The 57,671-nt window shown below is 58.1% G+C and carries 51 protein-coding genes and 2 pseudogenes (2 of these 53 only partly in view); 26 read left to right on the top strand and 27 right to left on the bottom strand.

Annotated features, from left to right (window positions below; genetic code table 11):
• Positions 1–323, top strand: the end of a protein-coding gene (locus tag GOW60_RS11055) for a quinoprotein dehydrogenase-associated SoxYZ-like carrier (RefSeq protein ID WP_171229303.1). It extends 490 nt beyond the left edge of the window; 323 of the gene's 813 nt are visible here — the last part of the coding sequence; the start codon falls outside the window, past its left edge; its stop codon occupies positions 321–323.
• Positions 324–338: 15 nt separating this feature from the next.
• On the opposite strand, the gene GOW60_RS11060 is transcribed toward GOW60_RS11055, so the two are convergent.
• The 17 genes from GOW60_RS11060 to GOW60_RS11140 form a co-directional block, all read right to left on the bottom strand.
• Positions 339–692, bottom strand: a complete 354-nt coding sequence (locus tag GOW60_RS11060; protein WP_171229304.1) for a hypothetical protein — start codon at positions 690–692, stop codon at positions 339–341.
• Positions 693–724: 32 nt separating this feature from the next.
• A complete protein-coding gene (locus tag GOW60_RS11065; RefSeq protein WP_171229305.1) occupies positions 725–1,399 on the bottom strand; it encodes a hypothetical protein in 675 nt (224 codons plus the stop codon).
• Between the two features lie 45 nt (positions 1,400–1,444).
• Entirely contained in the window at positions 1,445–3,700 is a 2,256-nt protein-coding gene (locus tag GOW60_RS11070) for a PAS-domain containing protein (RefSeq protein WP_171229306.1), read from the bottom strand.
• A 2-nt stretch (positions 3,701–3,702) separates the two neighbouring features.
• Entirely contained in the window at positions 3,703–4,860 is a 1,158-nt protein-coding gene (locus GOW60_RS11075; RefSeq protein WP_171229307.1) for an FIST N-terminal domain-containing protein, read from the bottom strand.
• 9 nt (positions 4,861–4,869) lie between these two features.
• Positions 4,870–5,589 carry a response regulator transcription factor gene (locus GOW60_RS11080; RefSeq protein ID WP_171118293.1) on the bottom strand — a complete coding sequence of 240 codons (720 nt, stop codon included), beginning with the start codon at positions 5,587–5,589 and terminating at the stop codon, positions 4,870–4,872.
• A gap of 101 nt (positions 5,590–5,690) precedes the next feature.
• Positions 5,691–6,881, bottom strand: coding sequence for a BatD family protein (locus tag GOW60_RS11085; protein WP_171229308.1), 1,191 nt, complete (start codon positions 6,879–6,881; stop codon positions 5,691–5,693).
• Entirely contained in the window at positions 6,878–7,552 is a 675-nt protein-coding gene (locus GOW60_RS11090) for a tetratricopeptide repeat protein (protein ID WP_171229309.1), read from the bottom strand. Before GOW60_RS11090 ends, GOW60_RS11085 begins: the two co-directional genes overlap by 4 nt.
• The gene (locus GOW60_RS11095; RefSeq protein ID WP_171229310.1) at positions 7,549–8,448 is read right to left on the bottom strand and encodes a VWA domain-containing protein; all 900 of its coding nucleotides are present in this window, start codon (positions 8,446–8,448) and stop codon (positions 7,549–7,551) included. The genes GOW60_RS11090 and GOW60_RS11095 overlap by 4 nt, the downstream gene beginning before the upstream one ends.
• The gene (locus tag GOW60_RS11100; protein ID WP_171229311.1) at positions 8,448–9,407 is read right to left on the bottom strand and encodes a VWA domain-containing protein; all 960 of its coding nucleotides are present in this window, start codon (positions 9,405–9,407) and stop codon (positions 8,448–8,450) included. The genes GOW60_RS11095 and GOW60_RS11100 overlap by 1 nt, the downstream gene beginning before the upstream one ends.
• Entirely contained in the window at positions 9,400–9,771 is a 372-nt protein-coding gene (locus GOW60_RS11105; RefSeq protein WP_171229312.1) for a hypothetical protein, read from the bottom strand. Before GOW60_RS11105 ends, GOW60_RS11100 begins: the two co-directional genes overlap by 8 nt.
• Positions 9,768–10,673 (bottom strand): DUF58 domain-containing protein, encoded by a 906-nt coding sequence (locus GOW60_RS11110; RefSeq protein WP_371813347.1) that lies wholly within the window; start codon positions 10,671–10,673, stop codon positions 9,768–9,770. The genes GOW60_RS11105 and GOW60_RS11110 overlap by 4 nt, the downstream gene beginning before the upstream one ends.
• Positions 10,670–11,626 carry a MoxR family ATPase gene (locus GOW60_RS11115; protein WP_171229313.1) on the bottom strand — a complete coding sequence of 319 codons (957 nt, stop codon included), beginning with the start codon at positions 11,624–11,626 and terminating at the stop codon, positions 10,670–10,672. The genes GOW60_RS11110 and GOW60_RS11115 overlap by 4 nt, the downstream gene beginning before the upstream one ends.
• 84 nt (positions 11,627–11,710) lie before the next feature.
• Positions 11,711–12,637 (bottom strand): hypothetical protein, encoded by a 927-nt coding sequence (locus tag GOW60_RS11120; RefSeq protein WP_171229314.1) that lies wholly within the window; start codon positions 12,635–12,637, stop codon positions 11,711–11,713.
• 455 nt (positions 12,638–13,092) lie between these two features.
• Positions 13,093–14,100 (bottom strand): glutamate cyclase domain-containing protein, encoded by a 1,008-nt coding sequence (locus GOW60_RS11125; protein WP_171229315.1) that lies wholly within the window; start codon positions 14,098–14,100, stop codon positions 13,093–13,095.
• The gene (locus tag GOW60_RS11130) at positions 14,097–15,356 is read right to left on the bottom strand and encodes an aminotransferase class I/II-fold pyridoxal phosphate-dependent enzyme (protein ID WP_171229316.1); all 1,260 of its coding nucleotides are present in this window, start codon (positions 15,354–15,356) and stop codon (positions 14,097–14,099) included. The genes GOW60_RS11125 and GOW60_RS11130 overlap by 4 nt, the downstream gene beginning before the upstream one ends.
• A gap of 2 nt (positions 15,357–15,358) precedes the next feature.
• Entirely contained in the window at positions 15,359–16,834 is a 1,476-nt protein-coding gene (locus tag GOW60_RS11135) for an aldehyde dehydrogenase family protein (RefSeq protein ID WP_171229317.1), read from the bottom strand.
• 3 nt (positions 16,835–16,837) lie between these two features.
• A complete protein-coding gene (locus GOW60_RS11140) occupies positions 16,838–17,722 on the bottom strand; it encodes an NAD(P)-dependent oxidoreductase (RefSeq protein WP_171229318.1) in 885 nt (294 codons plus the stop codon).
• A 165-nt stretch (positions 17,723–17,887) separates the two neighbouring features.
• Here GOW60_RS11140 and GOW60_RS11145 point away from each other — a divergent pair, with 165 nt between their 5' ends.
• Together GOW60_RS11145 and GOW60_RS11150 are read left to right on the top strand one after the other, a co-directional pair.
• The gene (locus GOW60_RS11145; RefSeq protein WP_171229319.1) at positions 17,888–19,384 is read left to right on the top strand and encodes a trimethylamine methyltransferase family protein; all 1,497 of its coding nucleotides are present in this window, start codon (positions 17,888–17,890) and stop codon (positions 19,382–19,384) included.
• A gap of 4 nt (positions 19,385–19,388) precedes the next feature.
• A complete protein-coding gene (locus GOW60_RS11150; RefSeq protein WP_171229320.1) occupies positions 19,389–21,815 on the top strand; it encodes an FAD-dependent oxidoreductase in 2,427 nt (808 codons plus the stop codon).
• Between the two features lie 161 nt (positions 21,816–21,976).
• Here the strand turns inward: GOW60_RS11150 and GOW60_RS11155 are convergent, their stop codons facing one another.
• Entirely contained in the window at positions 21,977–22,504 is a 528-nt protein-coding gene (locus GOW60_RS11155; RefSeq protein ID WP_254443909.1) for an aminotransferase class III-fold pyridoxal phosphate-dependent enzyme, read from the bottom strand.
• A 52-nt stretch (positions 22,505–22,556) separates the two neighbouring features.
• Positions 22,557–22,709 carry a hypothetical protein gene (locus GOW60_RS11160; protein WP_171229322.1) on the bottom strand — a complete coding sequence of 51 codons (153 nt, stop codon included), beginning with the start codon at positions 22,707–22,709 and terminating at the stop codon, positions 22,557–22,559.
• Between the two features lie 213 nt (positions 22,710–22,922).
• Here GOW60_RS11160 and GOW60_RS11165 point away from each other — a divergent pair, with 213 nt between their 5' ends.
• Both GOW60_RS11165 and GOW60_RS11170 read left to right on the top strand, forming a co-directional pair.
• Positions 22,923–23,060, top strand: a complete 138-nt coding sequence (locus GOW60_RS11165) for a hypothetical protein (protein ID WP_171229323.1) — start codon at positions 22,923–22,925, stop codon at positions 23,058–23,060.
• Between the two features lie 129 nt (positions 23,061–23,189).
• Positions 23,190–24,221, top strand: a complete 1,032-nt coding sequence (locus GOW60_RS11170) for a LysR family transcriptional regulator (RefSeq protein WP_256368248.1) — start codon at positions 23,190–23,192, stop codon at positions 24,219–24,221.
• A 288-nt stretch (positions 24,222–24,509) separates the two neighbouring features.
• On the opposite strand, the gene GOW60_RS11175 is transcribed toward GOW60_RS11170, so the two are convergent.
• On the bottom strand, positions 24,510–26,474 hold the full coding sequence (locus GOW60_RS11175) for a CocE/NonD family hydrolase (protein ID WP_171229325.1): 1,965 nt from the start codon (positions 26,472–26,474) through the stop codon (positions 24,510–24,512).
• Between the two features lie 166 nt (positions 26,475–26,640).
• Between GOW60_RS11175 and GOW60_RS11180 the strand changes: the two genes are divergently transcribed.
• The 11 genes from GOW60_RS11180 (at position 26,641) to GOW60_RS11230 (ending at position 40,016) form a co-directional block, all read left to right on the top strand.
• Positions 26,641–27,303: a helix-turn-helix domain-containing protein gene (locus GOW60_RS11180; protein ID WP_171118256.1), complete on the top strand. Its 663-nt coding sequence runs from the start codon at positions 26,641–26,643 to the stop codon at positions 27,301–27,303.
• On the top strand, positions 27,300–29,339 hold the full coding sequence (locus GOW60_RS11185) for an NADH:flavin oxidoreductase (RefSeq protein ID WP_171229326.1): 2,040 nt from the start codon (positions 27,300–27,302) through the stop codon (positions 29,337–29,339). The genes GOW60_RS11180 and GOW60_RS11185 overlap by 4 nt, the downstream gene beginning before the upstream one ends.
• A gap of 108 nt (positions 29,340–29,447) precedes the next feature.
• A complete protein-coding gene (locus tag GOW60_RS21425; protein ID WP_171170118.1) occupies positions 29,448–30,140 on the top strand; it encodes an XRE family transcriptional regulator in 693 nt (230 codons plus the stop codon).
• 93 nt (positions 30,141–30,233) lie between these two features.
• Positions 30,234–31,793, top strand: a complete 1,560-nt coding sequence (locus GOW60_RS11195; protein ID WP_171229327.1) for an ABC transporter substrate-binding protein — start codon at positions 30,234–30,236, stop codon at positions 31,791–31,793.
• A 56-nt stretch (positions 31,794–31,849) separates the two neighbouring features.
• Positions 31,850–32,794, top strand: a complete 945-nt coding sequence (locus GOW60_RS11200) for an ABC transporter permease (RefSeq protein ID WP_171229328.1) — start codon at positions 31,850–31,852, stop codon at positions 32,792–32,794.
• Positions 32,775–33,653, top strand: a complete 879-nt coding sequence (locus GOW60_RS11205) for an ABC transporter permease (protein WP_371813348.1) — start codon at positions 32,775–32,777, stop codon at positions 33,651–33,653. Before GOW60_RS11200 ends, GOW60_RS11205 begins: the two co-directional genes overlap by 20 nt.
• Positions 33,653–34,639 carry an ABC transporter ATP-binding protein gene (locus GOW60_RS11210; RefSeq protein WP_171229329.1) on the top strand — a complete coding sequence of 329 codons (987 nt, stop codon included), beginning with the start codon at positions 33,653–33,655 and terminating at the stop codon, positions 34,637–34,639. The genes GOW60_RS11205 and GOW60_RS11210 overlap by 1 nt, the downstream gene beginning before the upstream one ends.
• Complete coding sequence (locus tag GOW60_RS11215; RefSeq protein WP_171205890.1) at positions 34,636–35,637, top strand: ABC transporter ATP-binding protein; 1,002 nt, start codon at positions 34,636–34,638, stop codon at positions 35,635–35,637. The genes GOW60_RS11210 and GOW60_RS11215 overlap by 4 nt, the downstream gene beginning before the upstream one ends.
• Positions 35,634–37,652: a CocE/NonD family hydrolase gene (locus GOW60_RS11220; protein ID WP_171229330.1), complete on the top strand. Its 2,019-nt coding sequence runs from the start codon at positions 35,634–35,636 to the stop codon at positions 37,650–37,652. The genes GOW60_RS11215 and GOW60_RS11220 overlap by 4 nt, the downstream gene beginning before the upstream one ends.
• A gap of 29 nt (positions 37,653–37,681) precedes the next feature.
• A complete protein-coding gene (locus GOW60_RS11225) occupies positions 37,682–38,536 on the top strand; it encodes an alpha/beta fold hydrolase (protein WP_171229331.1) in 855 nt (284 codons plus the stop codon).
• Positions 38,537–38,552: 16 nt separating this feature from the next.
• Positions 38,553–40,016 carry a M81 family metallopeptidase gene (locus GOW60_RS11230; protein ID WP_254443910.1) on the top strand — a complete coding sequence of 488 codons (1,464 nt, stop codon included), beginning with the start codon at positions 38,553–38,555 and terminating at the stop codon, positions 40,014–40,016.
• A 97-nt stretch (positions 40,017–40,113) separates the two neighbouring features.
• On the opposite strand, the pseudogene GOW60_RS11235 reads toward GOW60_RS11230, so the two are convergent.
• Positions 40,114–40,755: pseudogene (locus tag GOW60_RS11235) on the bottom strand (IS6 family transposase).
• A gap of 125 nt (positions 40,756–40,880) precedes the next feature.
• Here GOW60_RS11235 and GOW60_RS21140 point away from each other — a divergent pair.
• Positions 40,881–41,257: pseudogene (locus tag GOW60_RS21140) on the top strand (hypothetical protein); the annotation flags it as partial.
• A gap of 680 nt (positions 41,258–41,937) precedes the next feature.
• On the opposite strand, the gene GOW60_RS11240 reads toward GOW60_RS21140, so the two are convergent.
• Both GOW60_RS11240 and GOW60_RS11245 read right to left on the bottom strand, forming a co-directional pair.
• Positions 41,938–43,047: a ParB N-terminal domain-containing protein gene (locus GOW60_RS11240; protein WP_171229332.1), complete on the bottom strand. Its 1,110-nt coding sequence runs from the start codon at positions 43,045–43,047 to the stop codon at positions 41,938–41,940.
• Positions 43,044–44,351, bottom strand: coding sequence for an AAA family ATPase (locus tag GOW60_RS11245; protein WP_171229333.1), 1,308 nt, complete (start codon positions 44,349–44,351; stop codon positions 43,044–43,046). The genes GOW60_RS11240 and GOW60_RS11245 overlap by 4 nt, the downstream gene beginning before the upstream one ends.
• 669 nt (positions 44,352–45,020) lie before the next feature.
• Between GOW60_RS11245 and GOW60_RS21145 the strand changes: the two genes are divergently transcribed.
• The 3 genes from GOW60_RS21145 (at position 45,021) to GOW60_RS11260 (ending at position 47,385) form a co-directional block, all read left to right on the top strand.
• On the top strand, positions 45,021–45,518 hold the full coding sequence (locus GOW60_RS21145) for a DnaA N-terminal domain-containing protein (RefSeq protein ID WP_371813349.1): 498 nt from the start codon (positions 45,021–45,023) through the stop codon (positions 45,516–45,518).
• Positions 45,519–45,558: 40 nt separating this feature from the next.
• On the top strand, positions 45,559–46,698 hold the full coding sequence (locus GOW60_RS11255) for an aminotransferase class I/II-fold pyridoxal phosphate-dependent enzyme (protein ID WP_171229334.1): 1,140 nt from the start codon (positions 45,559–45,561) through the stop codon (positions 46,696–46,698).
• Between the two features lie 78 nt (positions 46,699–46,776).
• Positions 46,777–47,385, top strand: a complete 609-nt coding sequence (locus GOW60_RS11260) for a helix-turn-helix domain-containing protein (RefSeq protein ID WP_171229335.1) — start codon at positions 46,777–46,779, stop codon at positions 47,383–47,385.
• 54 nt (positions 47,386–47,439) lie between these two features.
• On the opposite strand, the gene GOW60_RS11265 is transcribed toward GOW60_RS11260, so the two are convergent.
• Positions 47,440–48,210 (bottom strand): transporter substrate-binding domain-containing protein, encoded by a 771-nt coding sequence (locus GOW60_RS11265; RefSeq protein WP_171229336.1) that lies wholly within the window; start codon positions 48,208–48,210, stop codon positions 47,440–47,442.
• Positions 48,211–48,331: 121 nt separating this feature from the next.
• Here GOW60_RS11265 and GOW60_RS11270 point away from each other — a divergent pair, with 121 nt between their 5' ends.
• From GOW60_RS11270 to GOW60_RS11285, 4 genes are read left to right on the top strand one after another with little or no spacing between them, the layout of a single operon-like run.
• On the top strand, positions 48,332–49,072 hold the full coding sequence (locus GOW60_RS11270) for an amino acid ABC transporter ATP-binding protein (protein WP_171229337.1): 741 nt from the start codon (positions 48,332–48,334) through the stop codon (positions 49,070–49,072).
• 9 nt (positions 49,073–49,081) lie between these two features.
• The gene (locus tag GOW60_RS11275; RefSeq protein ID WP_171229338.1) at positions 49,082–49,840 is read left to right on the top strand and encodes an amino acid ABC transporter permease; all 759 of its coding nucleotides are present in this window, start codon (positions 49,082–49,084) and stop codon (positions 49,838–49,840) included.
• 11 nt (positions 49,841–49,851) lie between these two features.
• Positions 49,852–50,187, top strand: a complete 336-nt coding sequence (locus GOW60_RS11280; protein WP_171118220.1) for a carboxymuconolactone decarboxylase family protein — start codon at positions 49,852–49,854, stop codon at positions 50,185–50,187.
• Positions 50,188–50,192: 5 nt separating this feature from the next.
• Positions 50,193–51,242, top strand: a complete 1,050-nt coding sequence (locus GOW60_RS11285; RefSeq protein WP_171229339.1) for an aromatic ring-hydroxylating dioxygenase subunit alpha — start codon at positions 50,193–50,195, stop codon at positions 51,240–51,242.
• Between the two features lie 3 nt (positions 51,243–51,245).
• On the opposite strand, the gene GOW60_RS11290 is transcribed toward GOW60_RS11285, so the two are convergent.
• The gene (locus GOW60_RS11290; protein WP_171229340.1) at positions 51,246–52,349 is read right to left on the bottom strand and encodes a hypothetical protein; all 1,104 of its coding nucleotides are present in this window, start codon (positions 52,347–52,349) and stop codon (positions 51,246–51,248) included.
• A 153-nt stretch (positions 52,350–52,502) separates the two neighbouring features.
• On the opposite strand from GOW60_RS11290, the gene GOW60_RS11295 reads away from it, so the two are divergent.
• Complete coding sequence (locus tag GOW60_RS11295) at positions 52,503–53,084, top strand: carboxymuconolactone decarboxylase family protein (protein WP_171118213.1); 582 nt, start codon at positions 52,503–52,505, stop codon at positions 53,082–53,084.
• A 51-nt stretch (positions 53,085–53,135) separates the two neighbouring features.
• Here the strand turns inward: GOW60_RS11295 and GOW60_RS11300 are convergent, their stop codons facing one another.
• Complete coding sequence (locus GOW60_RS11300) at positions 53,136–54,068, bottom strand: hydrogen peroxide-inducible genes activator (protein WP_171229341.1); 933 nt, start codon at positions 54,066–54,068, stop codon at positions 53,136–53,138.
• 107 nt (positions 54,069–54,175) lie between these two features.
• Here GOW60_RS11300 and katG point away from each other — a divergent pair, with 107 nt between their 5' ends.
• On the top strand, positions 54,176–56,356 hold the full coding sequence (katG, locus tag GOW60_RS11305) for a catalase/peroxidase HPI (RefSeq protein WP_171229342.1): 2,181 nt from the start codon (positions 54,176–54,178) through the stop codon (positions 56,354–56,356).
• An 87-nt stretch (positions 56,357–56,443) separates the two neighbouring features.
• Here katG and GOW60_RS11310 read toward each other — a convergent pair whose 3' ends face one another.
• Positions 56,444–57,671: the 3' portion of a malonyl-CoA synthase gene (locus GOW60_RS11310; protein WP_171229343.1), read on the bottom strand. 287 nt of this gene lie beyond the right edge of the window; the window shows 1,228 of its 1,515 coding nt (coding positions 288–1,515); the start codon falls outside the window, past its right edge — the gene reads right to left on this strand; its stop codon occupies positions 56,444–56,446.

Raw genomic sequence — 57,671 nt, forward strand, 5'->3', positions numbered from 1 at the left:
TGAAGCTGCGCAGCTTCGGGGAAGAGGCGCAGATTTCCACATCACGTCGCGAAGCGCAGATCATGATCCGCCACCCGAACTATTCCGGCCTGCAACGCGACCAGGTCACGCAACTGTTCATCCCCGCGCATTTCATCGACCATATCGAAGTCTGGCAGGGCGATGAGTTGCTGTTCACGATGGATGGCGGCATCTCGATCTCGGAAAACCCGGCTTTCCGTTTTGCCTACAATGACAACGGCTCGACCATGTTGACGGTCAAGGCAACGGATACCGAGGGCAACACGTTCGAAAAAGACCTGCCCAAAGCCGCGGCCAGTTGACGGACGAGCCTGCGTTTATCGGAAACAGACAACCTCGGCTTCGGCCTGCGCCCGGCGCAGGTCGGCCACCATGTTTTCGGCCAGCACCGCGCTTTTGAAAAACGCCATACGCTCTCCCCCGACCCGACGCATCGACAGAACAGTTTCCGCCTGTTCATATTGCTCATACGGCAGGATCGAAGCGATCAAATCGATCGAGCATGAGCACCTGTCCAGCATCTCGCGGGTTTGACCGTTGGTGACCATGCATGCAAACACGTAATCCGCGCGCGCCGCGGTCGGGTAGTCATTGAGCCGATCCGCAACGCTTTGTGCTGACGCTGCAATGGGCGCGGCCAGAATGCCCGCGACCAGCGCTTTAAAGGTCATGCGGCTGCGTTCCCGAATTTGGCCTGACGTTTTCATTCGCGACCCTCCTGCATTCCTTCAAACCGCATTTCCGATCGATAAACGGCCGTGCCGTCACGTTCGGAAACAGCTTCCGCCACAAGGCTCAGATACCAGCCCGGGACCTCTTCGGACACCGTGACGCGAAGAACCAGGTCTCCGAAACCTTGCATCCGGTCGCGGTTCGGATCCTCGGCGAAAGGACGCATGAAAATGGTCCGAACGGGGATGGTTTTGCCACCAATCGCCGCCTCGCCCTCGACGATCTCGGCAGGTTGAACCAGCGCATCTTTGATACGGTTTCGGATGTAAAACGGGCTGCCTCCGGCGGACTCGGCCATATCCCGGATGGCGCTTTCATAGAAAACCATGATCATCGGATTGCCGACGCTGGCCGGAAAAACACCCATGGCGCGGTGTTTGTCATCTTGGCGAAATTCCAGATGTGCCATCTCGTTCCCGTCATCCGAAAAACTGAGAGAGATAAGACCACTATCACGTTCCGCCGCATCGGGTCTTATCCGGTTTGTGACGGTACGTTGATAAATCAACTCCTTGTCACGTTCGATTGTGTCCAAAACGCCATTTTGGAACAGCAAATCATAGGCTTGCTCGGCATCAACCGATGCCGCGGAAACGGCATTCAAACTCAGAAACAAAACGGCGATGCCGCAAAGAAGCCTTCTCATAATCTGGCCCTCCCAAGGATGAGAGTATGGGCAAATCGCCCCATGTCATCGCCGACTTTTGTCGGTGTTGAGCGTTTGCGCGTGCAGGGCATTCTGTATTTTCCAGAAGATCAAAGCCCGCAGCCGAGGCAGCTTGACCGGTTTCGCCATAACCGAAATTTCATGCCGCAATCCGTCTTTGCGCAACGCTTCGCTGCGATCAGCCGTGATCAGAATCGCCGGAACTTGAGTCTGCGTCATCTCTCGGATCCGGTGAATGGCCATCACGCCAGTTTCCCCATCATCCAATTGATAGTCGGCCAGAATGATATCCGGGGGCATTCCTATGTCTTTTATAAATTGCAGCGCTTCTTTCGGCGACCGGGCCGGCAGAACACTGGCGCCGTTCTGTTCCAGCCACTGGGTTGTTCCAAAAAGAACATCGCGGTCGTTTTCAATCACCAGAATGATGAAATCCAACGGCACGTCGCCCGTATTGGCCAGAAGATCCAAGGGTTCGATGGTGCTTGGCCCGGTTTCGACCCTGTCCATTTCTATGCTGAACACTGAACCAATGCCAGGTTTGGACCGCAGCGACAGCTTGTGACCCAACAGCCGGCAGGCGCGGTCCACGACGGACAAACCCAGCCCCATGCCGGACCCCAATGGCACGTTTTCGGCCCGCGTGAATTCTTCGAACACGCGTTCCTGGTCCTTGCGTGCGATCCCGATACCCGTATCCCAGACCTGCAAAATGACCTTGTCGCCGCGCCTGCGGCACCCCACCAGAACCCGACCACCCGGTTCGGTATACTGTATGGCATTCACGACCAAATTCTGGATCGAGCGCAACAGATAGACCGGGTCGGATTTCACGATTTCCGAACACGGAACCACATCAAGCGTCACATTCCTGCTCTCGGCCACCAGCGTTTGGTCGCCCTGTATCCCTGCAATCATCGTAGCAAGGCTAACTTCTGTGGGTGAGACCGTGTCCGGGTCGGCGGTTTCAAGCCGCGATATATCCAGCAATGAGTGCAACAGTTGTTCAGCAGATCCAAACGCACCGTCCAACCGCTCCATCATCTCATGAAGCTCTGTCTCACGCGTGATCTCCAGCAGGGTCGAGATCATGAGTTTCGCGGCATTGATCGGTTGAAGCAGGTCGTGGCTGGCGGCCGCAAGAAATCGCGTCTTGGAAGAAACCGCAGCTTCGGCGCGTTCCTTTGCAATCCGCAGCGCCTCTTCCACCCGCGCTTTTTCTTCGTATTCCTGAACCAACTTGGCGTTGGCATGGGTCAACTCTGCCGTGCGTTCCATAACCCGGTTTTCCAGGGTTTCGGTCGCGCGTGCCTCGAACGTTACGTCTTTCAGTTCGACCAGAAAACCACCATCCGGCAGTTGGTTGACCTGAATGTCCAATACGCGGTCTGATCCGTCGCGCACACGTTTGCGCAACCAGCCTCGGCTTTTCAGCTCGTGTTGCCACTTGCCGATCCTGAGTTCATCATCGGCCTTGATCAGCCCACGCGCCCGCATCAAATCCAAAAGCGTTTGCACTGGCATATTTGCCTGCAAGACGGAAAGCGGCAGGTTCAGTATTTCCCGGAACCGCGCATTGTGCATCATGATCTTCGTATCTGACGAAAACGTGCAAACGCCTGAGCTCATGTTCTGGAAAACCGCCTTAAGGTAGTCCTCCTGACGGTCAATAAGGGTTTCTTTCTCATCACGGTTTCTGCGAACAACCGATGTGATATCGGTCAACAGAATGACAACATTCTGAGGCGACGTGTATTGTGCGCTGAGCTGATACCAACGATCCCCACGCAGTTCGATCACGTCGCTGGACACCATCCCGGTATGGCAATTTCGCTCAAGCGTATCCAGCATTTTCGATATGCCATTGTCGGACGATACGAATTCGGGGCTGTTCTGCACCAACAGAAAAAATCGGCCCAGGCTGAGGCCGGGCCCGACAATATCAGACATATCCGGGAAGATCGCCTGAAACAGCTCGTTGCACAGGTTCAATTCGCCATCCGTGAACAGCGCAAACCCTTCTTCCATGGAAGACAGGGCCTTGACGAGGCTCTTGCGGGTTTGTTCGCGTTCGTATCTGGCGCTTTCAAGTTCGGTGGTCGCGCGTTCCAGATCGCGACTCTGCTTCATCACCTGCTGCTGCAACTCTATCGCCGATTGAAACGCCAGAAAGGCGGACGGGCCTACATCTTTCTGACGGTTGGCGCGCCGCATCAGCGCATCAATGATCTTGGCCTGTTTGGATATCTGGATCTCTGGCGGGTCGTCCGGATTAAGCATGGTCAGCTCAGTTCCCGCTTTTCGGGTTCAAAGAAAGCGACCCCTACAAAGGTCTGGTTCATGTGTACGCCGGATTGCTGCTCTCCGTAGGTGTTGAAGCCAACCACCCGGTGGGATTGCAAAACATCCGAAACCTGTTTGCTCAACTGCTTCTGTTCGATTTCGAGTTTCCGCAGAATACAGTCGAACCCAAGAATGAAATCCGGGGCCGCGCCGGTGTTGTCGCGCACATTCAGTCCAGCTTCGAGCGTTTCAATGATCTCCTTCCCGCGCCCCAGTGTCATGATAAGGCCGTCATCGATCGCCGCGAGAAAAGACAGGGATCCCCCCTCCATCGGTTCACGAATGGCACGCACATAGTAATTGAGGTTCTGCCTGAGAAGCAGCGGGTTTTCCGCGAATACCAGTGGCGAAAGATCTTCGGCCGCGCACCCGACCAGTCGTGCATATTCCTGCGCTGCCGGCGCCCCGTTGATCTCATACACCACCCGTTCTTCCGGGTTGGCGTCGGTGATTATGATCTCTGACCCGATGGGCAGGAAATGATCAAAACCGATACCCTGAAAACCAAGGTTGGTTTCAATCAGCAACAGGACGGCAGCATTGTTGTGCGCACTGCCACCGTGAAAAACGAACGTCTCTTCATATTGAAGGCCATCCCCGGCAGAGCCGCCGAATATCGGCAATCCATCCAGAACGGTTTCCAGCGTTGAAACCAGCAAGTCTTCCTGCTTGGACAATCCATCCGTAAACACCAGCGCCAGCCTGTTCCACCCCGCCGTGTGGCGGAATCTTTCGGCCAGTCGCTGCGCTGCGGCAGCGATCTCCATTGAATTGAGCGGCCTGAGCGACTCGAAAAGAATGGACGAACACCGAAAGTTGGACTTTGGAAAGGCCAACAGCAAAAGCGCATGCGATTCATAACCCGATCGCGTGATTTGACCTGCGGTGGTGCAGCCAAAGACTGGAACACCCGCAAGTCTTCTGTTCAGGCAACGTGACACCTCTGCCGAGTCAAGAGTGCTGGGGACAAAGGCCAGGACAAAGCAGGACGACAGACTATCGATTTCCGCGCAGGCTTCTTCAACGGCGGTCGTCGGGTCCAAATCATCGGAACGGCCAATCACAATGAAATTCGGTTCATGCTCCAGATCCCGCATGTGTCCCCCCTAGTGTTGAAGAAAGGATTTGACCTCCGGTTCGTGTCGCGACTGTCTGGCGACAACCGAGTCGACCAGAACAGCGGCCTGGGTCCGGTTGCGCACCCCAAGGCGGCGCAGCAAAGCGGTGATATGTGCCTTGACCGTCGCCTCTGCCAACGACAGCTCATATGCAATCTGTTTGTTGGATTGGCCCACGCAGATAAGCTTGAGAATTTTGACCTGCTGCGGCGTCAGTGATGAAAGCTCGGGGCTGGATTGGTAGACGGTGCTTTCGGAGGGCTTCAGCTCTTCGACGCGGTTGTATTCGGTGGGTACGTATCTCCGCCCAGAGGTGATCTCCTGAATGGCGTGTTTCAGGGTTTGCGCCGGCGTATCTTTCGGCAGAAATCCCATCGCACCGTGGTCCAGCAAAGATCTTACCAGCTCTCCGGATGCCAAGGACGATATCACCAGAACCGGCGCATTCGGACAGCGCTGCCGTAGCTGCTGAAAACCCGAGATACCCGTTACGTCCGGCAATTTCAGATCGAACATGATCAGATCGGGCTTGAAGCCTGCGCCAAGTATTTCAAGTGTCTGCTTCAGCGTGTTGGCTTTTTCAATTCGGCAGTTCTCGAAGCTCAGCTGCAACGCCGCGGCCAACGCATCGCTGAACAGCGGATGATCATCCACGATAAGCACGCTGGACACCTGGTCCACCGGTTTAGGGCATCCCGCAATGTGCATTGCTTCTCCTCCGACAGGAAAGGTACAGCATTTCCCGATCAGTTCAACTGTTTCATTTTGAGACACGCGAAAGATACCATAGATAACAAATGCTTGATGACTCAGCCGGTCTGGTTCCTGAGGAAGACCCTGGCAAACGCGTTCAAATCGGGCGCCGCAGCATTGGGATCAAAATACTGCCTGTCAAAGTCTTGCATGTGTTTGAGTCGACTGGATGAAGGGCCGTCGCGGCGCAGGATGGCAGAAGCCGCTTGCCGCAGCCTGTCTGCGCGACCAGACTTGGCACTGCGTCGCAATTCCCGGGCCAACGGATCAAAAACCCCAAAGCGGCGCAATGCCCTTGAAACGGCCAGTTTGTGGCCGGACAGTCCCAACCCCAAACCGGCCAGAAAAACGACAATGGCGATTGCGGCCATTGGCCAACCCAACAGCGTTGCTGGTGGCGCATCTGCCTCTGCGACGCCAAGGCCTGCGTCTTCGATGGCCGTACCATAGGCAATGCGTTGTGGTGAGATGATGACTTCTCGGGTTTCACGGGCCACAGTATCAAAGTAACTGAATTGCAAGGGTTCAACGATGCCGGACGTGTCGTTCGAGGGGCGTATGGTCCAGCGCCAGAACGCATGGGTGACCGGCCCTTCCGGGGTCAGTTCGACAAGCCGTTTCTCAGGATGCGCGAAGATCAGGGCCGAAGGCGAGGTCAACTCGGGCATGGGCGGGATCATCTCGGGCGTCGCGCCCAGGGCTTCCAGTCGAATGACGCGCAAGACCCCCTCACCCGGCGCAAGTTGATCCGGCGCATTCGACCACTGATCCGAAATCTGCAATTTGCGAACCGGAAACCACCACTCCTTGGTGGCCGGGGCTTGCGCCACCTGAATGGTCAGCGGCTCTGATTGAATCTCGTGTTCGAACCAGTCGTCATTTTCGTCTGTCAGGGTCAACCTGTGCACAAACGGACCAATTGTAAGCTTGCCTGCCTCGACAGGATAGATCGCCATCCGTCGGGTGAACACTTTGTATTTCCGGCCATTGATCCTTTGCTCCGACCAGCTGTCCGGGCCCAGTTGCGCCCAGCTGAACCCATCCAAGCGGGGTTGGATCAGTTCTTCGCGCGTGATGTGCCGACGATAGACACCCCGGATCGTCAACAGCACCATCTCTTGGGTGAAGGGAACCGGGACATCGTCTTCGATGGCAACTTCGATCAACGCCTCGGACGGCAGCACTGTTTTCGACTGCGCCAAAACCTGCATCGGAAATGCAATAAGAAGCAGAAACAGCCACTTCATTCCGGGTTCTCCGCTTCTGGAGGCGAAAGACCAAGCTTTGCCCGGCGTTTGTGTTCGTGTGCGATCCGGGCCGCCATGAACTCACCCGGAACATCGGAAAGCTGATTGAGCCAGCGCAGATCGGCAACCATGAACTTGTCATCAAAGATGCGGCGCACGCCCAGTTGCCCGCGACTGTCCAATTCCGCCAGTCCCAGCATCGTGTTCGCGTTCGTGACCTCACTGCCGGTTCCCGCCGCCCGCGCATTCCCGCGCGCGACAAAACTGTCGGCCTTGGGGCCGGATTTCCGTTCGGGGAAAAGGCTCAACGCCTCTGGGGTGATCTGCTGCCCTGCGTAATAGGCGGCCAGCACATCGAAATTCGCCTGAGCATCCAGGTTTCCCCTGGCCATGGCCTGATCATAGGCTTCCAGCGCGGCGGCCAGTTGGCCGGTCCGCGCGTAAGCATTGCCGAGGTTGTACTGGTTCCCGGCGCGCTCGAAAGCACTGGCCGCTTTGTCAAAAACGCCCGCACGGTAGAAGGCAACACCTTGCCAGTCAGGGTCGGAAAACAGCTTTGCAGCCATTGGATACAGACCGGTTGCCAATGCGACGCGGCCAAAAGGGGCAGCGCCGCCCAGCGCAAAGGCGACGGCAATGCAAATGGCACCTGCAATCGCGAACCATCTCATGCCCCTTCCCTCCAGAACAAGAACAGCAGGGGGAGCAACGCGAAATACAGCATGTACCGCCCCAGATCATGCCAGAACAGCACCGGATAGTCCGCCCGTATCAAGCGGGTTGCGGCATCATCTGCCAGCCAATTGGCCAGATCATCTGACTGGTTCAAAGTGAAAACAGCACCACCGCCGAGCGCGGCGTGGGTTTGGATTTGCGCAGTCGTGGGGTGAGCCGACACCAAGGACACGCGCACCCCTCGTGCGGCAAGCGATGCGACCTGCTGCAATGAGGGTGATCCAAGCCCGTCTCCGTCAGTGAATAAGACGACGTCCCCGGCCAGGATGCCCGCCTCTTCCATCCGCTGCAACGCCAAAGCCAGCGCGCGTTCGGGTCGCGATCCCTTGTCCGGAACGGTCTGCCCATCGATGAGCGACAGCGTTTGACCCAATTGGCGGTGATCGGTGGTCATATCCGTGGCGACATAGGCATCGCCCGCGTAAACGATGATGCCGCCGGGGCGGGACCCAAGCGCACTGACACCCAAACGCCCCATGCTCAGCAGTTGCGGCCAGCGGTCGCCTTCCGCCACGCTGTCTGATGCATCCACAAGGAACAAAACGCCATCCAGATTGCGATAGGTCTGCGCGTCGCGCCGTTCGATTGCCGGGCCGGTCAGGGCAATCGCGACGATCCCGGCGGTCAGAAGCAAGGCGGCTGGTTTAACCGGGAAGGAGCCGCCTTCGATCCGGCCAATCGCGGCCATCGCCTGGACAAGCTGCGGGTCGGTGATCTTGTCCCAGGCTCCGAACCCTCCGGCACGGGAAAGCAACCACCACCCTGCCCCGCAGATGACGGCCAGCAAAAGCCCCCAGGCCGGTCTGAGCAGAGTGACATCCAGCTCAATCATCACGCTTGCCTCCACGCCGCCAACAGGGCAAGCGCTGCCGCCATTGCTGCGGGCCAGGTCCAAAATGATCGGTAGACCTCGGCCGTAAGGCCCGCGCTATCCGTCGCTTCCAGCCGATCCAAGGCTTGAGTCACGTCGACAAGATCATCGGTGGTTTTGACGCGAAACGCTTCGCCGCCGGAAATTTCGGCAATGGCGCGCAGGGTTGTCGCATCGACGACGCCGCGCTCACCAGGTTCGGCGCTTTGCAGGTCTTTTGGACCCAGAGCAATCGTATGGACCCGCACCCCCATCTCGGCCGCCAGTTCGGCCACGCCACCGGGGTTCGTGGCGCCCGCGTTGTTCACTCCATCCGACAACAGAATGACGACCCGCGACGCCGCATGGCTGTTGGCCAGGCGCTTCAAAGCAAGGCCCAGACCATCGGATATGTTTGTCGCGCGGCCCGAGATACCGATCGTGGCCTCTTGGATCCGTCGCGCGACAGCCTCGGTATCGAAAGTGAAAGGCGTGGCGAAATAGGCTTCGGACCCGAAAACAATCAAGGCCACCCGGTCGCCGGCGCGGCGTCGGGCGAACTCGGATCCAACGCGGGTCACCGCCTGCAAACGGGTGATCTGGTGCCCATCGAGATAAAAGTCCTCCCGCACCATCGATCCCGAAAGATCCAGAACAATCGCAAGGTCCCGTCCGGACACTTTCAAGGCGCTGACGGGTTGCAGTTGGCGCGGACCGGACAGTGCAAAAATCATGAGCCCCCAAATGATCCACAAAATCAGGAGGTCCGCCAAAGTCCGGGTCCTGGCCTGAGCCTGTGGGCTGGCCGCCATAAGCATTCCGCCTATGCGGTCCGGAACTGGGAACCCCCGCTCGAAAACCGGCCGCGGCTTGACCAGACGTGTGATGACAAGAGGCAATGGCAGCGCCAGCAAGATCCAGGGGTCAGCAAGCTCAAACACGACCCGCGACCTCCTCTTGCAGGGTCGCCAGATCCGGTTCGCCGCCGGGTTGATAAAGATCACCCGTCAACTCTGCATAACGCTTCGGATTCCGAGCGCGCAATTTGTGCAAAAGAGCCACCCTGCGGCGATCCAAGGACCACCCCGGTTGTTCAACAGATCGATCAGGTGGATCCGGCCGCCTGTTTGCTGTGGTCCTGACACTCAGCAACCGCAGGATGGCGACACAGCCGACCGAGGCCAGCGCCGCAATACCAAGAACAGCCGCGTATTCCGCAACCGCCCCGCCTGCGGCCTCGGCGGGCAAATGGATATCCCGCAGGCTGGCCAGCATCGTGGCTTCAGAGAGTGCTTTCTCACTCATGCCACATATCTTGCCGCGAAAACCGACGAAATGCGACGAGAGGTTTGTTCGACCGGGTCACTGGCATTCAAGACAAGCGCGGGATGTGTTGCCACCTTCTGAAACGCAAGTTCACCGGAAGGCTCTGCCCGGGCCAGATAGACCCGCTTTTGCCGCCCATCTGAAAGGCGGATCGGATACCAGCCCCTTGGCATCTCATGCGCTTTGCTTTCGGTCACAAGCAGCAGTCTTGGGGTGCGGCGATGATTGAGCCGGTCCAGCACGTCCGAAAAGCCCTCTCCCTGCTGATCGAAGCCAGACGCGATGATAATCTCGGACCCCGTCGGCGTCAGGCGCCCAACGCCGGCAAGTGCCTGTTCCAGCGTCCAGCTTTCATCCTCACCTTTTTGCAGCGCGGTCAGACTGCGCGCATGAGCCTGAACCAGGCCACCGATCACGTCCAGCATTCCGCGCGTTTTCCCTCGCAACGGTACGATGACGGGTGCGCCGGCGGTAAGCGCGAAAAGACCAACACGCCCGCCGCTTTCAACCATGAACCACCCGATCAGGGTCAAGGCTTCGGCGGCAGCGACTGACAGAAACGCCCGCTGGATGCCCCAGAACATCGGTGCACGAAAATCCGCAACCAACAGGGCGACGCGATCCTGTTCCTCCTGAAACTGCCGGATATGCATACGCCCCGTGCGGGCGGTTGTTCCGCGATCCAAATGACGAATGTCATCCCCGTCCACATATTCGCGTACATCTGCAACCTCGACGCCCTGCCCGCGCTTTCGGGTCAGAAATCCTCCGGGCAGGGCCGACATTGTCGGGTTGCCGTGGTCGGTCAACGCGATATGCCGCAATGCAATCAAGGCCTCGGTCGTCAGGCGAACCCCCGCATGTGCCAGCACCCCCGTCACAGCGGCTCGACCGTATTCAGAATGTCGGCCACCAACTCGCGCGGCTTTTTCCCATCCGCAACGGCTCTCCAGGTCAGCACCATGCGGTGGGCCAGCGCATCGGGCGCAACAGCGGCGACATCTTCAGGCAGGGCGAAATCCCGGCCCCGCAGATAGGCGCGCGCGCGCGATGCCGAGGCCAGGGCCAATGACCCACGCGGCGAGACAGCGTGTTCAATATATTCGGAAAACGGACCTTCACGGGTCGCAAGCACAAGCCGTACGATATAGTCCCGCAATTCTGGCGCGACGTGAACCGACTGGGCTTCGGCGCGGGCAATCTTCAGCTCCTCAAGCGTCATCCGCTGCGCGTCCGGAGGCCCATTCCGGGTTTCGGCGATGACCAGATCAAGGATCTCACGTTCCGTTTCCAGATCCGGCAATGTCAGTACGACATGCAGCAGAAACCTGTCCAGCTGCGCCTCGGGCAAGGGAAAGGTTCCATCATGTTCAATAGGGTTCTGGGTCGCCACGACCAAAAAGGGATCCGGCAGGGCGTATGTTTCATTACCAACCGTAACCTGATGTTCTGCCATGGCCTCCAACAAGGCAGACTGCACCTTTGGCGGCGCGCGGTTGATCTCGTCAACCAGCACCAGCGTATGAAACACCGGCCCCGGAACAAACTCAAAGCGGCCTTCCTGAGGCTGGTAAACTGGCGTTCCGGTCAGATCAGAGGGCATCAGGTCAGGTGTGCATTGAATACGGGCAAAGCCGCCCTCGACAGCGTTTGACAGCCATTTGACCGCCCGTGTCTTCGCCAGCCCGGGCGGACCTTCTACAAGAAGATGACCACCTTCCAGCAGCGCGATCAAAAGAGAGTCCACCAGATGCGCATGACCGATAAGCCCCTGCGACAGATACGCGGACAATCCCGCAATGGCGCGTGGCGGGTTTTCAGGCCTCGTATCCATATGTCCTCCCATAGCCTCCGAGGGCGCATTTCCTGCGCTCAGGCTACCCGGAGTCACCCGCCCGACAAAACACGTCAGATGGTATTACCTGGGCACACGAACCGAATTGGTGCAGCCTTCATCAAAAAGGGCTGCGAATCTGGGATTGGCGAGGGTTTCGTCCGCCTGCGCCCACAGCCGGTCATATTGGGCATCAATGTATTCGATAAAGCCGGGGTCTATGGTTTGATCCACCGGGGATTGCGCGACAGCATGCATCATAAAGACGTCAAACGCACAAAGACCGCTTGGGTTCGAATCCAGCAATGCGCGCATGAAGTCGTGCGAATTCCAAGGCAGGCGCTGCAAGTTTACCGGCGTTTCCTGCAATTTCGACAAGAATCCTGACGACTTGTCATATAGCAGGATGTCCATGCCGAAGGTGAAGGACTGAAACAGTTCTTCCAGCAGGATCGATTTGTGAAAATCCCTTTCAAGCTTGCTGGGTCGATCATGCGCCGGTTGTTTGACCACGATATGGGTCCCCTGCCCCCGATGACCAAAAAAGGTCTGTGCCATCGCCGGTGATGTCACCACATAATTTCGACCTGCAGGCAAACCAAGCTGGTGGAGTTCGCTGAGCCAGTCGATATCTGACGAAAGGTCCCGATTGGGAGGGTACCCGGAATACAATCGCAAAACCACGGTTCGACCGGTTCCACAATCGCGCGCAGATGGGCCTGCGTAGCGCATGGGTGTCGGGTGGCCGAAGCTGTGTTTCAGCAACGCCCGAAAGGTATCAAGAACGACAAGCGTTTGCGGATGCGGTTTTTCACCGACCAGGCACAAGGCTGCACCGGCCTGATCGCGGCCATTGATGTGAACGGGGATCGCCATGTCCCGCCCCAGCATCGTGGACCGCAGTTCATACCCCCATCCTCTCTGTGCAAGTTCGATATAATCGCTCTTCTCTGCACAAAGCGCGCCTGCAAAAGCGACAATCGCCAATACTTGCAACAACAGATAGCGCATTCAGCCCCTCTCAATGTGACGCGCATTCTATCCGGGATACGGGTCTCTCGCAAAATTCATTGAGACCCGCCTCGATGGGAATGGCGATCCGTTTAGCCCACCAGCTGAGCAACCTGCTGAACCGGAAAGAGCGACCTGGCGTGAATTGAAATTGCTGGTCATGTTGACCAGTTCCATTCCCGCAAGGACGTATATTTTTGTACCGTCGGACTTAGACCATAGCATTGGCTTTGCCAGACATTTGTTGAACCGATGGCCTTGCTCAACAATGCTATCAGGAAATTTCAACCTTACGTTTTCAATTGGGACCGAAAGCCATCCGCACGTTAAATTCAGGCGCATCAACCGCCAAAACTTTGCAACAGAGCCCCCGTCACAGGGCAATTTTTCACATGAGCGATGGGGTCGCGGATATTGCGAAGGAGTGTTTCGGTTATCACGGTTGGGTCTTTCTGCTATGACGGCGCTTTGCGGGTAATGGCCTCGGCCATTTCCGCCAGAGCGATATGGGTGGTGTCCTTGATGCCGTCCACATGGGGGTCGATGATCCCATCGGCAGAATTGATCAGCCCGTTGGCGGTCATGACCTTCAACAGGCGGGCTTCCATCGCTGGGGTGTGGATCAGGCGGGCGTCGCCTGTGCGCATGGCCATGGCCGCGCAAATCGCTGTGCAGCCCCAATTCGAAACCGCAGCGGTCATCAGGATATCGGCGCCAGAGGTCGCGCCGATCCCACCGCCGCATGCGCAATCGCCGGGGGCAGCAAAGGGAACGGCGATTTTCACGATATCGGCGACCAGCCCCATGCCGATCTCGTTGCCGCCATCACCCACAGCCAGCGTCGGGATACCTCGCGCCATGGCAGCATCGAACAGCATGTCGATGCGCGCCCGGCCTAAGCCGTAGTCGCGCCCACGCATGTTGTAATAAATGCCGTTTTCGTTGCGCCCCACGCGTTCGGTCGAGACCATGATATCGGGCTTGAGCTGATTCAGCATCTTGGCCGCCGCAACAGCGCCCTCGGCATCTGTCACCGGATACGGCAGCAAGGTTGCGCAGGCCATTGAGCCATCCGTACTGGCCTTGCGCGTCGTCTCAAGATCCACGATCGCGACGCCACTGGCCTGCAAGGTAGCAGCCATGGGCGGGATCAGCGTTTCCTCAATCACCAATACGCAGGTTGCTTTTCGGGCGAGCCAAAGCGCGCGAATTAGGGCCGCCGCCCCGGATGGGCCATCGTTTTCGCCCAAAGCCGGAGACAGCCACGCCCGCGACACGGATCCTGTGGTGACGATTGCCGTCCCGCTTTCGGGCATGGCAAGCAGCAAATCCGCCGCGGCGCCGCACAACGCTTGGCCCGCAAGGGCGCGCGAGGCGTCATAGAGCGGCTCGATCCCCCGGTTGCCGAGATCGAGGTTCACCAGCCGGTCCAGCCTGTCATCATACTTTGCAAATTCGCTCATGACTCGTCTCCGAACAAAACCGCCGTGAACCACGCGTCATCGTCAAGCCTGTGCGACACTTCTTCTGTGGCCGCGTCCAGCGCCGACACCAAAGCGGCAACCCCACCCACGGCGGTCACAGCTCCGGCGGTCGGTTTCAGGCGCAGTGAAACCCTTCCGCCCGGCGCGCCATGGGTGTTCACGGTCAAAACGCCGTGCTCTTTCAGCAATAGCATACCAACGGCCGCTGTCGCCTCTGCCGGGACAATGTCAGTCTTGTCGCGTCCTGCCAGTGACAGCACCCGCGCTAACACGTCCTCTTCATCCAGCATCGGCCCCAGATCAGACCGCTGCACAACCTCTGCACCCCAGGCCCCGGCCATAGCTTCTGCAATGGACGCGCCGTCGCTTGCCTCCATTCGCAGGTCTTCCGGGTCAAAGGCCTGCAGGCTGCGCATCGCGCCGGCCGCTATGGGCGCGCGTGCCTCCTGGCCCAGTTCCGACGCCTTGGCAAGCGTGGCCAGTACCGGCGCGGACGCCCCACAAAGGATGCCCGCGCGAGGGCCGCACAGGCCCGCCTTATCCGCATTCGTGATGGCTATGTCCGCTCCCATGGAAAGGCTCAGTGCTCCACCATGCAGCACCGGGCGCAGACGCGCGCCATAAGCTTCGTCCATGAACACGGTGGCGCCCGCGGCCCGCCCCTCAGCAATGGCGCGGCTCGTCTCAGCGTCCGGCAATCTCGCCAACGTGCTTGTGACAGTCGTGATCACCACCAATGCGGGCGCGTGCGAGTTTATCGCTGGGCCTGGGTCCGCCGATCCTTCGATTTCCACAAGCTCGACGCCCGCCAGCCGACATCCGCGCACAACCGATGCGTGGCTGCGATCCTCATCGGGCACCACGGAGACCACGGGTCGCCCATCGCATAGCGCCAATATGGCCGCCACAATACCTGCACTTGTGCGGTTGGTGACAGCGACCGTATCCCCGCCCCCAAAATGCGCGATGGCAGCCTGGGTCAGTTCCGCTGAAAACAGGCCCGGCCCCACCCATTCTTCGCAATAGGTCGACAGATCATCCGGTTTCAGCGGAAAGTAACGCGGGTTACCTGTAAAAATCCCAATTCCGTCAGCCCCGCGCGTTTTCAAGACCTCTGCCGCAACCGCTTGCGCATGACGCAGCCGGCGGATTTCGGCTGCGCTGGAGGACAAATATCGCCCCCGCGCATAGCCGACCGAAGCGTCAATCGTGTTCCCGAACCGGTCTGTTTCCATGCCTACAGCGCCACGGTCACGCACTTACGATAGGTATAGGCCTCAAGCGCGCCTTCGATAGAATATTCGCTGCCCATTCCAGATTGCTTAATCCCGCCGTAAGACATGCCGGGGATTTGCCCGCCACCCTGATTGACCTGCACCCAGCCGGCCTCCAGCGCGCGGGTCATGCGGATGACGGTGCTCATGTCGTGGCTGAAAATGAACGCCGCCAGCCCGTAATGCGTGTCGTTGGCCTGCGCGATCATATCGGCCTCATCCTCCCACGGGATTGCAACCAGGACAGGGCCAAACACTTCTTCGCGGGCAATCCGCCAAGAATTGTCTAGCCCCGTCAGGATTGTGGGGATCGGATGAAACCCATTGTCTGTTGCCTTTGGCGTTTCGCCTGTCAGGAATGTGGCGCCTTGCTCTTCGGCCTCAGCGACATAGGCACAAATCTCAGAGTAGCGTTCTTCATTCACCACGGCCCCGATGTCGCTGTCTTCATCCAGCGCATCGCCGATTTTCATCGCAGCGGCCTTTTCTGCGACCAAGGGCATCAGGTCATCCCAGACAGATTTATGCACAAACAGGCGAGATCCGGCTGTGCAGCTTTGCCCCTGACGTGCAAATCGCATGGCATTGACCACACCTTGCGCCGTGGCGTCGATACGCTCTGGTGCGCAAGCGTCGGGAAAGATGATGCAGGGGCTTTTGCCCCCCAGTTCAAGCGTTACATTGGCCACCCGATCCGCCACGGAATGAGCCACCAGTTTGCCCACTTCGGACGATCCAGTGAACGACACTTTCGCGATACCGGGATGATTGACCAGCGCCGCGCCGGCCTCTTCCCCAAGCCCGGTGACCACGTTGAAGACACCTGGTGGAAAGATGTCGGCAGCCAGCTCAACCAGCCTCAGAACGGCGAGTGGCGCATCTTCGGCAGGCTTCAGGACGATGCAGTTGCCCGTGGCCAGCGCCATGGAAATCTTCACCGCGCCGAGTTGCAAGGGCGAGTTCCAGGGGATGATCGAGCCAACAACGCCCAATGGCTCGCGCGTGGAATACGACATCAGCCCGGGGCCAAAGGGCAGCGTTTCGCCCTTTTGCTCACCCGCAACACCGCCATAATACTTGAGCACACCAGCCGCGCCCATCGCTTCGCCCCGAGATTGTGTGCGGACCGCATTGCCACTTTCGGCGGCCAGAACGCGGGCGACCTCTTCGGCATGTGTGGTCAGGCGGTTGCCCAGCTCGGTCAGCATTGCGCCACGTTCTGCTGCGGGTCGCGCGGCCCAGTCCCGGCGCGCCCGTTCAGCGGCGGCAACGGCAAGGCTTATTTCTACTTTGGTCCCCCGGCCAATCTCGCAGATCGTTTCGCGCCGCGAGGGGTTTTCAACTGCCAGCATCTCTCCGCTTGCGGGCCAATGCCATTGCCCGTCTATGAAGGACCCGGCCAACCCGTCTGTGGGCAAGGTGTAATCCAGAATTGCCATATGTTATTCCTTCTGGTGCTCGGGCAACGCCCGAAGCGTGGTGTAAAAGGCCGAAAAGTCGCGGTCGCCGCGCGTTTCGGCAAATTTTGTAAAGGCTTTGGCCGCCTCGGCCCCGAAAGGCGTGGGCTGGCCGCTCGACTCTGCCGCCGCCTGAGCAAGTTGCAAATCCTTTGCCATCAGGCGCACGGCAAAGCCGGGGTCAAAGTTGTTGGACGATGGGGCGTCGGGAACCACACCGGGTATCGGGCAGCGATTTTCAAGCGTCCAGCTTTGCGCCGCGGCCCCCGCGCACAACGCATAGAATTTGTCGAGATCGAGGTCCAAGGCGTCGGCAAGCGCAAATCCTTCCATCACCGCCATCGCGGTAATACCACAGATCATGTTGTGACTGGCCTTCGCGGCCTGCCCCGTTCCGGGTCCACCGAAATGGGTAATTTTGGAGCCCATTGCCAGTAGGATTGGTTGCGCCCGTTCGACGTTCGCCGCGTCTCCGCCGACCATGAAGCTAAGTGTTCCGGCCTCGGCCCCAGCAGGGCCGCCGGAAACGGGCGCGTCTAGCATTGCTAACCCATGAGACATCGCCTCAAGGGCGAGCGCATGCGCCGTGTTCACATCAATGGTCGAACAATCGATCACCAGCGCGCCGGGTTTGGCAGCCGCTCGGATCAGTGTCTCATGAACGCGCGCGACGTGATCGGCTTCTGGCAGCATGGTGATAATGACCTCTGCCGCTGCGATGGTATCCGGCGACGGCGCGATCGCGCCGACAAACGCTTCACGCATTTCGGGGCTGATATCCATGCCCGTTACGTCATGGCCTGCGTCCCGCAGAACTTGCGCCATCGGACGGCCCATCGTGCCCAAGCCAATAAACGCAATCCTCGCCATGTTCACCCCGCCGAAGTCGTAGAACGTCAAATGCTGGTCTGTAGTATTGCGCAGGAAAAGCCGACGTTTGCATGAAAGATTCTGGTCTGAGTGCGCGAATTTTCGAATTGCCATTGCGTGAGTTTGCGCAATCCTTGCGTAGATTATTCTTCCAAGGACCGCCCGATGGCCCGCAGAACCCGCTCAAAAACCGACCGTCGCGCGCGCCGCATCACTCCGCCTCCACAGGGTGGGCGGTTTGCGCCACTGGATGCTGCTGCGGTAGATCGGATCGTGCAGGCCGCGTTTGATATCCTTGCGCAGACCGGGATCGCAGAATGCCCCGACGCCATCGCAGAACAATTCGTCAATGCCGGGGCAACCAGACGTTCGGATGGGCGGGTCTGTTTTTCGCAATCGATGGTGGAAACCGCCATTGCGCGGGCGGCGAGGCGCGTAAATCTACCAGGGTTTGTGGAGGATATGGGCCTGACCGTTGGCGGCGGCCATGTGCATATCGGAACAGGCGGAGCGGCGACAGAGGTTCTGGACAGCGCCACCGGCGAGTTTCGCGGTGCCCAGCTGTACGATCTCTACGATCTTATGCAGTTGGTGGGACGATTGCCGAACATCCACTACGGTTTGCGCCCGGTGATTGCACGGGACATGGACCAGCCCTTGCTGCTGGACCTCAACACCGGGTTTGCCTGTCTCAGGGCCTGCCCCAAACCCATCGGGATCAGCTTTGACAGCGCCGCGCATCTGGATCCGGCTATCGCCATGTTTGATATGTCCCTGGGCCACGAGGGCGCCTTTCGGGCGCAACCCTTCTGTTTCGGCGTGATCGTGCATGCGGTCTCGCCGCTGCGCTTTGCGCCCGAAGGGTTAGAGATTATGCAACGGGCCATGGCCCACAGAATGCCGCTGCAGATCTGCACCGCGGCACAGGCGGGGGCAACCAGCCCTGTCACTTTGGCGGGCGCGCTGGCGCAGGGTCTTGCGGAAACGCTGGCTGGGTTGATGGTCGTCGACGCCCTCGAGCCGGGGTATCCCTGCATCTTTGCGTTCATGCCATTCATTTCCGATTTGCGCACCGGTGCAATGACAGGTGGATCAGGCGAAGCTGCCGTCGCCGCCGCTGCCGCCACGCAACTGCTTTTGCATCTAGGCTTGCCGTCAACCGCTTCTGCGGGAATGACCGATGCCAAAACCCCCGATGCGCAGGCGGGGTATGAAAAAGGGTACACGGTGGCTCTTGCAGCGCAAGCCGGGGCAGACATGATCAACCTGTCTGTTGGCATGCTCGGGTCCATCATGGCCGCCTCGCGCGAGGCATTGGTGATCGACGATGACATGTGTGGCGCGATCCTACGGTCGGTTCGCGGGGTCGAGTTGACCGAAACCGCGATCGACCTCAGCCGAATCGAAGCCGTGGCGACCGGCGACGGCCACTACCTGGGCGAGGCGCAGACACTGGAACTCATGAAATCCGAATACACTTATCCGAGCCTCGGCAACCGGCAGAGCATTTCGGATTGGAAAGATGCCGGGTCGCGCACGATCTGGGATGTCGCTGTTGATCGCAGCGCCGAGATGTTGCGCGAGCCACCAACCCATTTGCCCAAGGACCGGGAGGCCGCGATACGCGCCGCTTTCGATATCCGATTGCCCGAAGGAAAATAGCCCCATGAAAGACACTGCCCGCGTTGTTGTGATTGGCGGGGGGGCCGTTGGCACCTCAATCCTGTATCATCTCGCTTTGGCCGGCGTAACTGATACGCTTCTACTTGAGCGCAACGAACTGACCTCCGGCTCGACCTGGCACGCAGCGGGCAACATCCCGACCTACGCGACTTCATGGCTGGGAATGCGGGCAGGAAACTACGGCTGGTCAACCTATAAAGATCTGGCCGAAAAGGTGGACAGCGCGATCACCTATCGTCATACCTCGGCGTTCTGGCCTGCCCATACGCCGGAACGAATGGACTTGTTCCGCCATCTTTGCGGAATTTCGGAAAGCGCAGGCTTCGATCTGCAGATGCTGAGCCCGTCCGAGATGGACAAGATGCACCCGTTCTGGCACCCGGACGAATCCGTTCTGGGCGGTATTCTGGACCCTTACGAAGGTGACATTGACCCCAGCCAGCTAACGCAAGCGCTGGCCAAGGGCGCGCGGGATCTGGGCGCGCACGTGGAACGGTTTGCGCCCGTGAAAGCCATTGACCGCACGGCATCAGGGGAATGGCTGGTCACTTGTGCGAAAGGCACAGTGAAGGCAGAGATGGTCATCAACGCAGGTGGCTTTTACGGCCGCAAAATCTCCGAGATGGCAGGATTGCCTGCCCCGGTGGTCACGCTCGAGCACCAGTATCTTGTGACCGAACCGCTCAAAGCGTTGGAGGATCATGCCGATCTTTTCCCACTGGTGCGTGACCCCGATATCCGCTTCTATCTGCGCCGCGAACGCAACGCTTTCCTTGTTGGTTCCTACGCCCATGATGGTCGCCCCGCGTGGGAGGAGGACGGCCCGCCGGATGACTTTGCGCATCAGCTTTTCCCTGACAGTGTTGAGGATATTCTGGATGTGCTGGAGGCGACGATGGTCCATGTGCCGCTACTTGGCGAAGCGGGCGCGCAGCGGTTTGTCAACGGCCCCATCGCCTATGCCCCAGATGCCCTGCCGCTGGTCGGTCCGGCGGCGGGTGCGCCGAATTTCTATCAAGCGACTGGCGTGCAGGTTGGCATCACCCATTCGGCCGCTATCGGCAAAGCGATGGCCGAATGGATCACCGAAGGCGAAACAGAATGGGACCTCAGTGCGTGGGATCCGCGCCGCTTTGGCGATTGGACCACGCAGGACTATGCCCATTCCCGTGCCTCACAACACTATGATCTACAATATGCCATTCCATTTCCGCATCGGAACATGCAGCGTGGCCGCCCGGTGCTTTGTACCCCGCTTTATGAACGCCTGAAGGATCAGGGCGCCGTCATGGGCCAGATCGCCGGGTGGGAGCGCGCCTTCTGGTTCGAAACCGATGCGATCAAGGACAATGGCGATGCCGACCTGTCCTTCCACCACGAACCCTGGCAGGACGCTGTCGCGCAAGAATGCAAAACCGTGGCAAGAAGCGTCGGCGTCATGGATCACGGCGGTTTCACCAAATACGATCTGCGCGGCCCCGGCGCTGAGGCGTTCCTATCCAGCGTCCTGTGCGGCGGTGTTCCGAAACCGGGACGCGTCCGGCTCAGCTATATGCTGACCCCCAAGGGGCACATCTGGTCAGAAGCCACCGTTGCGCGACTGGCAAGTGACAGGTTCCTTCTATGTGGCCCGACCCTGGCCGATCTGCGAGACTTCGACTGGCTGAACGCCCACCTACCAGCAGAGGGCGTCACACTAAGCCGCGGCTACAAACACGATGCCGCTTTGATGGTCATGGGCCCCAAATCGCGAGAGGTGCTTGCCCCGCTGACCGATGCAGACCTCTCTGCCGCTGCTGCCCCGTGGCTATCAGTGGCCGAGATCACGCTGGCCGGCTTTCCTGTCACCGCGATGCGCGTATCATACGTCGGTGAGCTGGGTTGGGAGTTGCATCTGGCCTCCGAGCACCTTGTGGCGGTCTACGACACGATCATGACGCGCGTGAACGAGGTTGGCGGCTGCCAGTTCGGCTCCTACGCGCTGAATGCGATGCGGATCGAAAAAGGTTATCACGGATGGGGTTCGGATTTCGGAACGGAATATACGCTTTACGATGCGGGTCTGGACCGGTTTGCCAATATGAATAAGGGGGAGTTCATCGGACGCGACGCGGTCGAGCGGCAGTCTGACGAGGAGGCCAATTGGGAATGGATCGGGCTGGAAATCAGTGACGACAGCCCCGAACCGCTTGCCTCTGATCCGATCCTGAAGGATGGCGAATGGATCGGCTACGTGACCTCAGCCAGCCAAGGCTATCGCACCGGAACACATTGTGTTCTGGCATACATCAAGCGCGGATCACTGGGTATGGGGGCCGATTGCACGGTGCGTGTGCTTGGCCAACCCCGCAACGCTAGGCGGCACAATCCCCATGTCTATGACCCGGACAATCTGAAAATGAAGGCCTGAACGACTAAAGGCGTCTGTATGAATAGGCACCTTTTTCTTTTGTCTGAAACTCAATTGGGCCGATGCGATGAAATCGCTGATTTCCTACCGTGATGGCCGCATTCTGGATGAGCCTCAGGCGCGCCCTTTCACCTCGGCCCAGACATTGTCCAAGGCGGCTTTCAGGATCGCAGTTGCCTCGTCGATCTCATCTTCGTTGATAATAAGCGGCGGCATAAAACTAATCCGATCGGGCGGCACCGACCGCAAGTACAGCCCCGCGTGTGGGCGCGATCCTGCACCATCGTCCCCACCTTCAGCGCCGGATCCCACAGCGCACGCGTCCCTTTGCCCTGCACCAGTTGAATACCGCAAAACAGACCGATCCCGCGCACATGACCGATCAGATCTATGTCGCCATAGATTTTCAGCGCCTCCAACGCGACGGCGGCACCGACAGGGTGACCAGCATAGGTGAACCCGTGGCCCAGCACGCCGGATGCGTCTGAGGTCAGCATCAGATCGTCAAAGAAATCCTGCCGGAGCATGATCGCCGATATCGGGAAAAACGCAACGGTCAGCGCCTTGGTGGTTCTATCGGGGGTCAGATCGAAGGCCTCTACGCCCCAGTAATGCCCGGTGCGACCAAAGCCGCAAACGGTCTCGTCCACATGGAAATGAATGTCGTACTTCCGGATAACGGTCTGCATCGCCTGCCAATTTCCCTTTGGTGGGCGGATCACGCCGCCGGATTGCATCGGCTCAGCAAAGAAACGCGGCGATTGTGTCTGGTCCCGCCTCCAGCACGGTGGCTTCGAACTCGGCCGCCATTCGGGCAGAGAATTCCTCCTCGGTTTCACCGGCCTCGGCATTTAAATAGTAGTTCGACGTCGACAGCTTGAGAAAACCATGCATCGGCAGACCAAAGCCCGCATGAATGTGAGGCTGGCCGGACAGAGCACCGCTGCTTTCGACGTTAGTGCGCGCGCCAAATCCGCGGCTCTTGGATGGAACCTCCCGTAAAATGTCGGCGCGAAAGGCAGTTCCTGCATCTGATCCATGGCCGCCCGCGCCAGCCGGTCGTCATGATTACCCAATGACACGCATCCCAACCCGGAAAAGCCGTCTATGACGCTTTGCCCATCATCCGTTTCAATCCGGACCCCTTGGCCGCGCGTCGCCATCGCGGTTGGGGCCATCTCGCTGATGCAGGCGGGCATTCGTCTGTCCATGCACATGGAACTGACGGTCCCAAGCGCGGGGTGAATCAACATCTGCGAGCTTGTCCATATGGATCTCTATCATCTGTGCCGAGCGTATTCTTGGCGAAAAATTATTGAGCAACACTCGCGTTAATCGTAGGTTTTCATGAACAACTTTCATGCAGAGATCAGTATGGAAAATCCCCGACTAGACATCCGCCACCTGCAGATGATCCGCGCCATTGGGAAAACCGGTCGCGTCGTTGACGCGGCCGATGAGTTGGGCCTGACACCGTCAGCGCTGTCCCACAGAATCCGCGAAGCAGAACGCAGGCTGGGTGTGCCCCTGTTTGAACGCATGCACAAACGTTTGCGAATGACGGCTGCCGCCGAGTATCTTGCCCGATTCAGCGACAAGTTTCTGAGCGAGATGTATGTGATCGAAGATGAAGTGCGTCGGATGAATGCGGGCATTGATCACGTCGTGCGCATCGCGGTGGAAAACTACAGCGCCTATCACTGGTTCCCCGCGTTTCTGCAAATGTTTCGCGCTAAACACCCAGCGATCGATATTCAGATAATGGCTGGTTACCGTCGTGACATGGTCACATCGCTTCTGGACCGTCAGATTGACTTGGCCATCGTCGCCGGAGAGTCGAGCCATGCAGCGACGCGGTCGTTGCATCTTTTTCAGGATCCTCTTGTATTCGTGTGCGCGCCAGAACACCCGCTGGCCGGGGCTGCATCGGTATCTGCACGTGATATCGAAGGGCAACGGTTTATCACATTCACCAAGATCCCCGAGCCTGATCAAGAATTTGCAAGACTGTTTCGTGCAGAACGTCGCTATCCCAACTGGACTGCAGCCGTTGAGTTGCCCGAAGCCATTGTCGAATTGGTTGCTGCCAACCAAGGTACAAGCATTCTGGCTCAATGGGCCGTCTCACCACATGTGGCGTCCAAGCGTATCCTGGCAATACCGCTTGGCCCCGATCCGGTGCTCATGAATTGGAGTTGCAAGTTCCGCACAGACGAGCCTGAGGATGGGCCGGTGCTCCGCGTCGCGCATGCACTTAAGGACTGGCAAATCGCTGGAAGGGCGTCTCGCCCCGCTACTGTGTCTTCGACAAGGATCAGCGCGTCACCCATGCCGCAACCACCGAGAACAAGCGCCTCTGTTCCGTCCCGGAGTTCATCGAAGAAGAACAGGACAAAGCGGCACTGAAGAAACGATGTGCCAGCAAACAACGTTCAAGATACAAGCCAAACGGCCGTCGCAATGACGGTTGACTCTCATTGGCTGATCGTAAGCGCATCAACGACCGCAAAGCCAGCTGGGGCTACGATTTATGAAGCCTCTGCGTTGTCAGGATTTGCTACCGTCGCGCACTATGGTGATATTTGTACTTTGCAGAACCAACGACATTTCTACTTGATTGCAACCAGTGCCGAGACATTGAAAACCTGAAATACTGCTACCACTGGTTGGAGGAAACCACTTGCGCTGCATTGATTAAGATTTACGCCAGTGCCGTGTCATGAAGATTTCTTTGTTCCATGTAACAATCAGTTCAGCATCCACCGTCGTATGCCCGAGCGATGAACACGCAGTCAAAGCAACTGAAACCTCTGCGGTTCCGTCAGGTCGCTCAAAAATCATTTTGTGATCAACGTTTGTCTCCTGCTCGACGACATCCGAGGTCTTCAATCTATGCACCATGCCTGTTTCGTAGCTAAAAACAGTACCCATCTGAGGGAATGCAGTCTTCACCAGTGGTTGGCGCCAGCCCATCTCGATACAGTTGTCACGGGTTTTATTCCAGCGTGTCAGCCTGTCAGCAGCAGAAGTGAAATGCGATTTCTCTTCTGGCAAGTCTTCTGCAGGCGGAAGAGGTTCGCTTAAGTTGGAAGGCTTATTGGCCATCAAAGGAAGAACAAGTTCTCCATCATCCAGACTCAGGTCACCTTTCGGTGCCGCCGCATGAATGAGCGGCCAGTAAGACGAAGAGAACGCAAGACGGATGCGATGTCCTTTGCGGATGCGGTAGGCGGTTGAATGAAAACGGATGTCTGCGTTAAATGCATCGGATTTTGGAGAGGGCGAAATGTGATCCAGGTTCTCATCTAGCGACAGATCCCTGACGCCATAGGTTATACGTGCCGACACGCCGTCAGAATTTACATCACTGAGTCTTGCGATAATCTGATTTGGTTGGTCTTTCGTTTCTCCATGTAATCTCAAAACGACCGACCCATAGATTATCAGATCCTCTGTAAGAGGCGCTGTTTCGAAAACCAAAGAACGGGAATCATCAAAGTTTTGATCAAGGGGTAGACCGCCGACTCGGCCAAAATACCCTGTATCCCCTGCGCTTTGCCCCACCGTCGGATCTGCTGGAACGATCCACCGCTCGTGGTTGGTATTGGGTTTTAGTGAAGACAGGGAAAGTTCCTGAACTTTTGTTTCTTGAATCGTTGGGCCACTTTCTATCCATTTTCCTGTGGCCATAGATAAAAAATCCTTCGGATCAACGTATTCGCGTAACCAAACCCGAAGCCGCGGCCAGTTTGGCGTTTGCGACGTGTCTGACTTCAGCCAGTGATCCCACCAATCCAGAGCCAGTTTCTGAAACCCGACGGCGGGTCCGGGCGACCCTTGATCTGGATAGTGGTGACCCCAAGGACCAACCACCCCCCAAACCTGGGTCGGTCGCGCATCAACCAGAGACATTACCGAATTGGAATAGCGATCGCTCCACCCTCCGATAGCCAGAACCGGGACAGAAAGTGCATCTGCTTGATGAATGACAGAACCGTGTCGCCAGTATTGCCCCCTACCATCCTCGCGCAGCCAGTTTTCCAATGGAAACGTAAGGTTCTCAATTCTCTCTTTCCACAGCGCTTTCCAATCTGTCCCGACATTTGCCGTTGGAGGCGAGGCCAGAATAGCCGGAAGCGTCGCACCCCATTCGAACGTATCCGACAAAACGCAACCGCCCATATAGTGGATGTCATCCTCAAAACGGTCATGGGTTGCGCAAACAGCGATCGCCGCCTTCAGCGCATCGGGCGCATTCACACTGGCCTGCAACGATGCCGTACCGCCCCAGGACGTGCCGAACATTCCCACACGGCCATTGCACCAAGGTTGCGCAGCCAGCCACTTGATCACTTGTCGCGCATCGTCCAATTCAGCCTGCGCATACATATCCGGCATGTGCCCTTCGCTGTCGCCCGAGCCCCGCATGTCAACCCGAATGCAGGCGTAGCCGTGGGCTGCAAAGTAGGGGTGGTTCCTTTCATCGCGCGCGCGCACCATGTCGGTTTTGCGGTACGGGATGTATTCCAAAATGGCAGGAACAGGCATCTGTGTTACCGGGCGCCACAGACGGCCTGCCAAACGTACGCCATCAGGCATTTCGATCCATAGATGGTCTGTCTCTGACACTTTGAAGGGATGATCGGTTTGATCGGTCATTTTGATCCGCCGCGTGGAATCCATGTCTGCCTCACTTCTGCAAATCCAGATCGAACATGCAATAGTTTCGTGCTATTCGTCCAAAAATAGAATTTGACTTTAAAATTCTAGTCTGCTTTCAATTTGGGTAGAGTTCATCCACTCTACTCATTTTTCGGAGACCCGCATGTCATCTGACAAAGTTGTCGCCTTGCCATCCGCTATTTCTTCGCTGGGCAGCGAGGTTCGGCAGTTACGCAAAGCCCGTCAGCTTACGCTGAAGCAACTGAGCGAAGAAGCGGGCATCTCGCTCAGTCACGTGTCGGCGATTGAGCGCGGGGTATCCAAGCCTTCTGTTGACGTATTGCAAACTATCGCCAGCGCGCTCAGCGTCACGCCAGATTGGTTCTTTGCCCGCCGTGCTGGGGCGGGTCCAATGGAACAGGCTTTTGTTGTGCGCGCCCAGAACCGTCGAGCCCTGAATACCCTGTACGGTCAGGACGTGGCAGAGCTGGGCTATACCGATCATCTGCTGTCCAGCTCGATCGGAGGACAATTCTATATGGGCATGGCGGTCTACGCACCACATTCAGAACGCCCGGACGACCCTTTACAAAAACACGAAGGCGAAGAGCACGGGCTGGTTTTGGAAGGCGAGCTGGAGATGCAGATCGGGGATGAGTTCATCACCCTGCGCGCCGGGGACAGCTACAGCTTTGACGCACGCATCCCGCACCATGCCCGCAACCGCACCGATCAGGTCTGTCGGTTGATCTGGGCCGTCTCACCTGTCGTCATTCCCAAGGATGTCGTCGCAACGCAGCCTTCTAACCGGGAAACGTCCTCATGAGCAGCGACGCCCTGTTGCAACCCTATCAACTGAAGCACCTGACCCTGAAAAATAGGATCATGACCACCAGTCATGAGCCCGCCTATCCCGAAGACGGAATGCCCAAGGAACGCTATCGCGCCTATCACGAAATGCGAGCGAAAGCCGGCGTTGCGATGACGATGACCGCTGGCTCTGCCACCGTCAGCCGTGACAGCCCCCCGGTGTTCAACAATATCCTCGCCTACAAAGATGAGGTCGTGCGCTGGATGGGTGAATTGACGGATGCCTGCCACGCCCATGGCTGCGCTGTGATGATCCAGTTGACCCATCTGGGACGACGCACCGGCTGGAACAAGGGCGATTGGCTGCCGTCGGTGTCACCTTCGCATTACCGCGAACCCGCGCATCGGGCCTTTCCGAAGAAAATGGAAGACTTCGATATCGAGCGGATCGTGACCGACTATGCCGATGCGGCCGAACGCATGCAGGCCGCCGGTTTGGACGGGATCGAGTTGCAGGCCTACGGGCATCTGCTGGACCAGTTCTGGTCGCCGCTGACCAACACGATGGACGCACCGTTCGGAGGTGATCTCGACAACCGACTGCGCTTTGGCTTCATGGTACTGGATGCGATCCGCGACCGTGTAGGACCAGAGTTCATTGTCGGCGTTCGCTATACTGCCGATGAGGTTGAAAAGGGCGGCATCACCGAGGAAGAAGGGCTCGAGATCGCGCGCAGGCTGCGCGATAGCGGTCAGGTGGATTTCCTGAATGTCATTCGCGGGCGCATTCACACCGACCCTGCCATGACGGACGTGATCCCTGTGCAGGGCATGAAAAGCGCGCCGCATCTGGATTTCGCCGGGCGGGTGCGGGCCGAAACGGGCATGCCGACCTTCCATGCTTCGCGCATCCCTGACGTGGCGACGGCGCGACATGCGGTGTCCTCGGGGCTTTTGGATATGGTGGGGATGACCCGCGCGCACATGGCCGATCCGATGATCGTGTCTAAAATCCAAGCCGGGCAAGAAGATGACATACGGCCTTGTGTCGGTGCCACCTACTGCCTCGACCGCATCTATCAGGCAGGCGAAGCGCTGTGCATCCACAACCCCGCTACCGGGCGTGAATTGTCGATGCCGCATCTCATTCCTGCCGCTGAAACGTGTCGGAATGCAGTCATCGTGGGCGCAGGCCCCGGGGGGTTGGAGGCCGCGCGGGTCGCCGCAGAACGCGGGCACGATGTCACCGTTCTGGAAGCCGCCCCCGAACCTGGTGGGCAGGTGCGCCTTACAGCACAATCCAAGCGCCGGGCCGAGATGATCGGGATCATCGATTGGCGCATGGCGCAATGTGCTGCGCGGGACGTTCAGTTTCAGTTCAACACGTATGCCGAAGCCAGTGACGTGACCGCGCTGTCACCGGATTTGGTCGTGATTGCGACCGGGGGCCTGCCGAATACAACGATCCTCGACTCGGGCAATGAGCTGGCAGTATCCGCCTGGGATATCCTATCCGGCGACGTGCAGCCGGGCGAAAACGTGCTGATCTATGACGATGCAGGAGATCACCCCGCCCTGATGGCCGCCGAGGTCATCGCCGCCTCCGGCGCACGGGTCGAAATCATGACCCGTGACCGCAGCTTTGCGCCCGAGGTTATGGCAATGAATCTGGTGCCCTATATGCGCTCTTTGCAGAAAACCGGAGCCAAGTTTACCGTCGCACGAACGCTGCAAGCGATCGAAAAATCAGGCAATCAGCTGCAAGCCCATATCGGCACAGACTATTCTGATCTGGTCGAAAAAAAGGAATATGATCAAGTGGTTGTCAATCAAGGCACGCAACCTTTGGACGATCTCTATTTTGATCTTAAACCTCTGTCGCGCAATCGCGGAGCGGTGAATCAGGGTGCGCTTGTCTCCGGCACAGGCGACCTGTTTCCGCAACCCAATCCCAGCGCCAGATTTGACCTGTATCGCATCGGTGACGCCGTATCGGCACGCAACATTCACGCAGCAATCTACGACGCCCTGCGTATAGGCATCCAATGGTAGCAAGCGCAGGGAGGCAGCGCCAATACAGGAATTTTGAATAATTTTTCTTGCGAAGAAGAAAAACCAACGTAGGATTTCCGACATACCCAGCGAGCGTAGGGAGGATTCGTGAGCCAGGGCAAATCGAAAAAACAAACCCGCACCGCCAGCGAAGAGGGTCTTGCAGCCTTCGGTGCCGAGGTGCGCCAGCTGCGCAAAGCGCGCCAGATGACCCTGGCCGAGCTTGCGACCAGCAGCGGTGTTTCGATCAGCCATCTCAGCGCGATCGAGCGCGGAACCGTCAGCGCGTCTCTCAACAAGATCTCGCGCATTGCCGATGCTCTTGGCGTCCCTGAGGAATGGTTTTTCAACCACCGCCCCGGTTCTGGCCCGTTGGAGCGCGCCTATGTCGTGCGCCAGTCCAACCGACGGAACCTGAACATGCTGTATGACGAACCGGCCGAGCAATCGGGTTATGCCGATCAGTTACTGTCCAGCTCCATCGGCGGTGGGTTTTGTATGGGCGTCTCGGACTACCGCCCTTATTCCGAACAGGTCGTAGACCAATATTTCTCGCGCGATGGCGAGATGCACGGGGTCATTCTGGACGGTGAGCTGGAACTGGTGCTCGAGGACGAAACCGTAACCTTGCGCACCGGTGACAGTTTCAGCTTTCCCGGAGACATTCTTCACGTCCTGCGCAACGTATCAAATCAACCTGCGCGCATGATCTGGGTGAACTCACCCGTGATCATTCCAAGATTCTCAGCGCTCGGCGCTGATGAGCAACTGCCACAGTCACACAAGAAAAAGAACGGATAACGCCTGCTGGCACCTGAAGTCGCGGGCACGCCTGCCCGCAAGCAACCAAACCGGACAGATGCCCGGATACGAAGACAAACAGGGAGTAAGCAAATGAGTTCGATTTTCAAAGGGGACGTTTCCCGACGCTCCGTTCTGGCCGGTGCCGGTGCATTGGGCGCAGCCAGCCTCGCATTTCCCCATATGGCAGTTAGTGCCGATGGCTCAGTTCTGACCATCCGATCCTATAGCGATTTGCAAGTGCTGGACCCGGCCTTCTGGCTGGCTCTGCCCGAGGCCGACATCATGCGGTCGATCTATGCCCCGCTGGTCTCAAACCAACAGGGCGATGAGTGGAACTGGAGGCCTGTTGCTGTTGAAAGCATCGAACAGCTGGACGACCTGACCATCGCCTTTAAACTGCGCGACAATATCGGGTTCACGGACGGCTTTGGCCAGATGACCGCCGATGACGTTAAGTTCTCGATTGAGCGTATCGCCGATCCGGCCAATGAAAGCCCCTATGCAGGCGATTGGAGCGCTTTGAAAGAGGTTGAGATCAAGGACAACCTCTCGGGCCTGATCCACCTGAAAAACAAGTTCGTGCCGCTTTGGACAACCACGTTGCCCACACCCGCATCTTGCATCGTATCCCGTAAAGCGGTCGAGGAAATCGGCGGCAAGATCGGGTCAGAGCCTGTGGCGCAATCTGGCCAGTACATTCTGACTGAATGGGTTCCCAAGCAGAAAACCGTTCTAAAGCGCAACCCGGATTGGGCTTATGAATCTGGCGGGTATGAGGAAATCCACATCCTACCCATTGAGGACCCCTCGACAGCCGAGCTGGGTTTTGAAGCTGGTGATCTGGACTACACCTGGACTTCGGTATCCTCTCTGCCGCGGCTTAAGGAAAACCCGCCGGCGGGATCGGTTGTCGAGGAAAAACCCTCGCTGGCCTATGTCTGGCTGGGCATGAACCAGGACAACGAAGCACTGCAAGACGTTCGCATCCGCCGTGCCATTCAACACGCGATTGACCGGCAGACTGTGGTTGACGCGGCCTATTTCGGCGCAGCGGCCGTGGGCAACGGTATCATCGCCCCTGGCCTGCCGGGCAGCCGGGATAGCGTGACATACGACTACGACCCCGATAAAGCGCGCGAACTGCTGGCCGAAGCGGGTGCGGAAGGCATGACCGTCACGCTCGACATCCTGAACCAGTCCGAACGCCTGACGGCGGCTCAGGTCATACAGGCCAATCTGGCCGATGTGGGGATCACCTGCGAGATCAAGCAAAACGACAGTGGGACGTTCTGGACGCTTGGTTCCAAGGACGGCGACTATTTCATGGATCTTCAGTTGGTGCTCAGCCGGTTTTCGATGAACCCTGACCCAAGCTGGGCGACGGTCTGGTTCACGCCGGAACAGGTTGGCGTCTGGAACTGGGAACGGTTCAACAACGCGGAATACAAGGCGCTGCACGAAGAAGGTCTGGTCGAAAGCGATCCGGCCAAGCGCGATGAGATCTACAAGAAGATGCAAGGTCTCATGGATGAAAGTGGCTGCTATGTCTTCCTGACGCACGAAGTGGTCGGCCTGATCCACAAGGATACGGTCAATCCGGGCCTGAAGCCGAATGGCGAGCCGCTGCTGCCGCTGTTCAAACCCGCCTGATCCACGCAAACGGGCGGCGTATGGCCGCCGCCCGCACGGCCTTTTGGGGGGCGCGTATGCTGAGCTATTTTTTCAAACGGCTTGGGCTGGCTGCCGCGATCGTTTCGGTCGCCATGTTCCTGCTGTTTTGCATGATTTACCTGATCCCCGGCGACCCGGCCTCGGTTGCGCTGGGGCCTCGGGCAACCGAGGAAATGCGCGCCGCCCTGCGCGAAAAAATGGGGCTGAACCAGCCGGTTCTGGTTCAGTTCTGGAACTTTTACATCGGAGCCTGGACAGGTGATTTAGGGGATGAGGTTCTATCGGGCCGTCCAGTCACTACGGTCGTGTTCGAACAACTGCCCTATACGCTGGCCTTGATCGTCGGCGGTATCACGTGGTCGGTTGCGCTTGGTATTCCGCTGGGTTGCTGGGCGGCGGTCAGCCGCGGCAGCTGGGCCGACCGGATCGTTGGCATCCTGTCTGTTGCAATGATTGCCGTGCCCTCGTTCGTGATCGCGATCTATGCGCTGCTGATCTTTGCCGTTGAATTGCGCTGGCTGCCCGCCATTGGCGCAGGCGAACCCGGCAATCTCGGCGATCAACTCACGCACCTGGTCCTGCCTTCGCTGGCGGTTGGTCTGGGCTGGGTCGGCTATATCGCCCGCATGGTGCGCGCCTCTATGCTCGAAGTGCTTGAGGCCAGCCATATCCGCACCGCCCGCGCCTTTGGCCTGCCAGATCGAACGATCACCTACCGCTATGCCCTGTCGATTGCGATCCTGCCCACGGTCACGTTGCTGGGCGTGGGCATCGGTCAGATGCTCTCATCGGCAGTCTTTGCCGAGATCGTCTTTGCCCGCCCCGGCGTTGGCAAGCTGGTCTATGACGCCATCCTGACCCGCAACTTCCCCATCGTGACAGGAACCGTTCTGATCACGACTGTCCTGTTCGTTCTGCTCAATCTGTTGGCAGACCTCATCATCGGAGCTTTGGATCCCCGTGTCAGAAGCAGTTTCTAACCCCGCCCCCGGGCGCATGGCCGAGCTGTGGCGCCCGATCCGCAAAATCCTGCGGGAACCGCTGGGCGCGCTGGGACTATTCCTTGTGCTGTTTATCATCTTTGGCGCCGTGTTTGCCGATTTTCTCACCAGCTGGGACCCGACGAAAATCAACCCGCGTGATCGGTTCCAAGGCCCAAGTGCACAGCATCTGATGGGCACCGATCAGCTGGGTCGAGACCTGTTTGCCCGGGTGCTGCATGGCGGACGGATTGCGCTTTTTGTGGCTTTGGTCTCGACCGCTGTGTCGCTGGTGATTGGCATCGTTCTGGGCTTGATCGCGGGCTATGGGCCGCGTTGGCTGGACAATCTGATGATCCTTTTGTTCGATGCAATGAAAAGCTTTCCGACCGTCATGCTGGCCCTTGCGCTGGTCACGCTTATGGGCCCGTCGCTGACCGCCGTTATGGTCGTCGTTGTTCTGGTCACCGTGCCGGGTTACGCGCGGATCATTCGCACTCAGACTATCGCGTTGAAGACGTCAGAATATGTCACGGCGGCGCAAAGCATGGGCGCTTCTTCGGCGCGTATCCTGCGGGTGCACATTCTGCCGAACGTCATCGGTCCGCTGGTTATCCTCGCATCGATGGACATCCCGGTCGTCATCGGCATCGAAGCAGGGATGAGTTTTCTGGGCCTTGGAGTGCGCCCCCCGACCCCAAGCTGGGGCTCGATCCTGAATGACGGTTTCACCAATATCCGCGATACTGCCTGGATCGCGATTGCTGGCGGCGTGCCGATCATCATCACAACGCTGGGCTTTACCTTTTTGGGCGAGACGCTGCGGGACGTATTCGATCCGCGGCTGAAAGGACGCTGATGACCACGCTGCGCATCGAAAATCTGAACGTCAGCTTCTCGACCGAGTCCGGGCCGCTGCACGCGTTGAAAAACGTCAGCTTCGATGTGCCCGAAAACCGGATTGTCGGTATCGTGGGCGAATCTGGCTGCGGGAAATCCACACTGATCAATGCCATTCTTGGATTGCTGGCCGACAATGGCAGCATCGACAGCGGATCGATCCTGTTTGATGGGCAGAATGAGCTGACCACCCTGCCCCCGTCGCGCATGCGGGACCTGCGTGGCCCGCGCATCGCAACCGTGTTTCAGGACCCGATGGGCGCGCTGAACCCTGTGATCTCGGTCGGCAAGCAGATGCTGAACATTCAGTATCGCTCGCCCCTTTCCAAGGACGAAAAGCTAAGCCGCGCGGTCGAGATGCTGGAATTGGTGCGCATCCCCGATGCCCGTGCGGCGCTGGCACGGTATCCGCACCAGTTCTCGGGAGGGATGAAGCAACGCATCGCCATCGCCATGGCCTTGATGATGGAGCCCGCTCTGCTGATCGCGGACGAACCCACAACGGCGCTGGATGCGACGCTTGAGGTTACGACAATCGAACTTCTCAAGGACCTTCAGCAAAAGATCGGCTGTTCAGTCATGTTCATCTCGCACCATCTGGGTGTCATCGCCGAGCTTTGTGACGATGTCGTGGTGATGTACGCCGGGGAAGTGGTCGAGCGCGGTACCGTCCGTCAGATATTCCAGGATCCACGCCACCCCTACACAGCGCGGCTGCTGGAATGCGACCCTGCGCGGCAAAGCGAACGCACGCGGCACTTGCCGACGATACCCGGAGAAATCCCCGATCTGCGCGCACGGCCCGCGGGCTGCATCTTTGCCAACCGCTGTGACCGGGTAAGCGACGCGTGTTCGGCCCCGCCACCTGACAAGGATATCGGGGAAGGCCATGTCGCCCGCTGCTTTGTCGCGGACACACCAGCAGAAACCGGAGTGACAGCATGAGCAGCGATCCGATTCTCAAGGTCGAAGATGTTCAGGTCTCGTTTCCGGTCGGCGGACTGGGACGCCGCAGCGCGATCCTGGGTGTGGCTGGGGTGAGTTTTGAGGTCAACCGCGGCGAGACCTTTGCCCTGGTCGGCGAAAGCGGTTCTGGCAAAACAACGCTTGCGCGGGCCGTGAACGGTTTGCAGGAGATTAGCGCCGGCGCCATCACTTTTGAGGACCAGCGCATCGACGAGTTGGACCGAAAGGCGATGAAGCCCGTTCGCAAACGCATGTCGATGATGTTTCAGGACCCGGTAGGCTCCCTCTCGCCCCGCATGACCGTCGGCGATCTGGTGACTGAACCTTTCCGAATTCACGGTATAGAGGGGCGCAATCTGCGGGAAGAAGCTGACCGCCTGCTGACACTAGTGGGTTTGCCGACCAGCTTCGCGTCGCGTTTCCCGCATCAGCTATCGGGTGGACAGGCCCGACGTGTCGGCGTCGCGCGCGCCATTGCGCTGGATCCGGCGCTGATCATCGCGGATGAACCCACTGCGGGCCTTGATGTGTCGGTGCAGGGCGAAGTGTTGAACCTGCTGAATGATCTGCGCGAACGGCTGGGTCTGGCGATGGTGATCATCACCCATAACCTGCATGTGGTACATCATGTGGCGGACAGAACCGCAGTCATGTATCTGGGCCGCTTTGTCGAGGCCGGAGACACCGAACAGGTGTTCAGTGCGCCTCAACACCCCTATACGGCGGCGCTTCTGTCCGCCAACCCCGAGCCCGACCCGGATAAGACACATGACCGGATCACGCTGCCGGCCGAAGTCCCCTCATTGCTGGCCCGCCCATCGGGATGCGAGTTCCACACCCGCTGCCCATGGGCGCAATCGCGTTGCAGTGTGGATGCGCCGGAGCGGCAGGTTGCAAACGGGCGCGCTGTCGCCTGTCATTTCCCTTTGGAACCCGGCGCCCGCCCGCCGGAACTAGCAGAAAAGGCAGCGTCATGAACGATATCGAGGTCATTGAAACCGTTTGGATTCCAATGCCTGACGGAACCAAGCTTGCTGCCCGGCTCTGGCTGCCCGAAACAGCCAGAACTTCACCGATGCCCTGTATCCTTGAATATATCCCCTACCGGCGTCGGGATCGCACGCGTATGCGCGATGAAAGCATGCACCCGTATTTCGCAGCCGCCGGGTACGCCTCAATCCGCGTCGACATAAGAGGGTATGGCGACAGTGAAGGCGTGTCCGAGGATGAGTATTCCCACCAGGAAATCCAGGACGGCCATGACATTGTCCAATGGATAGCCGATCAGGACTGGTGCGACGGAAATGTCGGCATGTTCGGCAAAAGTTGGGGGGCGTATAACGCGTTCCAAGTTGCGGCGACCCGGCCCCCGGCCCTTAAGGCAATCGCTCCGGTGATGGGCACGGATGACCGATGGCGCGAGGATATTCACTTCTACGGCGGCTGTTTGGCCAATGACAATTTCTGGTGGGGCTCAATCATGCAGCTCTACAACGCTATGCCGCCGGACCCCGAAATTGTCGGAGCTGATCGCTGGCTCGACATGTGGCGCGAACGTTTGGAAGGCGCTGAATTCTGGCCCGCCATGTGGCTGGAGCACCAAACCCACGACGAGATGTGGCGACGTGGTTCGATCTGCGAGAATTACTCGGACCTACAGGTACCGGTCTACTTCTTTGGCGGCTGGATGGATCTGTATCGGGACACGCCCTTCCGCATTGCAGAACACCTCGGCGGACCAGTCAAAATCCTGATGGGACCTTGGGCGCATCTTTACCCACATGAAGGCGTGCCCGGCCCCAAGGCCGATTTTGTTGGCGAGTTAATCCGTTTCTGGGATCATTGGCTGAAAGGGATCGACACGGGGTTAATGGATGAACCCCCATTGCGGTTTTTCTTGCAGGACAGCGCGGCGCCTTCGGGGACCCATCTGCAACGCACGGGGCGCTGGGTCGAAGAACCGTCTTGGCCGTCGCCCAATATCGCCGAGAAAACGTTCTGGCTGAATGACCAAACTCTGGGCGAAACGGCACAGTCAGGGACTGCGATGTCCATCTGCTCGCCACAGAGCTTCGGTGCCGCTGCGGGCGATATGTGCTCTTTCGCCATTCCCGGCGATATGGCAGCGGATTGCCGGATCGACGCTGGGGGGGCATTACAGTTCAAGGGGTCACCCCTGACCGAACCGCTGGACTTATTGGGTCAGCCCAGCGTTGACCTGACGGTATCGGCGGATCAGACGCAAGCCTATGTCGCCGTGCTGCTGGTGGATGAGGCCCCGGACGGCGCGCAAACGCTGATCGCGCGGGGATTTTGCAATCTCAACCACCGCAACACCGACACCCAACCTACGCTGATCACGCCCGGTGAAGACATGACCGTTACGGTTCCCTTGTACGGAACCGGCTATCATGTTCCCGAAGGCCACCGCATCACATTGCAAATCGCCTCAGCCTATTGGCCTGTTCTGTGGCCTGCACCGCAGCCGGTGACACTCATGATCAAGCCCGGCATGTCCCGGCTGACCCTGCCGATCAGAGTCCAGCCTGACGGCAGCGCCGAGCCGCGTCCGCTGCCGGAACCGGAGCCACCAACCGCGGCCCCGCGAAAAACCCATGTTCGCAATGGCTCAATGGAACGCTCGGTCCACACTGATCTGACGAATGGCGAAGTGACCCACCGGTTCTTTCTGGATGGCGGTGTGTTTGGTCCGGTCGGCGATTTCCGTCTTGACGACATCGGAACGGTGCTCAGCGATGTGTCCGACCGGCGCTACACGATCCACCCCGGCGATCCCTTGTCTGCCGTCGCCACAATGGAGCAAACGGCCGGTTTCGATCGGGACGACTGGTCCGCGAAAATCTGGACCTATTCCGAGCAACGGGCAACGGCAACCGAGTTTCACCTGACCTCACGCCTAAAAGCCTGGTCAGGTGATGAACTCATTTTCGAAGAAGAAAAGACGCACATCATTCCCCGCAACGGAATGTAGCGCATCCTTGCGGCCACAGGAGCCTTCCAATGTCAGTCTTCCCCGAATTTGGTCCAAAATCAGAAACACATCAATTGACCATGGGCGGCGTCACCATGCGAGTCGTCGTTGAAGGCGAAGGGCCTCCGGTCGTGTTCGTCCCCGGCGGAGATCAGACGGCTGAGGCTTATTCCGAACAATTCTCGTGCCTGTCAGATCACTTTAAATGCATCACTTATGATCCACGCGGCGCGGGTGACACGCACTCGCCCCCTCCGCCCTGGTCGATGCAGGATTACGCGGCCGATTGCGCTGCGGTGATTGATGCTTTCGCTGGTGGTCAGGCCACTGTCTGCGGGTTGTCACTGGGCGGGCTGGTCACGCAGCAAACCGCAATCGACTTCCCGGAAAAGGTGCGGCTGGCAATTCCGATGGGCACCTCGGCCTATATCGACGGGTTCACTCGCGACTGGATGCAGGCCGAGATCGACTTGCGCAAGGACGGCATCACTCTGCCTGATTATTTCCTGGCCCCGCACTACGCCGTTTACGCCTTTCCGGCCAAAGCGTTGCACGAGCCTGAGCTTTGGGAGCAGCTCAAAGCATCCTACACCGAGCGTTTTCGTAATCGCGACCCGCAGGCAACAATTGATCAGTGGGAAGCCTGTTTGAAATTCGACTGTCGTGAAGGGTTGAAAACCTGCCCGGTCCCGATGCATGTCATCGCCTTTTCCGAGGATGTTCAAACCGCTCCGGTCATGTGCAAGGTGGTTTCTGATCTTGCGCCGAACGGCGTGTTCCATGAGATTCCTGGCCTGGGTCATGTTTCGATGACCCGCCACAAACCAGAAATCGTAGCGGCAAAACTGCGTGAGATTTTGACCGCCGAATTGGTGCAGCAATAAGCGGCTGAAGGGTCAGATGAGAATTGCTATCGCAGGATTTCAACACGAAACCAATACCTTCGTCGCCACTCCAACGCAACTGAGCGATTTTGAGCAGGCAGACAGCTGGCCGGAATTGCTTTGGGGCCAAGACGTTCTGAAGATAACCCAAGGTATGAACCTGCCCATAGCCGGTTTCGCAAAAACTGCCTTGGCGGATGGGGTCGAATTACAACCCATCCTGTGGTGCGCTGCTGAACCGTGTGGCAAGGTTGCGGATCACGCCTTTGATACTATTGCCGGACGCATCACCAATGCGCTTGCGAACATGACGCAGCTTGATGGGGTCTACCTGGACCTGCATGGGGCCATGGTCACAGAATCTTTGGATGATGGGGAGGGAGAGCTGTTGTCGCGGATCAGACAGGTCATCGGTCCGGACCTGCCGCTTGTTGCAAGCCTCGATATGCATGCCAATATCTCGAGGCAGATGGTGGATCTGTCGGACGCGATGACCATTTTCCGCACTTATCCGCACCTCGACATGGCAGAAACAGGCGCGCGGGCCTTTCGAATGATGCGCGAAATCTGCACAAATGGCCCGCCCGCAAAAGCGTGGCGGCAGGGGGAATATCTGATCCCGCTGCACAGCCAGTATACCGAAATCGCCCCCGCCAAAACGCTGTACGCCGCGTTGGATGTCTTCGACGGGCCAAACGCGCGCCTGGTTGAACTCGCCGTTGGGTTTACTGCAGCGGATACGGCCGATTGTGGACCATCTGTCCTGGCTTACGGCGAGTCACAATCCGATGCCGATGCAATGGCCGGGCAGATATTCGCAAAGCTGCAAGCGGCGGAAACGCAGTTCGATACGTCTCTGCTTTGTCCGAAAGATGCTGTTGAAACTGCACGGCATGCAAATGGCAAAGGGCCTGTAGTAATCGCTGATGTGCAGGACAATCCGGGGGCTGGAGCGTCGGCCGATACGACAGGATTGCTACGTGAGTTGATGCAACAAAACGCCCCCTCGGCCATTCTCGGGTTGCTGAACGACCCGCAACTGGCGGCCAAGGCCCACGAAATGGGCGAAGGCGCGGAACTCGAGGCCGAGATTGGTGGTCGAGGTCCCGGCGACGCTCCTTTCGCTTCAAAGGTGCGCGTGCATCACTTAAGCGATGGCCGATGTCGTTATTCGGGCGAAATGTATGGCGGCGGCGTTGCTACGATGGGTCCTTCGGCCGCCTTACAGCTGATTGGAACGCAAATCCATGTCCTTGTCACCAGCATTCGAAATCAGTGTCTGGATCTGGCGCAAATACGTTTGTTCAACTTGGAACCGGCAGACGCTCGGATACTATGTGTCAAAAGCACAACCCACTTCCGCGCCGACTTTGAACCCATCGCGCAAAAAGTCTTGAAATGTGCCGTACGGGGGCAGTTTCCGTGTCAGCTCAAGGATGTCAGGTATACCAAGCTGCGACCGGGCGTGCGCATAATATAAGGGTGTCAAAGTGCCTCAGCGTCGTCTCCGCAACAGTACGAAACGGATCTGTTGCAAAGTTTCTTATTGACCGAAGAGTTGACACCGAACCCGCGGCTTATGCCGCCAGTTCTGCAAATTGGTGAAACGGGCAAACCCCAGGCGTGAGTTGGCCTTTGCGGATCATATGCGCCACTTCGATCCCATCCAATGTAGCCGCCGCTGAAGCGAAGGCCTTGAACCCCAACATAGGCGGTGTTCGTCTCTTGATGCAGCTATGGTCCTGTTCCACGATGTTATTTAGATACTTCCGCCTGACCATCTCGACTGCGATCGGGCAGCGAAAGCCTTTCGGCATCTTGTTTATCGCTCTGATGCCAGCCGTGTTAGCTCCGTTTTTGTCGATGACAATCTTTCTCGGGTGGCCGTTGACCTCCAGCAGCTACGCGAAAAATGTGGCGGCGGCGGGTTTGTTTCGACGCTGCGAAAGCATGAAATCAAGTGTCTTTCCGTTCCTGTCGACAGCGCGATAGTGACAGACCTACGCTCCTTTTAGCTTGATGCAAGTCTCTTCCATTCTCCTGGAACAGTCGCACGGCCCCTTTCGCCTGCACGCGACATCGGCAATTGCACTGGCGTATTTTGTGACCCAACGGCTCAGTGTTGCATGATCCAGATTAACGCCGCGTTCCGCCATGATTTCTTCCAGGTCACGGCACGACACGCTGTATCGAAGGTAGAAGATAACCGCGTGCAAGATGACGTTCTTCGGAAATGCGCCCTAGAAAGAGATCGTCGCGATTGGCTCCCGTCATATTCCAGCCCGCGTTAACAGAACTTCGTTCAAGCTGACAGGTGGGGACAGAGTTTGCGACAAAACCGGCGTCAGCTGAACGGCTTAATGCTGATTGGACTGCCGCACGGCGGGCCCGTTCGCTAGGAAATTCTCTTGCCCAGTCACACATCGAAACCCTGATGGGCGAACTACCGTCGCTCTGCAAGATCGTCACTGCCATTGATGGGCACCCGGCCACCCTCGCATGGCTGGGGGTGTGGCTGGAGACCATACGATCTGGCTCGGTGTCGAGCGTTTTGGCCAGACGGGAACCATTTGTGATCTCTATAAGCATCACGAGATTGATCCGCAGTCGTCACATCCGTGTTCATGCCGCGACTTGAGAGGGTCCGGTTGTCTGAGATCGATCACAGGCCAATTGCGAACTGTGTACAAGACGCACAACTGGCCTGGCCAGAGTAGCTAGTGAACTCCATGAAACCACACTCACGGTCGGTTGAATGCCACTCGGGGAACCAGCCCCGAGTGCAGAACGTACTGAAAACACTCACTCACGGTTAAACCGCCACCGTAACATCGCGGTCAGGTGGGTCGAAAGCATGTCAAACATAGGGAAGAATGAAGTCGGAATCTCTGATTGCACCGTACAGCGGCAAAGCATTACCGACCACAGGCATTTACAGGCCGCCTCTCCGTCTGTGCGCATAATTTTGGATTTTTGCTCATTACCTTTCCACAACACCGTTTCACTATAATATTTGATAATTTTTTTTATCATAACTAATTGCCCTAGCCGAGATTGTGTGCAGTGAGTAGCCGTCATATCACCTTATTCCCGTGTCACATGTTGCATGCCGAAATCTCAAGCAGGTATCAGGCGCCCTTCCGTGATCTGAACGTACGAACCCGAACAAGACCCCGTGGTTTTAGGCCCCGACAACACTCCGTGAAACTGACCGTTCCTGAACCAACATCAATGATCGAAGCCACAAGCCCCGTCTCAAGCTGCGGCAGCATCGATCACGGGACACGAGTTCAAGGCAAAAAAATGGGCAGTATTCCCTTGCTGAGAACGCCCAGGCATTAGCGACAAGACAAAGGCGCCGGATTCAACCGGCGCCTTTTCTCGGGCCTTCAAACCAAACCTTACCCGTGGGTAAGATCGTCTTCCTCGGGAAGAGCATCGATGAATGCAGCTATTGCCGCCTCAAGTTTGCTGCGATCAACACGCGTAAAGTCCAAATCATATCTCAACTCAATTCGACCACTGGATGCCGAGCACTTGGCGATCCCTGCACGCCCTGATACCTGAAACGTGGTCTTTGCACGTCGTGGTTTATCGGTGCTCTCAACCGGAGCCTTCTTTGCAACGCTTGTTTCCGGCGCACCCAGAAATGACCTGAGGATCGCAACCTCACGCGCTCCGTCACGGTCCGGCTCGCTCATGACCGCGGCACTCACCTGGCGCTCCAGACCGGGCGTTGCATCCAGTTTGCGCTTCAGCTCTACGCCCACGTTGCGCGGAATGTCGTTCGGATGTTTCAGGACCTTGTCCAACATCATCAGCAAACTGGCAAATGACCTGATGTAACTCCGCTTTGTGTAACTGGCGGATTTGAACAGCGTGGAAACCGCCTTGTCTACATCCGGGCAATCATTTGCAGGGTCTTCGGCATAGGCGCGTGCCAGAGCACCCATTTCCGCGAACGAGATATCCTTGCGGATCAGGTTCTCGTCCACCATGCGCCGGTAGCTGTTGTCGAGATCGCCCGCCTCTGAAATACCCGCTGGAATTCTGGCATAAGACTCATCGCCCGTTTCTTCGTACAACGTCCGATAGGCAGACAGGCGCCGCATCCCCTGGATCAGTTCAAAACGTCCATCTGAGCGTCGCTCAAGTCGGATGGGGTTGGACAATCCGATTTCCTGAATTGACGCCTTTAACTCGTCCAGCTCCGGATCTGGCCCTGGTTTGCGATCACGCGTCAACTTTTCAAACAGAATGTCATCCAGTGCTACGCGTTCGGTCACCAGACCTTCGGAACGCAGACGCACGAGTTCATGCGCGAGACGATCGTTTTCGGCGCGAATGGATTCTTCTGTCGATTGCTGGTCGCGCAGCGCATCGGCATTTTCCGAAATGGCCGCAGCCATCGGGCCCCGCCGCTTTTCAAGAACCTTGTCCGGAACCTTGCCGACAGGAATGTCATCCATTGCGGGCAGGTCGATATCAAACATTCTGCGCTTGCGGCTCATGCGTCATCCTCCAGCTTGTCCCAGGCAGACAGCATCACACCTCGGAATTCCTCGTAAACATTATCGAACGTCGAACGGGCCCGACGCCAGGTTTCGCGGGTCATTTCGCGATAATCCATTTCGTACACCGAGCTCAGAAAGCGGCCGGATTGCTCGACCGCGCGGGTCATTTCAACAGGGTGCTGGGCGACGTGGTCTCCGAAGACTTTCTGGAACGCGTCGAACATCGCCAGATGCAACGCGTTTCCGGGCTCGTACCTTGTAAGCAGGAACCGCAGTTCGCAGAAAGTTTTGGGAAGACCGATCTTACCCGTGGGTAAGGTTTTGTCGAACCCGTAGGCCAGGTCCTCCAAAGCTTCTGCCAGCTGACCGATAAAGGACGTGGTCGAGTCATATTCCCAGTACCCGGGGCCAGACGGAATGTACAACATGTCCGCCGCGAACACCGCGTTCATGGACTGATACCCAATGGCCGGCGGGCAATCGAACAGGATCAGGTCATAGGCGTCGTCAGGGATTTGATCCAGATACCGGGACACCGCGGCAAAGAAAGACCATTCAGGGTTCAGGTGGCGATACTGTGCCGAGGCAAATTCGACGAAGGCCGCGTTCGCGCAGGACGGGATCGCATCGATGGTGGACCATGACGTCCGTCTGATGAAATCGCTGATCCGCAGATCTCCAAGCCCCATATCGGTGATCGCCGGGGGCAGTTCCCGGCGGGGCAGGGCGGTGCCGGACTCGGCCGCGGCGGGCCGGTTGTTCATGCGCTCGGTCTCGCGGATCAGGTCACGCGCCATGATCCCCCAAACAGTGTAATCCTCGGCGACATCAGTCAGGCCCATTGAATGGCTCAGCGTGGCCTGCGGGTCGAAGTCAACGACAAGAACACGGTACCCATCAAGCGCGGCAGCATGCGCAAGATGCAACGCCACCGTTGACTTGCCCGCCCCGCCCTTGAAGTTCGCCACAGCCGCGCGAATGGCCCGCTTGCCCTCGGGACGCGGTGGCATGAGGGATTTACGATTCACCTTGAGCCGCCGCCGCAACTCATTCACCTCCTCCAGGCTGAACCAGCGCTGCCGCCCCTCGGGCTCAACCTCGCCTCCGGGCAGAGACGGATCAGCAGCCAGCTTTCCGCGAAAGGTTGACTGGTTGACCCGGAAGATCAGCTCGGACACCTCCCAGCTCGAAAACCGGCGGAGTGTCTTCTCCATCTCGGGGCTAAAGGTCTGCTGACGAATCCACCCCTGAAGTTTGAGAGATTGATTGCGCAATGCATTCAGGTCTTCGTGCGTGAACATGCCTCATGTCTCTTTGTTTGGAACGTAAATTTCTGTTCGTTTCTTTTTTACGCCCGATTTGCGCTTTACGCAAAAGAAAATATGATGAAACTCAAATCTTACCCACGGGTAAGAAAACAAGGCCCTGCAAGGCCATCGCCGATTCGGCAGCGCAGAAGATGAAGGGTGACGATTCGCAACGCGCCCTCAACCGTATTTAGGGGGGCATTCTTCCTGGATCTGCGATATATAGGGGGACATAACAAGCCGATAAGGGGTCATCCTGAACGTCCCCCTTCACCAATACTTCACCAGATTTCTTTTATTTTTTGATCTGGATTGGCGCAATTTTCTGACCTGTTTCAGACTCTTCTTGACAGAATCGAAGCTTTGGACGCTAATTAGGCCAAGATGACGAAAAGCGTTGGCAAACAGCGCGAGATCGGCGGGACACACCCGTCTGAGGCAGACAGAGCGGTGAGAACGGGTATGCAGCTGGCTAAACCGGTCGGGCGAAATGCGGCGGCCTTGAAATACGATATACTTTCTGCGCTCACCATATATGCGTTGTCAGGCGACAAGCATCGGCAACGCAGCGTTCTGCGTATCATCGCATTGATTACGACGCGATATAACTGGCGAAACAACGAATTATCGATTGGACGCGAAGAAATTTCGCGCCTTTGGTCAGTGAACGAAAGGACCGTAAAGCGCGAAATGGCCAAATTTCGCGCATTAGGTTGGGTAACGGTCAAACGGCCTGCTGCACGGGGCCGGGTCGCGGTCTATGAAATCGACCTCAAACAGATCATGATCGATACGCAGGAGGTCTGGCCGATCATAGGTTCCGATTTCCAGGCCCGGATGAGCGAGGATTCCGAACCCGTTACAAATGTCGTGCCTTTCGCGGCAAAACCCCCGGGGCCTGAAATCAACACCCCCGAAGCCAAGCCCGAGGATGTCTGGTCGCAGGTGCAATCAATCCTTCACGGCCGCGATCCCGAGCTGTGGGCGAGTTGGTTCCAGCATCTGTCCGAGTCGGAAAGGGCAGGGGGGCGCGTCATTCTGGTTGCACCCTCGCGGTTCATGGCGGATTACATTGCACAGAAATGGACGGCACGATTGCTGGCCGCCTACAGCCGCGTCGATCCCAGTATCAGAACGGTTCATGTAAACGCAGCCGATTGAGGCTGTCAGGTGCGCAGAACGGCCGAGCAAAGGATGCATCATGATCAACCGAAATTTTCAACCATTTCGGGTCGAACAGTTTCTGTCCGAAACGGAACACGGGGTGGTCTTCAATTTCTCGGAAAGCGGCGTTCATCCAATGTCGTTGCAGGGATTGGTAGAGCTGGCCGGGATTGATCTCGACTCTCTGCTGACAACGATGATCGACTATCCGCAAGTCAATGGAAAGCAAACCCTGCGCGACACCATCGCAGGCTTGTATCCGGGGGCCTCGGCAGATGGGGTAATGGTCACGGTCGGAGCAACCGAAGCGAACACGCTTGTGGCCAACACCTTGTTGGAGCCCGGCGACAATGTTGTGTGTTTCCGACCGACCTATGAACAGATTTCAGGAAATGCCGCCAATCTGGGCAACGAAGTGCGTTGGGTCGATCTGATCGAATCCGCAGGGTGGGGCATAGACGCGGAAGCGCTGGAGCGGGCGGTCGATGACAGAACCCGCATCATCCATGTGGTGAACCCGAACAATCCAACGGGCCGTATTCTGACCGAAGCGGATCGCGCCCGTATCGTAACGGCCGCCGAGCGCGTTGGCGCCTGGATCGTTTCAGACGAGGTTTATGCCGGAACCGAGCGGGAAGGTGACACCGAAACGCCTTCGTTCTGGGGAAGTACGGACAGGGTTCTTGTGGTGAACTCCATGTCCAAGGCCTATGGGCTTCCGGGGCTGAGGCTGGGATGGCTGGTTGGGCCCGAAGACATCATTCAGCACTGCTGGCGGCGGCACGAATATGCCTCGATCGCGGCATCCATGTTGTCGATGGAACTGGCGGACAAGGCGCTTGCCGAACCTGCACGGTCCAAGTTGAAGGCCCGCGCGCGCCGTCTGATCCGCACGGGGTTTGACGTTCTCACGGAAGAACTGGCGCGGCATCAGGGGGTGTTTTCAGTTGTACCACCTCAGGCGTCGGCCATGTCGTTCGTGCGGTTCAATCTACCGATCGCATCCGAGGCGTTCAGCATGCGCCTGTTGCGCGAAAAAGACGTGCTGGTCATTCCAGGGTCGCGGTTCGGGGTCGAGAACCATTTTCGGTTCAGCTCAGCCCTGCCAGAAGATCATCTGCGGGACGGGTTGGCCAAGTTGAATGATCTTACAGGAGACATCCTGAACGGAAGCTGAGAGTTTGCCGCCGAATTTGTGCGAAAGGTTCGGTGACATTTCTTTTGCCTTTTTCATACGTGTCGATAGGCTTCGCAAATGGAAGATTCACCTGTGCTTTCCGTCGAAAAACCGCCGCTGGATCACCTAGTCGGGTCCGCGGTGAAAACGCATCGCGCGCTGGCCGGGTTGACTCTGGCCGAATTGTCTCAGCGGTCCGGCGTGTCCACGGCGATGATTTCCAAGATCGAGCGCGGTCAGGTGTCAGCCTCACTGGCGACGCTTGAGGCCCTGGCCGGTGGAATCGGCGTTCCGTTGATCAACTTCTTCGCCGGCACGGTCGAACGCACGGATGTGTCATTTGTGGCTGCGGGCGAAGGCGTGACCGTACAACGGTTGGGCACCGGTTTCGGGCACAGTTACAAGCTGATCGGTCGGGCGGAAGCGAAACATGTCAGTTTCGAGAGTTTCAGCGTTACATTGGAAGGCCCGTTGGACGAACGCCCTCTTTACCAACATCAGGGTGTCGAATTCATCCACGTCACCGCCGGCGAGATGGTCTATGGCTGCGGTGAAGCCGCCTATCACATGCGGCCGGGCGACAGTTTAAGTTTTGATTCAAACGCCACTCATGGGCCGTTGGAGTTGAAAACTGACACGGTCAGCTTTGTCACCGTGGTTGCCAAGGCCGTGTCGGGCGACAATTGAAAAACGCCCGGCGACCAAGCCGGGCGTTAGGGAATCAAGGTGATCCGAGAAGAGTCAGAGACCCCATTTCTTGCGATTTTCCTCGAAGAACCCTTGCGCCTTTTTGACTTCGATCCAGTTGTTTACATAGTTGATCCACACCTGATCGGCCTGTGGCAGGATCATCGCGATGGGTGACGGCGAACGCGGGCCTGCATTCTTCACGCGTACCACCGGAAATTTCGCCTCGAGGGTCGAACCTTCGATGTTCGAAGTAATGAAGACATCCGCGCGTCCTGCGATTACTTCCTGAAAACCGCGGGCCGGAGCCTCGACCACCTTGATATCTGCGTTCGGGAACCATTCGCGGACGCGCTTTTCGAATGTTGTGCCCAGGGTAGTCGCGACTTTTACTCCGGGCTGGTTGATCGATTCATAACCGTCAAACTTGTCGGCCTTGTCCTTGGTCGTATAGGGGAAGAGTTCCACCGAAATATAGCTGTCGGAAAAACCTGCGACCTTCATGCGTGGCGGCGAAATCGATGCGGATCCGGTCAGGTGATACTTGCCTGCCACCACACCGTTGACCAGTGTTTTCCAGTCGGTGGGGACATATTCGACCTCGACCCCCAGATCGGCGGCCAGCTCGTTCATGATGTCGATGTCGTACCCTTTGTAGCTGTTGGTTGCAGGGTCGCGGAGCGACATGGGATTCCAATCGCCCGTGGTGCCCACCTTGAGCACGCCGGAATCCAGCACCTCGTTCAGTGCAGATTGCGCCTGCGCAGCGCCTGACAAGACAAGTCCAAGCGCAGCGGCTGCCGCAGCTTTCCAAAAAGTGTTCATCGGTTTCTCCCGTTGGTGGCGTTTCGACCTTGTGGCCGTATTCTTCATTGATTTAAGCCCAAAGGGAAAGATAACCTCAAGAAAATATTATACTGGGACTAAAACAGGGGCAGTTCATCTTATGCCAGACGCCGCAATCGAACTTGTGGGCGTGAACAAGTGGTTCGACACGTTTCACGTTCTCAAGGACATCAATCTGACGGTCAACAGCGGCGAAAAGGTGGTGATTTGCGGGCCTTCCGGGTCAGGAAAATCCACCGTTGTGCGATGTATCAACCAGTTGGAAAAACATCAGAAAGGCACCATCCGCGTAGATGGGATCGAGTTGACGGATGACGAGAAATCCGTGGCCAGGATCCGGTCCGAGGTTGGAATGGTGTTCCAGCAGTTCAACCTGTTCCCGCATCTGACCGTATTGGAAAACCTGACTTTGGGCCCGATCAAGGCGCGCGGTCTCGGCCGCAAAGAGGCAGAGGAAAAAGCGCGCCACTATCTGGACCGGGTGCATATTCCAGATCAGGCCGACAAAAAGCCCATTCAGTTGTCGGGTGGTCAGCAGCAACGCGTCGCCATCGCCCGGTCGCTGTGCATGGAGCCGCGCGTGCTGCTGTTTGACGAGCCGACCTCGGCACTGGACCCCGAGATGATCTCGGAAGTGTTGGACGTGATGGTCGAGTTGGCCAATGAGGGGATGACCATGGTGGTTGTCACGCATGAGATGGGGTTTGCCCGAAAGGTGGCCGACAAGATGATCTTCATGGATGCCGGTGAAATCGTCGAAGAAGGCAAGCCCGAACATTTCTTCACCGATCCTCAGTCCGATCGGTGTCGCAAATTCCTGTCCCAGATCCTGCAACACTGAGAGCGGCCGATGAAAAAACTTCTTCTCATATTGCCTCTGCTTCTGCTGGCAGGCTGTTCGTCGTCGCAGACCTGGGGCTGGTACGTCATCGATCCGACGACGGCCTCGGGTTGGACCAATGTGAAATTCCTGATCTCGGGGATGGGCGCGACGATCCAGATTTCCCTGATCGCCGCCGTTCTGTCGATCGTCATCGGATTGTTGGTCGCCCTGCCGGGATTGTCCGAAAAACGTGGCTGGCGGGTTGCGAACCGGGTTTACGTGGAGTTCATCCGCGCCATTCCCCTTTTGCCGATGCTGTTCTGGGTGTTTTACGGCTTGCCCATCGTGTTTCAGTCGATGGGTCTGAACATCCCCATCGATCCCTTCTGGGGGGCGATCATAACGCTGGCGATTTCAGACAGCGCCTTTACGGCCGAGATCTATCGCGCAGGCATTCAATCCATTGCGCGTGGACAACGCGAGGCGGCGCAGACCATCGGGCTGAACTATGTGCAGACCATGCGCTATGTGATCCTGCCGCAGGCGATCCGGCGCATTCTGCCGCCTTTGGCAAACCAGTTCATCTACATCGTCAAGATGAGCGCCTTTGCCAGCGTCATCGGGATGCAGGAACTGACCCGCCGTGCGAATGAATTGGTGGTGACGGAATACCGCCCGCTGGAAATCTATACCCTGCTGATTTTCGAATACCTGATCCTGGTTTTGATCATCTCAGCCGGGGTGCGCTGGCTGGAGCGTCGCATGGGCGCGGATGAGCGCGGATAAGGAGTGAAGAAATGAACTGGAAAGATTTCATGGCCGAGACCGAGGCCAATATCGGAACCTTCTCGAAAGAAGTGCCGGAAACCGTGCGCGGCTTTGGCATCATGGGCAAGGCGGCCAAGACTGACGGGGCGCTGAGCGAGAAGACCAAAGAGTTCATGGCGCTCGGCATTGCGATTGCGACCCGCTGCGACAGCTGCATCGGATTCCACGTGCGTTCGCTGGTTCGACTGGGCGCCACCCGCGCTCAGATGTGCGAGGCATTGGCCATGGCCACCTATATGGGCGGCGGGCCGTCCTATGCCTACAGCGCCAAGGCGCTCAGGGCTTTTGACGAGTTTTCGGAGTAAGAAACATGCGTCCTGATCTAGCCGGAGCAGAGGGGTTTATTCGCAACAGCTGGTACGTCGCCGGACGGTCCGAGGATTTTGGCCGCAGCTTGAGCGCCGTACGAATGCTGGACGAAGAGATCGTGATCTACCGTGACACAGCGGGCAAAGCGATCGCGTTGGAGGACGCTTGCCCGCATAGAAAGCTGCCGCTGTCTCGGGGCACGATCGAAGGGGATCATGTGGTTTGCGGCTATCACGGTCTGACATTCGGCTGCGGCGGTGAATGTGTCAGCGCCCCGACACAGCTGGACAATCCTCCGCGCCGCGCCGCCGTGCATGCATACCCGGCCGAAGACCGCTGGGGGTTTCTTTGGCTGTGGATGGGGGACCCGGACAAAGCCAGCACAGACGATATCATCGACATCCCCAATTTCGACAACCCGTCCTGGGGCAAGACCCGGACCGGGGCGATGGAGATGGCGTGCCATTACCTTTACATTATCGACAACCTGCTGGATCCAAGCCATGTGGCCTGGGTGCATCTGACTTCGTTTGCCGGGGCGGGAACCGACAACCGCCCGCTGGATCTTGAAGAAACCGAAAGCGGCGTCATTGTTTCGCGCTGGATCGCGGATGAACCCGCGCCGCCCTACTATGCGCCGATACTGCCGTTCGGGCCAAGCTGCGACCGCAAGCAGCATTACGAATGCCGTCTGCCGTCCACTGCGATCAACATGTCCGTTTACACTCCGGCCGGAGAAGGCGGGGCGGATCGGCCGATGTCGCCCAATGCCTTTGTCAATATTTCGTACAACTTCATCACACCGGTCGATGCGGAAACATCGCGGTATTTCTGGTTCCAGCACCGCAACATGCACGCGGATGACACAGCCATGTCGCAGCGCATGTTCGAAGGCGCGGTCATGGCCTTCAACGAGGACAAAGAGGTTCTGGAACACGTTCAAACCGGCATGGCGCGGCGCAAGACCGGCTATATCAACCTCGGGCTGGACGCAGGCGCGATGCGGTTCCGCGCGCGGGTTGCAAAGCTGATCGCACAGCAGGCCGGCTGATCATCAGGCCGATAAGCGCCCGTTCGCGCCCTGGCCCACGTGTCGGGCCGGGGCGTCGAACACCGCTTTGATGCAGGGATACCGGTCGAGAATTTCAGCCCCACCGGGCAACAGATCGGCCCGGAGAACACCGGCATCCCAGATCGAAACACCATCCACGCGGATCGTCGGGTCCAGCACGTTCAGTGAAATCTCACCCGGCGCATAATGCCCGCATGTGTGAAAGTGCAGCAGGCGTGGATTGCCAAAGGCGGACCCGCTCCAACGTTCAAAATTGCTTCGCGCCGGGGTCGTGTAGGCGCAGCCCGGGTGGATGCCTGCGTGCCAGGAGTGCATGGTCAGGGGGTCAAGGCCGAACATCCTGCCGACTTTTTCGTAATGCATCTGCGCGCAATGCACATCCATGGGATGGCCCTCAAAGCCGGTCAGGCGGTTGTTTTCGAACCGTATGGTCAGCGGTTCGCGCAGATCACAGCCGTATGGTTCGTAGAATTTCGAACCGGTGCCGACCAGAAACCCGTCCTGAACCAGCGCTCCGGAAAACCCTTGCGCGGGAACCGGGGCAAAAACCGACATCGGAAAACGCGCCACGCTGACATCCGCGGCACCTGCTGGGGGGAAGGCGGCGCCGGGGCCCGCGAAGTCGGTGCCCAGTGGGCAGGTTACGTGGATGTGCCCGGCATTGGCCAGCAGCCGGTTAACCGCGTTTTTCAATTCAACAAACCCGGTGTAGTTGGCGCGCCCGAAACCCGAGGCCAGCATTCCGGCGTCCAGCGCATATGACATGATGGGCCGAACGTCCCTCATTCCTGCGTCGAAACGAATCTGATCGCCGGAGCGGGACAGAAACAAGGTGCGATCCGCCGCTTCCATCGCCGTTTTCAGATCCGCTGGCAGCGATGAACCCATGGGATCGAATGCGAGGGTTCGAACTGCGGTCTTGATCCGGTTCTGTCGCGCGCAGTCCAAGATAGCCTCGGTGATCTCGGCATCGTAATACCCGTTGGCCGCATCTTCGCAGACCACAAGCAACTGGTCGCCCGCCGTCAGGCCGCCGCATCTGAACAACAGGTTTTCGGCACCTGCCATAAGATCTGGACTGTGCATTCGCGTTGATCCTCAACAAATTCCCCGCGCTGGTATTTTACATCTTTCACGTTTCCGTGATCCAGAAAAAATTTCACCTTAAGAAAAAAATTAACTGACATGCCTGTGGGCTTTGTACATAAGCTGAGCCCGAACAAGACAGGAGACACAGCAATGAGCGCTTGGATCGAGATGATCTCGGACGACAAGGCCGAGGGCCGCCTGAAAGAGCTGCTGGACAAGGCCCGCACCCCTCATGGCACCGTGGATACGGTCATGCGTGTGCATTCATTGCGGCCCGAAACGATGAACGGGCATGTGACGCTGTACCGTTCGGTCCTGCATTCCGATGACAACCAGTTGCCATTCTGGTTCCTCGAAGTTGTCGCCAGCTATACTTCGATCCTGAACGATTGCACCTATTCACTGACCCATCACTTCATGAACGTGCGCAACCTGCTTAAGGATCAGCCGCGCAGTGACCGGATTTTCGTCGCGCTCAAGGCGCATCGGCCCGAGGATGAATTCGAGGGCAAGGAACTGGCGCTGCTGCGCTATGCCGCCAAGCTGACGACGGATGTTGGCAAAATGGTCAAGTCCGACTTCGAAGCGCTCAAGATTGCTGGCTGTGAGGATGGCGAGATCCTGGAGGTCAATCAGGTCTGCGCCTATTTCAATTATTCAAATCGGTTGCTGAACGGGTTGGGTGCAACGACCGAGAATGATGTGATCGGCTATTACAAGGGTGACGACTGACGGGTTGCGCCGGGTCTGGACCCCGTGCCGAGGAACATCGTTTCGGGCGGGTCAGCCTGTTGTTGCGGGCTGTGACGGTTTCACGCCCCACGTGTTTTCCTCGGCTGTTTTGCGGATGATCGCGCCGATCTTCAACAGGTTTTCGCTGAGCGGGTTGGTCTTTCGCCAGATCAGACCAATCGTCCGTGTCGGCGGCGTGTCCTGAAACCGGGCAATGGACACATCCGCGGATCGGGTTTCCAGCCCGACCGCCATTTCCGGTATCAGGGTCACACCGATGCCGGCGCCGACCATCTGAACCAGTGTGGAAAGCGAACTGCCCTCCATGATGTGCTGCGGTTCGATGTTGCGGATCGAACAGAAGGACAGGGCCTGATCCCTGAAGCAATGCCCCTCTTCCAGCAACAGCAGGCGCATGGTTCTCAGCTGCGAGGAACTTGGCATCGGCAGGTTGGCATCCTGCGCCGGGCGAACCAGCAGAAAATCTTCGTTGAACAGCGAGAACTCTCGGAGGTTGGGTTCCGAGACGGGCAGGGCAACGACACCGAAATCCAGTTTCGAATCCAGTATTTCACCGATCAACGTCTTGGTTATCGTTTCCTTGGGTTCGATGGTCAGTTGTGGGAAACGCTGCGACAGAGCTTTGATGATCGAGGGCAGCAGATAGGGTGCGACCGTGGGAATGACCCCGATTCTGATGCGGCCGGACAAGGGGCCCGAGGGAGATTGCACCAATTTCCCCAAATCCTCGACCCGGGTCAGGATTTCGCGGCCATGTTTCAGCACGTCTTCGCCAAATGCAGTCAGGCGGGTTTGCCGGGCCGCGCGTTCGACCAGCGGCCCCCCCATGATTGACTCCAGCTCTTTGATTTGTATGGAAAGCGCGGGCTGCGAAATCGCACTGGCCGCGGCAGCCTTGCCAAAGTGGCCGTGCGTGGCGAGCGCCTCGAAATAGCGCAGATGTTTGAGGGTGAGTGCCTTCATATGAAAAATTAATCACAACGATAGTAATTACAAATTTCCAATTATCGAAGCCGTGGGGTACGAGTCAAGATATCTGAACCCCTAGGTAAATACTCAGGAGATTTACAATGGACGGTACCCCCCACAATCACCAATCCGGCGGCTGCCCTGTCATGCATGGCGGCAATACTGGAACGGGCAATTCCGTCACCAAGTGGTGGCCGGATGCGCTGAACCTGGACATTCTGAGCCAGCACGACACGCGCACCAACCCGATGGATGCGGATTACGATCACCGAGAAGCGGTCAAGGGGCTGGACTTCAAGGCGGTTCGTGCCGATGTCGAGGCGTTGCTGACCGACAGCCAGGACTGGTGGCCGGCTGACTGGGGTCACTATGGCGGGCTGATGATCCGTCTGGCGTGGCACTCGGCGGGGTCTTACCGTCTGGGGGATGGTCGAGGTGGCGCCGGTTCGGGCAACATCCGGTTCGCGCCGCTGAATTCATGGCCGGACAATGCAAGCCTGGACAAAGCCCGCCGTCTGCTGTGGCCGGTGAAAAAGAAATACGGCAACGCGCTGTCCTGGGCCGATCTGATCGTTCTGTCGGGCACGGTGGCGTATGAATCCATGGGATTGAAGACCTTTGGTTTCGGCTTTGGTCGCGAAGACATCTGGGGCCCCGAGAAAGATGTTTACTGGGGTTCTGAAAACCAGTGGCTGGCCCCGTCCGAGAACCGCTATGGCGATCTGGAAACCCCCGGCACGCTGGAAAACCCTCTGGGTGCGGTGCATATGGGCCTGATCTATGTGAACCCCGAAGGCGTGAACGGCAACCCGGATCCGGCCAAGACCGCGCTGCATATCCGTGAAACCTTTGCGCGTATGGCGATGAACGACGAAGAGACCGCGGCATTGACCTGCGGGGGGCACACCGTCGGCAAAGCCCATGGTGCGATGCCCGGAGACAATATCGGCGCCGAGCCCGAAGCCTGCCCGGTGTCCAGCCAGGGGCTGGGATGGGAAAACCCTGATCAGAACGGCAAAGCGGCCAACGCCTTTACCTCGGGGATCGAAGGGGCGTGGACGAAAGAGCCGTTGAAATTTGACATGGGCTATTTCGACTATCTGTTCGGCTACGAGTGGGAACTGGGCAAATCACCCGCAGGTGCCCATCAGTGGCAGCCCGTCGACATGCCCGAAGACGAAAGGCCGGTCGACCCGACTGACCCCACTGTTCGCCGCATGCCGATGATGACCGATGCGGATATGGCGATGAAGGTCGACCCGACCTACAACGCGATCTGTCAGAAATTCATGGCGGATCCGGACTATTTTGCCGATACATTTGCACGTGCCTGGTTCAAGTTGACCCACCGCGACATGGGTCCGCGCGTCAACTATTATGGCCCGGACGTGCCGCCGGAAGATCTGATCTGGCAGGATCCGATCCCGGCCGGTTCGACAGATTACGACATAGATGCCGTCAAGGCCAAGATCGCAGACAGCGGCCTGACCATCGCCGAGATGATCACCACCGCCTGGGACAGTGCCCGAACCTTCCGCGGGTCGGACAAGCGCGGCGGCGCAAATGGGGCGCGCATCCGACTGGCGCCGCAAAAGGACTGGGCGGGCAACGAACCCGAACGTCTGGCGAAAGTGCTGGGTGTGCTGGAGCCGATCGCGGCGGAAACCGGCGTCTCGGTTGCCGACGTGATCGTTCTGGCGGGCAATGTCGGGCTGGAGCAGGCGATCAAGGCCGCGGGCTTTGACGTGGCGGTTCCGTTCTCGGCCGGTCGCGGCGACGCGTCGATCGAGCAGACCGATGTGGACAGCTTCTCGGTACTTGAGCCGCTGGCGGACGGGTTCCGCAACTGGCAGCTGAAAGAATACGCGGTCTCGCCAGAGGCGATGATGCTGGATCGCGCGCAACTGCTGGGTCTGACCGCGGCCGAGATGACCGTTCTGGTCGGTGGTCTACGTGTGCTGGGTGCCAACCATGGCGGATCGCCGCATGGCGTCTTCACCGACCGGGTGGGCCAGCTGACAACCGACTTTTTCGTCAACCTGACGGATATGTCGCTGAGCTGGCATCCGGTTGACGGAGGCACCTATGAACTGCGCGACCGCGCCTCGGGTGAGGTCAAGTTCACCGCAACCAGCGCTGATCTGGTCTTCGGATCGAACTCGATCCTGCGCAGCTATGCTGAGGTCTACGCTCAGGACGACAATGCCGAGAAGTTCGTGCGCGACTTTGTGGCGGCATGGACCAAGATCATGAACAACGACCGGTTCGATCTGGTTGCCTGAATCATGTAATAAATCAGGCGGGGACATCCTCGCCTGATTTTCTTTTCAGGGGGCTGCATCCGCTGATCCCGCTTTCCCGAGACTCGCTCACACAGTCATGAAGAGATCTTTGTATCGGTCACGCAGAATGTTCTTTTGAACCTTGCCCATCGTGTTGCGGGGCAGTTCATCCAGAACGATAAGCTTGCGCGGATGCTTGAACCGGGCCAGACCTTCGCGGACCGCGCCCGTTATCGCTTCCGGATCAGGGGTCTGGCCGGGCTCTGCCACAATGACACCAACAACCGTTTCACCGAAATCGGGATGAGGCACGCCGAACACAGCGCTTTCCAGAACACCGGGTTGATTATCGAGAACCATCTCGATTTCTTTTGGGTAGATGTTGTAGCCGCCCGAAATGATCAGATCCTTGTTGCGACCAACGATATGGACGAACCCATCCTCGTCGATGCGGCCCAGATCACCGGTGATAAAAAAGCCGTTGTCGCGCAGTTCGGCAGCGGTTTTTTCAGGCATCTGCCAATACCCTTTGAAGACGTTGGGCCCGCGCACTTCAATTATGCCGATCTCGCCCGCAGGCAGGGTATTGCCGTCTGAATCACAGATCTTCAGTTCGACCCCGGGCAGCGGGTGCCCGACCGTTCCGGCGCGCCGCTCGCCGTCATATGGGTTTGACGTGTTCATGTTGGTTTCAGTCATGCCATAGCGTTCAAGGATGCGATGCCCCGTTCGTTCTTCGAACTGCACATGGGTTTCCGCCCGCAGCGGTGCCGATCCGGAAACGAACAGGCGCATATGGGTGGCCAGTTCCCTGGTAAAACGCGGGTCGTCCAACAGGCGCGTATAGAAGGTTGGGACGCCCATCATCGACGTGGCACAGGGCAATTTGTCGATGATCTGGTCCAGATCGAATTTGGGCAGCCAGATCATGCATCCACCTGCGGCCAGCATGATATTGGTCGCGACGAACAGCCCGTGCGTGTGAAAGATCGGCAGGGCATGCAGCAGCACATCCTGCGAGGTGAAGCGCCATTCCTTGACCAGTGTCCGTGCGTTCGACAGCAGATTGTTCTGGGTCAGCATGGCGCCCTTGGACCGGCCTGTGGTTCCCGACGTGTAAAGGAACGCTGCCAGATCTTCGCCACCGCGGGCGACGGTTTCGAAACGTGTAGGCATGGTCGCGGCCAAATCTGTCAGAGACCCGGTGCCATCCGCGTTCAGCGTCTCTACCCGGGCGCCCAGCTGCGCGCCGACAGGGGTGAGTTTTCCTTCTCTTTCGGTGTCGCAGATAATCAGCGAGGCTCCGCTGTTTTCG

Source organism: Ruegeria sp. HKCCA4008, assembly GCF_013033125.1.
In the GTDB taxonomy this organism is placed as follows: domain Bacteria; phylum Pseudomonadota; class Alphaproteobacteria; order Rhodobacterales; family Rhodobacteraceae; genus Ruegeria.

What these genes read in the sequence shown, in the direction of transcription:
- GOW60_RS11215 (WP_171205890.1), top strand. Translation starts at nt 34,636, where the DNA reads ATGAGCAGCGATCCGATTCTCAAGGTCGAAGATGTTCAGGTCTCGTTT.
- GOW60_RS11290 (WP_171229340.1), bottom strand. Translation starts at nt 52,349, where the DNA reads ATGCACAGTCCAGATCTTATGGCAGGTGCCGAAAACCTGTTGTTCAGA.
- GOW60_RS11300 (WP_171229341.1), bottom strand. Translation starts at nt 54,068, where the DNA reads ATGAAGGCACTCACCCTCAAACATCTGCGCTATTTCGAGGCGCTCGCC.
- GOW60_RS11275 (WP_171229338.1), top strand. Translation starts at nt 49,082, where the DNA reads ATGAAAAAACTTCTTCTCATATTGCCTCTGCTTCTGCTGGCAGGCTGT.
- GOW60_RS11175 (WP_171229325.1), bottom strand. Translation starts at nt 26,474, where the DNA reads ATGACCGATCAAACCGATCATCCCTTCAAAGTGTCAGAGACAGACCAT.
- GOW60_RS11115 (WP_171229313.1), bottom strand. Translation starts at nt 11,626, where the DNA reads ATGGATACGAGGCCTGAAAACCCGCCACGCGCCATTGCGGGATTGTCC.
- GOW60_RS11285 (WP_171229339.1), top strand. Translation starts at nt 50,193, where the DNA reads ATGCGTCCTGATCTAGCCGGAGCAGAGGGGTTTATTCGCAACAGCTGG.
- GOW60_RS11075 (WP_171229307.1), bottom strand. Translation starts at nt 4,860, where the DNA reads ATGCGGGATCTGGAGCATGAACCGAATTTCATTGTGATTGGCCGTTCC.
- GOW60_RS11240 (WP_171229332.1), bottom strand. Translation starts at nt 43,047, where the DNA reads ATGAGCCGCAAGCGCAGAATGTTTGATATCGACCTGCCCGCAATGGAT.
- GOW60_RS11220 (WP_171229330.1), top strand. Translation starts at nt 35,634, where the DNA reads ATGAACGATATCGAGGTCATTGAAACCGTTTGGATTCCAATGCCTGAC.
- GOW60_RS11180 (WP_171118256.1), top strand. Translation starts at nt 26,641, where the DNA reads ATGTCATCTGACAAAGTTGTCGCCTTGCCATCCGCTATTTCTTCGCTG.
- GOW60_RS11095 (WP_171229310.1), bottom strand. Translation starts at nt 8,448, where the DNA reads ATGATTGAGCTGGATGTCACTCTGCTCAGACCGGCCTGGGGGCTTTTG.
- GOW60_RS11255 (WP_171229334.1), top strand. Translation starts at nt 45,559, where the DNA reads ATGATCAACCGAAATTTTCAACCATTTCGGGTCGAACAGTTTCTGTCC.
- GOW60_RS11270 (WP_171229337.1), top strand. Translation starts at nt 48,332, where the DNA reads ATGCCAGACGCCGCAATCGAACTTGTGGGCGTGAACAAGTGGTTCGAC.
- GOW60_RS11225 (WP_171229331.1), top strand. Translation starts at nt 37,682, where the DNA reads ATGTCAGTCTTCCCCGAATTTGGTCCAAAATCAGAAACACATCAATTG.
- GOW60_RS11245 (WP_171229333.1), bottom strand. Translation starts at nt 44,351, where the DNA reads ATGTTCACGCACGAAGACCTGAATGCATTGCGCAATCAATCTCTCAAA.
- GOW60_RS11140 (WP_171229318.1), bottom strand. Translation starts at nt 17,722, where the DNA reads ATGGCGAGGATTGCGTTTATTGGCTTGGGCACGATGGGCCGTCCGATG.
- GOW60_RS11145 (WP_171229319.1), top strand. Translation starts at nt 17,888, where the DNA reads ATGGCCCGCAGAACCCGCTCAAAAACCGACCGTCGCGCGCGCCGCATC.
- GOW60_RS11080 (WP_171118293.1), bottom strand. Translation starts at nt 5,589, where the DNA reads ATGCACATTGCGGGATGCCCTAAACCGGTGGACCAGGTGTCCAGCGTG.
- GOW60_RS11295 (WP_171118213.1), top strand. Translation starts at nt 52,503, where the DNA reads ATGAGCGCTTGGATCGAGATGATCTCGGACGACAAGGCCGAGGGCCGC.
- GOW60_RS11085 (WP_171229308.1), bottom strand. Translation starts at nt 6,881, where the DNA reads ATGAAGTGGCTGTTTCTGCTTCTTATTGCATTTCCGATGCAGGTTTTG.
- GOW60_RS11200 (WP_171229328.1), top strand. Translation starts at nt 31,850, where the DNA reads ATGCTGAGCTATTTTTTCAAACGGCTTGGGCTGGCTGCCGCGATCGTT.
- GOW60_RS11135 (WP_171229317.1), bottom strand. Translation starts at nt 16,834, where the DNA reads ATGGCAATTCTGGATTACACCTTGCCCACAGACGGGTTGGCCGGGTCC.
- GOW60_RS11210 (WP_171229329.1), top strand. Translation starts at nt 33,653, where the DNA reads ATGACCACGCTGCGCATCGAAAATCTGAACGTCAGCTTCTCGACCGAG.
- GOW60_RS11160 (WP_171229322.1), bottom strand. Translation starts at nt 22,709, where the DNA reads ATGCATGGTTTTCTCAAGCTGTCGACGTCGAACTACTATTTAAATGCC.
- GOW60_RS11260 (WP_171229335.1), top strand. Translation starts at nt 46,777, where the DNA reads ATGGAAGATTCACCTGTGCTTTCCGTCGAAAAACCGCCGCTGGATCAC.
- GOW60_RS11155 (WP_254443909.1), bottom strand. Translation starts at nt 22,504, where the DNA reads ATGCAGACCGTTATCCGGAAGTACGACATTCATTTCCATGTGGACGAG.
- GOW60_RS11195 (WP_171229327.1), top strand. Translation starts at nt 30,234, where the DNA reads ATGAGTTCGATTTTCAAAGGGGACGTTTCCCGACGCTCCGTTCTGGCC.
- GOW60_RS11165 (WP_171229323.1), top strand. Translation starts at nt 22,923, where the DNA reads ATGACGCTTTGCCCATCATCCGTTTCAATCCGGACCCCTTGGCCGCGC.
- GOW60_RS11150 (WP_171229320.1), top strand. Translation starts at nt 19,389, where the DNA reads ATGAAAGACACTGCCCGCGTTGTTGTGATTGGCGGGGGGGCCGTTGGC.
- GOW60_RS11125 (WP_171229315.1), bottom strand. Translation starts at nt 14,100, where the DNA reads ATGAGCGAATTTGCAAAGTATGATGACAGGCTGGACCGGCTGGTGAAC.
- GOW60_RS11070 (WP_171229306.1), bottom strand. Translation starts at nt 3,700, where the DNA reads ATGCTTAATCCGGACGACCCGCCAGAGATCCAGATATCCAAACAGGCC.
- katG (WP_171229342.1), top strand. Translation starts at nt 54,176, where the DNA reads ATGGACGGTACCCCCCACAATCACCAATCCGGCGGCTGCCCTGTCATG.
- GOW60_RS11105 (WP_171229312.1), bottom strand. Translation starts at nt 9,771, where the DNA reads ATGAGTGAGAAAGCACTCTCTGAAGCCACGATGCTGGCCAGCCTGCGG.
- GOW60_RS11185 (WP_171229326.1), top strand. Translation starts at nt 27,300, where the DNA reads ATGAGCAGCGACGCCCTGTTGCAACCCTATCAACTGAAGCACCTGACC.
- GOW60_RS11230 (WP_254443910.1), top strand. Translation starts at nt 38,553, where the DNA reads ATGAGAATTGCTATCGCAGGATTTCAACACGAAACCAATACCTTCGTC.
- GOW60_RS11170 (WP_256368248.1), top strand. Translation starts at nt 23,190, where the DNA reads ATGGAAAATCCCCGACTAGACATCCGCCACCTGCAGATGATCCGCGCC.
- GOW60_RS11280 (WP_171118220.1), top strand. Translation starts at nt 49,852, where the DNA reads ATGAACTGGAAAGATTTCATGGCCGAGACCGAGGCCAATATCGGAACC.
- GOW60_RS11090 (WP_171229309.1), bottom strand. Translation starts at nt 7,552, where the DNA reads ATGAGATGGTTCGCGATTGCAGGTGCCATTTGCATTGCCGTCGCCTTT.
- GOW60_RS11130 (WP_171229316.1), bottom strand. Translation starts at nt 15,356, where the DNA reads ATGGAAACAGACCGGTTCGGGAACACGATTGACGCTTCGGTCGGCTAT.
- GOW60_RS11120 (WP_171229314.1), bottom strand. Translation starts at nt 12,637, where the DNA reads ATGCGCTATCTGTTGTTGCAAGTATTGGCGATTGTCGCTTTTGCAGGC.
- GOW60_RS11265 (WP_171229336.1), bottom strand. Translation starts at nt 48,210, where the DNA reads ATGAACACTTTTTGGAAAGCTGCGGCAGCCGCTGCGCTTGGACTTGTC.
- GOW60_RS11065 (WP_171229305.1), bottom strand. Translation starts at nt 1,399, where the DNA reads ATGAGAAGGCTTCTTTGCGGCATCGCCGTTTTGTTTCTGAGTTTGAAT.
- GOW60_RS11060 (WP_171229304.1), bottom strand. Translation starts at nt 692, where the DNA reads ATGACCTTTAAAGCGCTGGTCGCGGGCATTCTGGCCGCGCCCATTGCA.